The 55,480-nt window shown below is 71.4% G+C and carries 55 protein-coding genes and 1 pseudogene (2 of these 56 running past the window's edge); 25 read left to right on the forward strand and 31 right to left on the reverse strand.

Annotated features, from left to right (window positions below; genetic code table 11):
- Positions 1-542, forward strand: the 3' portion of a protein-coding gene (locus AB0C04_RS10105; RefSeq protein WP_357051138.1) for a hypothetical protein. Its footprint begins 106 nt before the window's first position; the window shows 542 of its 648 coding nt (coding positions 107-648); its start codon lies beyond the left edge, outside the window; its stop codon occupies positions 540-542.
- 15 nt (positions 543-557) lie between these two features.
- Here AB0C04_RS10105 and valS read toward each other — a convergent pair whose 3' ends face one another.
- From valS to AB0C04_RS10145, 8 genes are all read right to left on the reverse strand, one after another.
- Positions 558-3,122, reverse strand: coding sequence for a valine--tRNA ligase (valS, locus tag AB0C04_RS10110; protein ID WP_357051141.1), 2,565 nt, complete (start codon positions 3,120-3,122; stop codon positions 558-560).
- Positions 3,123-3,199: 77 nt separating this feature from the next.
- A complete protein-coding gene (locus AB0C04_RS10115) occupies positions 3,200-4,759 on the reverse strand; it encodes a trypsin-like serine protease (protein WP_357051145.1) in 1,560 nt (519 codons plus the stop codon).
- 120 nt (positions 4,760-4,879) lie between these two features.
- A complete protein-coding gene (locus AB0C04_RS10120; RefSeq protein WP_357052210.1) occupies positions 4,880-6,706 on the reverse strand; it encodes an ABC transporter ATP-binding protein in 1,827 nt (608 codons plus the stop codon).
- Positions 6,707-6,822: 116 nt separating this feature from the next.
- Positions 6,823-8,673, reverse strand: a complete 1,851-nt coding sequence (locus AB0C04_RS10125) for an ABC transporter ATP-binding protein (RefSeq protein WP_357051148.1) — start codon at positions 8,671-8,673, stop codon at positions 6,823-6,825.
- A gap of 37 nt (positions 8,674-8,710) precedes the next feature.
- On the reverse strand, positions 8,711-9,223 hold the full coding sequence (locus AB0C04_RS10130; RefSeq protein ID WP_357051151.1) for a methylated-DNA--[protein]-cysteine S-methyltransferase: 513 nt from the start codon (positions 9,221-9,223) through the stop codon (positions 8,711-8,713).
- Complete coding sequence (locus AB0C04_RS10135; RefSeq protein WP_357051154.1) at positions 9,220-10,710, reverse strand: AlkA N-terminal domain-containing protein; 1,491 nt, start codon at positions 10,708-10,710, stop codon at positions 9,220-9,222. Before AB0C04_RS10135 ends, AB0C04_RS10130 begins: the two co-directional genes overlap by 4 nt.
- 64 nt (positions 10,711-10,774) lie before the next feature.
- Complete coding sequence (locus AB0C04_RS10140) at positions 10,775-12,250, reverse strand: FAD-binding oxidoreductase (protein ID WP_357051157.1); 1,476 nt, start codon at positions 12,248-12,250, stop codon at positions 10,775-10,777.
- Positions 12,247-13,146, reverse strand: coding sequence for an LLM class flavin-dependent oxidoreductase (locus AB0C04_RS10145; RefSeq protein WP_357051160.1), 900 nt, complete (start codon positions 13,144-13,146; stop codon positions 12,247-12,249). The genes AB0C04_RS10140 and AB0C04_RS10145 overlap by 4 nt, the downstream gene beginning before the upstream one ends.
- 64 nt (positions 13,147-13,210) lie before the next feature.
- Here AB0C04_RS10145 and AB0C04_RS10150 point away from each other — a divergent pair, with 64 nt between their 5' ends.
- The 4 genes from AB0C04_RS10150 to ychF all read left to right on the forward strand — a co-directional run bounded on the left by AB0C04_RS10150 (position 13,211) and on the right by ychF (position 16,490).
- Entirely contained in the window at positions 13,211-13,621 is a 411-nt protein-coding gene (locus AB0C04_RS10150) for a helix-turn-helix domain-containing protein (RefSeq protein WP_357051163.1), read from the forward strand.
- Positions 13,622-13,929: 308 nt separating this feature from the next.
- Positions 13,930-14,448, forward strand: a complete 519-nt coding sequence (locus tag AB0C04_RS10155; protein WP_357051166.1) for a hypothetical protein — start codon at positions 13,930-13,932, stop codon at positions 14,446-14,448.
- Positions 14,449-14,527: 79 nt separating this feature from the next.
- Positions 14,528-15,292: a peptidase E gene (locus AB0C04_RS10160; RefSeq protein WP_357051169.1), complete on the forward strand. Its 765-nt coding sequence runs from the start codon at positions 14,528-14,530 to the stop codon at positions 15,290-15,292.
- A gap of 112 nt (positions 15,293-15,404) precedes the next feature.
- Positions 15,405-16,490 (forward strand): redox-regulated ATPase YchF, encoded by a 1,086-nt coding sequence (gene ychF / locus AB0C04_RS10165; protein ID WP_357051172.1) that lies wholly within the window; start codon positions 15,405-15,407, stop codon positions 16,488-16,490.
- Between the two features lie 32 nt (positions 16,491-16,522).
- Here the strand turns inward: ychF and AB0C04_RS10170 are convergent, their stop codons facing one another.
- Both AB0C04_RS10170 and AB0C04_RS10175 read right to left on the reverse strand, forming a co-directional pair.
- A complete protein-coding gene (locus AB0C04_RS10170; RefSeq protein ID WP_357051175.1) occupies positions 16,523-17,674 on the reverse strand; it encodes a site-specific integrase in 1,152 nt (383 codons plus the stop codon).
- 6 nt (positions 17,675-17,680) lie between these two features.
- On the reverse strand, positions 17,681-18,202 hold the full coding sequence (locus tag AB0C04_RS10175; RefSeq protein WP_357051178.1) for a hypothetical protein: 522 nt from the start codon (positions 18,200-18,202) through the stop codon (positions 17,681-17,683).
- 132 nt (positions 18,203-18,334) lie between these two features.
- Here AB0C04_RS10175 and AB0C04_RS10180 point away from each other — a divergent pair, with 132 nt between their 5' ends.
- Genes AB0C04_RS10180 through AB0C04_RS10190 form a run of 3 tightly spaced genes read left to right on the forward strand, consistent with a single transcriptional unit; the run spans position 18,335 to position 20,372 of the window.
- Complete coding sequence (locus AB0C04_RS10180) at positions 18,335-18,553, forward strand: helix-turn-helix domain-containing protein (RefSeq protein ID WP_357051181.1); 219 nt, start codon at positions 18,335-18,337, stop codon at positions 18,551-18,553.
- Positions 18,550-18,807, forward strand: a complete 258-nt coding sequence (locus tag AB0C04_RS10185) for a hypothetical protein (protein ID WP_357051184.1) — start codon at positions 18,550-18,552, stop codon at positions 18,805-18,807. The genes AB0C04_RS10180 and AB0C04_RS10185 overlap by 4 nt, the downstream gene beginning before the upstream one ends.
- Entirely contained in the window at positions 18,804-20,372 is a 1,569-nt protein-coding gene (locus AB0C04_RS10190) for a YfjI family protein (protein ID WP_357051187.1), read from the forward strand. The genes AB0C04_RS10185 and AB0C04_RS10190 overlap by 4 nt, the downstream gene beginning before the upstream one ends.
- Before the next feature lie 974 nt (positions 20,373-21,346).
- Here AB0C04_RS10190 and AB0C04_RS10195 read toward each other — a convergent pair.
- From AB0C04_RS10195 to AB0C04_RS10205, 3 genes are all read right to left on the reverse strand, one after another.
- On the reverse strand, positions 21,347-21,883 hold the full coding sequence (locus AB0C04_RS10195) for a hypothetical protein (protein ID WP_357051190.1): 537 nt from the start codon (positions 21,881-21,883) through the stop codon (positions 21,347-21,349).
- Positions 21,884-21,968: 85 nt separating this feature from the next.
- Entirely contained in the window at positions 21,969-22,226 is a 258-nt protein-coding gene (locus AB0C04_RS10200) for a hypothetical protein (protein ID WP_357051193.1), read from the reverse strand.
- Entirely contained in the window at positions 22,223-22,882 is a 660-nt protein-coding gene (locus tag AB0C04_RS10205; RefSeq protein WP_357051197.1) for a hypothetical protein, read from the reverse strand. Before AB0C04_RS10205 ends, AB0C04_RS10200 begins: the two co-directional genes overlap by 4 nt.
- A gap of 219 nt (positions 22,883-23,101) precedes the next feature.
- Here AB0C04_RS10205 and AB0C04_RS10210 point away from each other — a divergent pair, with 219 nt between their 5' ends.
- From AB0C04_RS10210 to AB0C04_RS10220, 3 genes are all read left to right on the forward strand, one after another.
- The gene (locus tag AB0C04_RS10210; protein ID WP_357051200.1) at positions 23,102-24,514 is read left to right on the forward strand and encodes a phage major capsid protein; all 1,413 of its coding nucleotides are present in this window, start codon (positions 23,102-23,104) and stop codon (positions 24,512-24,514) included.
- Between the two features lie 159 nt (positions 24,515-24,673).
- Positions 24,674-25,552, forward strand: coding sequence for a hypothetical protein (locus AB0C04_RS10215; RefSeq protein WP_357051203.1), 879 nt, complete (start codon positions 24,674-24,676; stop codon positions 25,550-25,552).
- A 28-nt stretch (positions 25,553-25,580) separates the two neighbouring features.
- Positions 25,581-25,706, forward strand: a complete 126-nt coding sequence (locus tag AB0C04_RS10220; RefSeq protein WP_357051206.1) for a hypothetical protein — start codon at positions 25,581-25,583, stop codon at positions 25,704-25,706.
- 858 nt (positions 25,707-26,564) lie between these two features.
- Here the strand turns inward: AB0C04_RS10220 and AB0C04_RS10225 are convergent.
- Entirely contained in the window at positions 26,565-26,927 is a 363-nt protein-coding gene (locus tag AB0C04_RS10225) for a YciI family protein (protein WP_357051209.1), read from the reverse strand.
- A 430-nt stretch (positions 26,928-27,357) separates the two neighbouring features.
- Here AB0C04_RS10225 and AB0C04_RS10230 point away from each other — a divergent pair, with 430 nt between their 5' ends.
- A complete protein-coding gene (locus AB0C04_RS10230) occupies positions 27,358-27,726 on the forward strand; it encodes a hypothetical protein (protein ID WP_357051212.1) in 369 nt (122 codons plus the stop codon).
- Here the strand turns inward: AB0C04_RS10230 and AB0C04_RS10235 are convergent.
- From AB0C04_RS10235 to AB0C04_RS10245, 3 genes and pseudogenes are all read right to left on the reverse strand, one after another.
- The gene (locus tag AB0C04_RS10235; RefSeq protein WP_357051215.1) at positions 27,723-28,382 is read right to left on the reverse strand and encodes a hypothetical protein; all 660 of its coding nucleotides are present in this window, start codon (positions 28,380-28,382) and stop codon (positions 27,723-27,725) included. The two genes, AB0C04_RS10230 and AB0C04_RS10235, sit on opposite strands and share 4 nt — an antisense overlap.
- A pseudogene (locus AB0C04_RS10240) lies at positions 28,378-28,874 on the reverse strand (helix-turn-helix domain-containing protein); the annotation flags it as partial. The pseudogene AB0C04_RS10240 and the gene AB0C04_RS10235, both read right to left, overlap by 5 nt.
- 232 nt (positions 28,875-29,106) lie before the next feature.
- Positions 29,107-29,643, reverse strand: a complete 537-nt coding sequence (locus tag AB0C04_RS10245) for a hypothetical protein (protein ID WP_357051218.1) — start codon at positions 29,641-29,643, stop codon at positions 29,107-29,109.
- Between the two features lie 422 nt (positions 29,644-30,065).
- On the opposite strand from AB0C04_RS10245, the gene AB0C04_RS10250 reads away from it, so the two are divergent.
- Positions 30,066-30,596 carry a GNAT family N-acetyltransferase gene (locus tag AB0C04_RS10250; RefSeq protein ID WP_357052213.1) on the forward strand — a complete coding sequence of 177 codons (531 nt, stop codon included), beginning with the start codon at positions 30,066-30,068 and terminating at the stop codon, positions 30,594-30,596.
- Positions 30,597-30,775: 179 nt separating this feature from the next.
- On the opposite strand, the gene AB0C04_RS10255 is transcribed toward AB0C04_RS10250, so the two are convergent.
- From AB0C04_RS10255 to AB0C04_RS10275, 5 genes are all read right to left on the reverse strand, one after another.
- On the reverse strand, positions 30,776-31,249 hold the full coding sequence (locus AB0C04_RS10255; protein WP_357051221.1) for an SRPBCC family protein: 474 nt from the start codon (positions 31,247-31,249) through the stop codon (positions 30,776-30,778).
- Positions 31,246-31,545 (reverse strand): metalloregulator ArsR/SmtB family transcription factor, encoded by a 300-nt coding sequence (locus tag AB0C04_RS10260; protein WP_357052216.1) that lies wholly within the window; start codon positions 31,543-31,545, stop codon positions 31,246-31,248. Before AB0C04_RS10260 ends, AB0C04_RS10255 begins: the two co-directional genes overlap by 4 nt.
- 121 nt (positions 31,546-31,666) lie before the next feature.
- Positions 31,667-32,407 carry a class I SAM-dependent methyltransferase gene (locus AB0C04_RS10265; protein ID WP_357051224.1) on the reverse strand — a complete coding sequence of 247 codons (741 nt, stop codon included), beginning with the start codon at positions 32,405-32,407 and terminating at the stop codon, positions 31,667-31,669.
- A gap of 80 nt (positions 32,408-32,487) precedes the next feature.
- Positions 32,488-32,850, reverse strand: a complete 363-nt coding sequence (locus AB0C04_RS10270) for a PH domain-containing protein (protein ID WP_350871508.1) — start codon at positions 32,848-32,850, stop codon at positions 32,488-32,490.
- 42 nt (positions 32,851-32,892) lie between these two features.
- Positions 32,893-33,777, reverse strand: coding sequence for a LysR family transcriptional regulator (locus tag AB0C04_RS10275; protein WP_357051228.1), 885 nt, complete (start codon positions 33,775-33,777; stop codon positions 32,893-32,895).
- A gap of 119 nt (positions 33,778-33,896) precedes the next feature.
- Between AB0C04_RS10275 and AB0C04_RS10280 the strand changes: the two genes are divergently transcribed.
- The gene (locus AB0C04_RS10280) at positions 33,897-34,316 is read left to right on the forward strand and encodes a VOC family protein (RefSeq protein ID WP_357051231.1); all 420 of its coding nucleotides are present in this window, start codon (positions 33,897-33,899) and stop codon (positions 34,314-34,316) included.
- 13 nt (positions 34,317-34,329) lie between these two features.
- On the opposite strand, the gene AB0C04_RS10285 is transcribed toward AB0C04_RS10280, so the two are convergent.
- Complete coding sequence (locus AB0C04_RS10285) at positions 34,330-34,635, reverse strand: 4a-hydroxytetrahydrobiopterin dehydratase (RefSeq protein ID WP_357051235.1); 306 nt, start codon at positions 34,633-34,635, stop codon at positions 34,330-34,332.
- A 185-nt stretch (positions 34,636-34,820) separates the two neighbouring features.
- Between AB0C04_RS10285 and AB0C04_RS10290 the strand changes: the two genes are divergently transcribed.
- Complete coding sequence (locus tag AB0C04_RS10290; RefSeq protein WP_357051238.1) at positions 34,821-35,261, forward strand: (deoxy)nucleoside triphosphate pyrophosphohydrolase; 441 nt, start codon at positions 34,821-34,823, stop codon at positions 35,259-35,261.
- Positions 35,262-35,410: 149 nt separating this feature from the next.
- Here the strand turns inward: AB0C04_RS10290 and AB0C04_RS10295 are convergent, their stop codons facing one another.
- The 6 genes from AB0C04_RS10295 to AB0C04_RS10320 all read right to left on the reverse strand — a co-directional run bounded on the left by AB0C04_RS10295 (position 35,411) and on the right by AB0C04_RS10320 (position 42,747).
- The gene (locus tag AB0C04_RS10295; protein WP_357051241.1) at positions 35,411-36,499 is read right to left on the reverse strand and encodes a succinate dehydrogenase/fumarate reductase iron-sulfur subunit; all 1,089 of its coding nucleotides are present in this window, start codon (positions 36,497-36,499) and stop codon (positions 35,411-35,413) included.
- The gene (locus AB0C04_RS10300) at positions 36,499-38,415 is read right to left on the reverse strand and encodes a fumarate reductase/succinate dehydrogenase flavoprotein subunit (RefSeq protein ID WP_357051244.1); all 1,917 of its coding nucleotides are present in this window, start codon (positions 38,413-38,415) and stop codon (positions 36,499-36,501) included. Before AB0C04_RS10300 ends, AB0C04_RS10295 begins: the two co-directional genes overlap by 1 nt.
- Positions 38,416-38,426: 11 nt before the next feature.
- Positions 38,427-39,233, reverse strand: coding sequence for a hypothetical protein (locus tag AB0C04_RS10305; RefSeq protein WP_350871527.1), 807 nt, complete (start codon positions 39,231-39,233; stop codon positions 38,427-38,429).
- Between the two features lie 287 nt (positions 39,234-39,520).
- Positions 39,521-40,942, reverse strand: a complete 1,422-nt coding sequence (locus AB0C04_RS10310; protein WP_357051247.1) for a metallopeptidase TldD-related protein — start codon at positions 40,940-40,942, stop codon at positions 39,521-39,523.
- Positions 40,939-42,375 carry a TldD/PmbA family protein gene (locus tag AB0C04_RS10315; RefSeq protein WP_357051250.1) on the reverse strand — a complete coding sequence of 479 codons (1,437 nt, stop codon included), beginning with the start codon at positions 42,373-42,375 and terminating at the stop codon, positions 40,939-40,941. Before AB0C04_RS10315 ends, AB0C04_RS10310 begins: the two co-directional genes overlap by 4 nt.
- Before the next feature lie 33 nt (positions 42,376-42,408).
- Positions 42,409-42,747 carry a hypothetical protein gene (locus AB0C04_RS10320; RefSeq protein ID WP_357051253.1) on the reverse strand — a complete coding sequence of 113 codons (339 nt, stop codon included), beginning with the start codon at positions 42,745-42,747 and terminating at the stop codon, positions 42,409-42,411.
- Between the two features lie 236 nt (positions 42,748-42,983).
- Between AB0C04_RS10320 and AB0C04_RS10325 the strand changes: the two genes are divergently transcribed.
- The 5 genes from AB0C04_RS10325 (at position 42,984) to AB0C04_RS10345 (ending at position 49,073) form a co-directional block, all read left to right on the forward strand.
- On the forward strand, positions 42,984-44,090 hold the full coding sequence (locus tag AB0C04_RS10325; RefSeq protein WP_357051256.1) for an ABC transporter ATP-binding protein: 1,107 nt from the start codon (positions 42,984-42,986) through the stop codon (positions 44,088-44,090).
- Positions 44,087-45,175, forward strand: a complete 1,089-nt coding sequence (locus AB0C04_RS10330) for a dipeptide ABC transporter ATP-binding protein (RefSeq protein ID WP_357051260.1) — start codon at positions 44,087-44,089, stop codon at positions 45,173-45,175. Before AB0C04_RS10325 ends, AB0C04_RS10330 begins: the two co-directional genes overlap by 4 nt.
- Positions 45,172-46,179, forward strand: coding sequence for an ABC transporter permease (locus tag AB0C04_RS10335; RefSeq protein ID WP_357051263.1), 1,008 nt, complete (start codon positions 45,172-45,174; stop codon positions 46,177-46,179). The genes AB0C04_RS10330 and AB0C04_RS10335 overlap by 4 nt, the downstream gene beginning before the upstream one ends.
- A 10-nt stretch (positions 46,180-46,189) precedes the next feature.
- Positions 46,190-47,176 (forward strand): ABC transporter permease, encoded by a 987-nt coding sequence (locus tag AB0C04_RS10340; RefSeq protein ID WP_357051266.1) that lies wholly within the window; start codon positions 46,190-46,192, stop codon positions 47,174-47,176.
- Between the two features lie 154 nt (positions 47,177-47,330).
- On the forward strand, positions 47,331-49,073 hold the full coding sequence (locus AB0C04_RS10345) for an ABC transporter substrate-binding protein (protein WP_357051269.1): 1,743 nt from the start codon (positions 47,331-47,333) through the stop codon (positions 49,071-49,073).
- A 67-nt stretch (positions 49,074-49,140) separates the two neighbouring features.
- Here the strand turns inward: AB0C04_RS10345 and AB0C04_RS10350 are convergent, their stop codons facing one another.
- Positions 49,141-51,282 carry a prolyl oligopeptidase family serine peptidase gene (locus tag AB0C04_RS10350; protein WP_357051272.1) on the reverse strand — a complete coding sequence of 714 codons (2,142 nt, stop codon included), beginning with the start codon at positions 51,280-51,282 and terminating at the stop codon, positions 49,141-49,143.
- 86 nt (positions 51,283-51,368) lie between these two features.
- On the opposite strand from AB0C04_RS10350, the gene mshB reads away from it, so the two are divergent.
- The 3 genes from mshB to AB0C04_RS10365 all read left to right on the forward strand — a co-directional run bounded on the left by mshB (position 51,369) and on the right by AB0C04_RS10365 (position 53,311).
- Entirely contained in the window at positions 51,369-52,292 is a 924-nt protein-coding gene (gene mshB, locus AB0C04_RS10355) for an N-acetyl-1-D-myo-inositol-2-amino-2-deoxy-alpha-D-glucopyranoside deacetylase (RefSeq protein WP_357051275.1), read from the forward strand.
- Positions 52,289-52,765, forward strand: coding sequence for a hypothetical protein (locus AB0C04_RS10360; protein WP_357051278.1), 477 nt, complete (start codon positions 52,289-52,291; stop codon positions 52,763-52,765). The genes mshB and AB0C04_RS10360 overlap by 4 nt, the downstream gene beginning before the upstream one ends.
- An 81-nt stretch (positions 52,766-52,846) precedes the next feature.
- Positions 52,847-53,311, forward strand: coding sequence for a hypothetical protein (locus AB0C04_RS10365; protein WP_357051281.1), 465 nt, complete (start codon positions 52,847-52,849; stop codon positions 53,309-53,311).
- 259 nt (positions 53,312-53,570) lie between these two features.
- Here AB0C04_RS10365 and AB0C04_RS10370 read toward each other — a convergent pair whose 3' ends face one another.
- Entirely contained in the window at positions 53,571-54,560 is a 990-nt protein-coding gene (locus AB0C04_RS10370; RefSeq protein WP_357051284.1) for a GNAT family N-acetyltransferase, read from the reverse strand.
- An 80-nt stretch (positions 54,561-54,640) separates the two neighbouring features.
- Between AB0C04_RS10370 and fdxA the strand changes: the two genes are divergently transcribed.
- Together fdxA and dapC are read left to right on the forward strand one after the other, a co-directional pair.
- Positions 54,641-54,967 (forward strand): ferredoxin, encoded by a 327-nt coding sequence (fdxA, locus tag AB0C04_RS10375; protein WP_204941938.1) that lies wholly within the window; start codon positions 54,641-54,643, stop codon positions 54,965-54,967.
- Positions 54,964-55,480 carry the 5' end (the start) of a succinyldiaminopimelate transaminase gene (dapC, locus tag AB0C04_RS10380; protein WP_357052219.1) on the forward strand. Its footprint extends 590 nt past the window's final position, so 517 of the gene's 1,107 nt are visible here — the first part of the coding sequence; its start codon is at positions 54,964-54,966; its stop codon lies off the right edge, out of view. The genes fdxA and dapC overlap by 4 nt, the downstream gene beginning before the upstream one ends.

Here is a 55,480-nt window from a genome sequence, read left to right on the forward strand (position 1 = left end):
CGACGGTCGCGCAGGGCAGCGGTGACTTCCACTGGTGGGCGGGGTTCGTGCTGATCCCCGGCGCCCTGATCGCCGCGTGCGGCGGGCCGCTGCTCGCCCGGGGCGGGGGCCGGGCCTTCGCCGGCTACGTCGTCGCCTGCGTCGGCGCCCTGGTCTTCGCCACCGGAGCGCTGCTGATGTTCGGCGTGATGAACCGCGGCTGGCCGGTAATGATCATGGTGCCCTGCCTGGCCATCGCCGGCACCTACTACTGGCGGCCGGCGCACCCGTTGGCGCGCGGGCTGCACCGGGCGGTGGCGCTGCTGGCGCTGGCCGGAGCGCTGCTCGGCGCCACCTTCCAGCTGATCCAGGCCGGCCTGGTCGACTTCGGCGCCACCGGCTGGTGGGGTGCGTTCCTGATGCTCGCCGGGGTGATCGTGCTCGGCAACGCGGTCGAGCTGACCCGGCACCGGATGCCGTACCGGCTCCAGGCCATCACCCTGCTGGTCGGTCCCGCCGTGGTCGCCTTCCTGCTCGGTCTCCGCTTCCTGCGGGGCTGGTGAGGGCGGCCCCGGCGGTCAGAAGGCCGAGGCGATGACGAGTTCGGTGGTGCGGTCCGGGAGCAGGTCGAGCTTGCCGATCCGCCCGGCGGCCCGCAGGTCGTCCGAAATCAACATCAGCTTCTCCAGCAGCGCCGCCGGGCCGAGCGCCTCGGCCAGCGGCACCTCCGCCCGCATCGAGAGCTTCCGCTCCGACTTGGCCCGCCGCACCTGGCTGAGCGCGTCCCCGGCGAGCCGGAGCAGCTCCGGATCACCCGTACCCTCGATCGCCCGGCCCACCTCGTGGGTGGTCGGCCACGTCGCGCGGTGCACCGAGCCGTAGCGCCACCAGGACCAGACCTCCTCGGTGACGTACGGCAGCACCGGAGCGAAGAGGCGCAGCTGCACCGAGAGGGCGGTGGCCAGCGCCGCCCGGGCCGACTGCGCCCCGGGCCCGGTGCCGTACGCCCGCTCCTTCACCAGCTCGATGTAGTCGTCACAGAACCGCCAGAAGAACGACTCGGTGGCCAGCAGGGCGGCGGTGTGGTCGTACCCCTCGAAGGCGGCCGTCGCGGTGGCGGCCACCGTGGAGAGTTCGGCGAGCATGGCCCGGTCCAGCGGCTCCGTCGCGACGGCCCGCAACGCGTCGGCGGCGCCCAGCCCGAGCGCGAACTTCGACGCGTTGAGCAGCTTGGTGGCGAGCCGCCGACCGATCTTGATCTGGGCCGGGTCGAAGGCCAGGTCCATCCCCGGCTTGCCGCTCGCCGCCCAGTACCGCACCGCGTCCGAGCTGTGCTGCTCCAGCAGCGCCAGCGGGGTGACCACGTTCCCCTTGGACTTGGACATCTTCTTGCGGTCCGGGTCGAGGATCCAGCCGGAGAGTTCGGTGTCCCGCCAGGGCAGCACGCCGTGCTCCAGGTGGGAGCGGACCACGGTGGCGAAGAGCCAGGTCCGGATGATGTCGTGCCCCTGCGGACGCAGGTCCATCGGGAAGACCCGGGCGAAGAGGTCCGGATCGGTCTCCCAGCCGCCGACGATCTGCGGGGTCAGCGACGACGTGGCCCAGGTGTCGAGCACGTCCGGGTCGCCGACGAAGCCGCCGGGCTGTCCACGCTGGGATTCGTCGTAGCCGGACGGCGGGTCGGTGGACGGGTCAACCGGCAGCGCGGACTCGTCGGGCGTGAGAGGCTGGGACCGGTCCGGCTCGCCAGCGTCGTCGAGCCGGTACCACACCGGCACCGGCACCCCGAAGAAGCGCTGCCGACTGACCAGCCAGTCGCCGGTCAGGCCGCTCACCCAGTGGTCGTAGCGGTGCCGCATGTGCTCCGGCACCCAGTGCAGCTCGCGCCCCCGGGCCAGCAGCTCCGCACGCAGCTGCGGATCGCGCCCGCCGTTGCGCAGATACCACTGCCGGGTGGAGACGATCTCCAGTGGCCGGTCGCCCCGCTCGTAGAACTTCACCGGGTGCGTGATCGGCCGCGGCTCGCCGATCAGGTCACCCGCGTCGGCCAACCTGGCGACGATCTCCCGGCGGGCGCCGTTGACGGTCTGCCCGGCCAGCGCCGCGTACGGCTGCGCCGGCACCCCGGCCGGCGGCTCCGGCAGCAGCCGGCCGTCCCGGCCGATCACCACCCGGGTGTCCAGCCGCAGCTCCCGCCACCAGGTCACGTCGTTCAGGTCGCCGAAGGTGCAGACCATCGCGATGCCGGTGCCCTTGGCCGGATCGGCGAGCGGGTGCGCGCGCACCGGCACCTCGACCCCGAAGAGCGGGCTGCGCACGGTCGCGCCGACCAGGTCGGCGTAGCGCTCGTCGTCCGGATGGCAGACCAGCGCCACGCACGCCGGCAGCAGCTCCGGGCGGGTGGTGTCGATCAGCACCTCGCGCCCGCCCGGGCCGGTGAACCGCAGCCGGTGGTAGGCGCCCGGCCGCTCCCGGTCCTCCAACTCGGCCTGGGCCACCGCGGTGCCGAAGCCGACGTCCCAGAGCGTCGGCGCCTCCGCCTGATAGGCCTCGCCGCGGAGCAGGTTGCGCAGGAACGCCCGCTGGCTGGTGGCCCGGGCCGCCCGGCCGATCGTGGTGTAGGTCAGCGACCAGTCGACCGACAGCCCGAGCCGCCGCCAGAGCGCCTCGAAGACCTGCTCGTCGGCGACCGTGAGGCGCTCGCAGAGCTCGATGAAGTTGCGCCGGGAGACCGGCGTCGGGTTCTTCCGGGCGTCGTCGGAGACCGGGGTGGCCGGCGGGCGCCAGACCGGGTCGTAGGGCAGCGCCGGGTCGCAGCGCACCCCGTAGACGTTCTGCACCCGACGCTCGGTCGGCAGGCCGTTGTCGTCCCAGCCCATCGGGTAGAACACCGCCTTGCCGCGCATCCGCTGGAACCGGGCGACGGTGTCGGTGTGCGTGTACGAGAAGACGTGCCCCATGTGCAGCTCGCCCGATACGGTCGGCGGCGGGGTGTCGATCGCGTACACGTCCGAGCGCTGCTTCGAGCGGTCGAACGCGTACGTGCCCTCCTCCTGCCAGCGGCGCGCCCAGTTCTCCTCGAGCCCGTCCAGGGTCGGACGCTCGGGGACACCGGCGCGGGCCGTCCTCGCCGTATCAGTCATCCTGCGATCGTAGGCAGCCCGCAACGGCCGGACCACGGGTTAACCCGCGCGCCACGACGAAATCGCGCCCGGGGGTGCTACGGCGCGATCGGGCTGAGCAGCGGGCCCAGGGTGGAGAGCTGGAAGCCGAGCGTCCCGCCGGTGCGCGAGTTAACCCGGTCGAGCACGGTGGAGACCGGCGCGTACGAGTTGTGCTCGTTCGGGTTGGTGCAGGGGCCCTGGCCCGGGTCGCCGTTGGAGAGGATGCCCAGCGCCCTGCCGTCCGACTCGGTGAAGAGCGGCCCGCCGCTGTCCCCGGGGCGGGCGCAGATCCGTACGTCGATGCCGCCGCTGCCGCGGCCGGTGATCTCCCCGCACCGGGTGCCCGGGATGTAGCCCGCGCCGGCTCCCGAGTCGACGTACGTCTCGCCCGCCTTCGGCGTGTACGCCGACCCGGTCGCGCAGACGATCCAGCCGACCTGGATGGCGTTCGCCGCGACGTAACCGGTGACCGCCACGTCCCGACTGCCCTGCTCGTCGGTGCAGCGCGGGTTGTCCGGCACGCACCAGTAGTTGACCAGGCTGACCGGGTTGGTGCCGGGCCGCCGGGGGTAGGCCCAGCGGTCCAGCGCACCCGGCTGGTAGGGGATCACCGCGTAGTCGTAGGGGAAGGCGTTCTCGGCCAGCACCGGGCTGGTCGACTCCACGCCCACCGGCACCTTCGGGCCGAGGAACTGGTGCCAGGTCCGGTCCACCTGCTGGTGCCGGCCGCCGACCACACAGTGCCCGGCGGTCAGCACGAACGACTCGCCGGAGCGGGACCGGACGTTGAAGCCGCTGGTGCAGCCGCCGACGGTGCCGTCGTCGCGGGGCACGTCGAGGCGGATCCCGCCGCGCATCGGCGCCTTCGCGCAGTACCGCGGGTCGCAGGCCTTCGGCACCGCGGCGCCGGAGAGTCGAGCTCGCGCCTTGGCCGGCACCCCGGCCCCGCCGAGCGCCGCGGCCAGCCGGGCGTCGGCGGCGTCGACCACGTCGCCGGTGAGCACCACGACCCCGTTGGCCTGCTCGTCGACGATCACGTCGGTGCCGGCGGTCGCGTCGAGCGTGCCGGCCAGCCGGCCCGCGGCCGCGGTGAGCTGCCGCAGCGAGTGACGCACCGGCACCACCCGGACGTGTGCCGCGTCCGGCACCCCGGCGACCGCGCTGCGCAGGAGGTCGGTCCGGGTCGCCGCGATGGTGAGCACGCCACCGTCAGCCTGGTCCAGCCACATCCCGGCGTACGCGTCGGGGAACTCCTCGGCGAGCCGGGCGGCGAGTGGCCCGGACTGCTCCTGCAGGGCGAGCCGGCGGGCCGCGTCGTCCGGGCTGACCCGGTAACGGTCCCGCAGGTACGACATCGAAGCCGGGGTGTCCTTCGCGACCGCCCCCGCCGGTCGGGCGGTGACCGCCGCGCCGGTCGGGCCCGCCGACCGGGAGGCCCGCGCACCGAGGCCGGCGGTCGAGCCCGGCCCGGCCGGCGTCGCGTCCGTGCCGGCCGGCGCGGTCCCGGCGACCGGTGTGGTGCCGACCGGCGTGCCGTCCGTGTCCAGCCGCGGCGCCAGCACCACCGCGGTCGCGCCCAGCAGGCAGGCGGCGGTGGCCAGTCCTGCGATGGTCATGCGTCGTCGTGCGTGCACGCCCGCACCCTCCCCCGTGAGTCTGACGCCGCGTCGACCAGGCGGTGGTCCGGCCCGGAGCCTCCGGGACGTGAGCGGCTGTACGGTGCCGGCTGATTGTAGTCAGCGCAGCGATTGTCGCCACTGCCGGTGCAGCGCGGCGTACCGGCCGTCGGCCGTCGCGAGCTGCTCCGGGGGACCGTCCTCGACGATCCGCCCGCCGTCGAGGACCAGCACCCGGTCGGCGACCTCCACCGTGGAGAGTCGGTGCGCGATGACCACCGCGGTCCGGTCCCGCAGGATGGAGCCGAGCGCCTGCTGCACCAGCCGTTCGGTGGGCACGTCGAGCGACGAGGTCGCCTCGTCGAGGATGAGCACGGTCGGGTCGGCCAGGAACGCCCGGGCGAACGCGACCAGCTGCCGCTGCCCGGCGGAGAGCCGCCCGCCGCGGCGGTGCACCTGGGTGGCGTACCCGTCGGGGAGCGCGGCGATGAAGTCGTGCGCGCCGATCGCGCGGGCGGCCTCCCGGACCGCCGCGTCGTCCGCGTCCGGACGGCCGAACCGGATGTTCTCCTCGACGGTGCCGTTGAACAGGTGGGTCTCCTGCGTCACCAGGACCACCGCCCGGCGCAGGTCGGCGTCGGCCACCGCGCGCAGGTCGACGCCGTCCAGGCTGACCGTGCCGGCGACCGGGTCGTGGAACCGGGCGACCAGCTTGGCGATGGTGGACTTGCCCGCGCCGGTCGGTCCGATCAACGCGACGGTCTGCCCGGCCGGGATGGTCAGGTCCAGCTCGGCGAGGATCGGCGCGTCCGGCCGGTAGCCGAAGGAGACCGCGCGGAACGCCAGCTCGCCGCGGGCGGCGGACAGCGGCGTCGGCCGGGCCGGCTCGGCCACCGCGGGCCGCTCGTCGAGCACCCCGGCCAGCTTCTCCAGGGCGGCCGTGGCGGACTGCAACGAGTTGTAGAACTGGCTCAGCTCCTGCATCGGCTCGAAGAAGCGCCGAAGGTAGAGCAGGAACGCCGCGAGCACGCCGATCTCGGTCCGCCCGCCGAGCACCCGCCAACCGCCGTAGCAGAGCACCACGGCCACCGTCACGTTGCCGATCACCTTGATCCCCGGCGAGTAGGTGGCGATCAGCCGGAACGCGTGCAGGCTGGCCCGCCGGTAATCGTCGCTGAGCGCCCCGAAGATCCGCTGGTTGCGGGGCTCGCGGCGGTACGCCTGCACCGCGCGGATGCCTCGCATCGACTCGACGAAGTGGACGATGACCAGGGCCACCGAGTCCCGGGTGCGCCGGTAGGCGCTGGCCGAGGCCCGGGCGAACCAGCGGGACAGCAGGTAGAGGAACGGGAAGGCGAGCAGGGTCACCGCGGCCAGCGGCAGGTCCAGCCAGAGCAGGATGCCGGCCACCGACAGGATCGAGAGCGCGGCCAGCACCAGGCTGTCGATACCGCCGTCGACCAGTTCGGCGATCGAGTCGAGGTCGCTGGTCAGGCGGGAGACCATCCGGCCGGAGGTGTACCGCTCGTGGAAGGCCACCGGCAGGCGCAGGAAGTGCCCGTACACCCGGCGGCGGAGATCCAGCAGGACGGCCTGGCCGATCCGCGCGGAGAGGGTGAGGAAACCGCGGCGGGCCACGTACTCCACGAAGGCGGCCGCCGCGAACGCCCCGGCGACCGCGGCCAGCGGCCGGTAGTCACCGGCCCGCAGCGGCCCGATACCCCGGTCGATGCCGAGCATGACCAGGTACGGCCCGGCCATCGCGGCGCCGTTCTGGACCAGCAGCAACGCCACCGCCGAGGTCAGCCGGCCACGGTGCGGGCGCAGCAGGTCGGCCAGGAGCGCCCGGCTGCGGACCCGTAGCCGGGCGACCGCCTCCGGGCTGCTGTCCTCGGCCCGGCTGCGATCCGCGTCCGGGTCGGTCGCCTGCCCGCGCCAGCGGGTCAGCTCCGGAGGCTCGCCGCCGGCCGGGGCGGCCTCCGGCTCGGGCGGCGGGCGGCGGCCCCGCCATCGCGGGCGGCCGGCGTCCCGGGACGGTCGCCGCCGCCCGGACGCCCTGGTCGTCACGACCGCACCAGCCCGCGCCCGTCCGACGGGGCCCCGGCGCCCCGGCCGGAGGTCGTCGGCCCGCCTCGCGGCGGCTCGGCAGAGAGCAGCGCCCGGTACGCCGGAACGGTGGTGAGCAGTTCGGAGTGGCTGCCCACCGCGGTGATCCGTCCCCCGTCGAGCAGCGCCACCCGGTCGGCCAGCGCGATGGTCGACGGCCGGTGCACCACCAGCAGCGCGGTGCTCTCCCGCAGCACCCGCTTCAGCGCCGCCTCGACCAGCGCCTCGGTCTGCACGTCGAGGGCGGAGAGCGGATCGTCGAGGACGAGCAGCGCCGGCCGGCCGAGCACCGCCCGGGCCAGCGCCAACCGCTGGCGCTGCCCGCCGGAGAGGGAGAGCCCCTGCTCGCCCACCCGGGTGCCCAACCCCCACGGCAGGTCGTACGCGAAGTCGGCCTGGGCGAGCGCGAGCGCGGCCCGGACCTCCTCCTCGCCGGCCTCGGGGCGGCCGAGGGTGAGGTTCTCCCGGACCGACATGGAGAAGAGAGTGGGCTCCTCGAACGCCACCCCGACCAGCCGGCGCAGCGAGTCCAGCCGCAGCTCGCGCAGGTCGTGCCCGTCCAGGGTGATCCGACCGCCGGTCACGTCGTGCAACCGGGCCACCAGGGAGAGCAGGGTGCTCTTGCCGCAGCCGGTCGCGCCGACCAGGGCCAGTGTCTCGCCCGGCTCGACGGTCAGCTCGACGTCGCGCAGCACCGGCTCCGGGGTGCCCGGATAGCGGAACGAGACCTGCTCGAAGCGGAGCAGTCCGCGTACCGCCGAGCGGGCCAGTGCGACCGCCCCGGGGGCGTCCACGATCCGCGGCGGGGTGTCCAGCACCTCCTGGATCCGGTCGGCGGCGGTCGCGGCCTCCTGTCCATTGGCGATGATCCAGCCGAGTGACTGCACCGGCCAGATCAGCATCAGCTGGAGGGTGACGAAGGCGACCAGCTCGCCGATGGTGAGCACGCCCTGGGCGGCGGCGGACGCCCCGGCGGCCAGCACCACCCCCAGGGTCAGGTTCGGCACCAGGTCGAGCAGCGCCGAGGTACGGGCCAGCAGCCGGCCCTTGCCGACCCCGGTGTCGTGCAGCGCGCGGGCGGCGACACCGAAGCGGGCCGCCAGCTCCGGTCCCCGGCCGTACGCCTTCATGGTGCGCAGCCCCTGCGCGGTCTCCTCGACCAGCGTTGCCACGTCGCCCTGCTGGTCCTGCATCCGCCGGGACGCGGCGTGGTAGTGCCGGGCGAAGCGGCGGCTGATCAGGAACAGCGGCACCGCGCTGACGGCCACCAGCAGGCCCAGCACCGGGTGCAGCCGGATCAGCAGCACCACCACGACCGCGTAGGTGACCAGGTTGAGCACCAGGAAGAAGAGGCCGAACGAGAGGAAGCGGCGGATCACCGACAGGTCGCTGGTGATCCGGGAGAGCAACTGGCCGGACTGCCACCGGTCGTGGAAGCTGGCCGGCAGCCGTTGCAGGTGGGCGTAGACGTCGGCGCGCAACGCCGCCTCCATGCCGACCGCCGAGGAGGACTGAACCCAGCGGCGGATGAAGATCAGCACCGCCTCGGCCAGCCCGAGGATCAGGGCCAGGCCGCCGAGGCGGAGCAGTCCGGGCGGGTCGTGCCGGGCCACCGGGCCGTCCACGACCCGCTGCACCACCAGCGGCACGGCGATGCTCGCGGCGGTGGCGGCCAGCCCGGCGGCCAGCAGCCAGCCGAACTCGACCCGGTATGGGCGCAGGTAGCGGCGCAGCCGCCAGAGGTTGTGCACCGGGTGGGGGCCCGCGGCGACCCGGGCGGCCGGGACGCCGTCGCTCTCCGCAGGCACTACCCGACGGTAGCGGGAAATGTGAACCGATCTGGTGTCAGCTTGCCGTCAACGGCCGCTCATGACCGAGAAGCCACTTCTTCACGTCCAGGCCCCAGCGGTAGCCGCCCAGCGTCCCGTCGGTGCGCAGCACCCGGTGGCACGGCACGAAGAGGGCCGCCGCGTTGCGGGCGCAGGCCGCCGCGGCGGCGCGTACCGCCGGTGGCCGGCCGGCCAGCCCGGCGAACCCGGTGTAGGTGACCGGCTCGCCGGGCTTCACCTCGCGCAGCACCTGCCAGGCGTGCGCCATGAACTCGCCGCCGGTGCGCTGCTCGACCGGCACCGCGTCGATGGCGGCGAGGTCGCCGTCCAGGTAGGACCGGACGGCCGCGCTGACCGGGCCGAGGTCGGTGCGCTGCCGCAGCGGCGCCCGCAGGGTGGGGTGGACCAGGGGCAGCAGCGCCAGCGGGTCGGGGGTGAAGCCGGCCGCCCGGACCGCGCCGTCCGGGCCGGTCAGGATGCTGAGCGGGCCGGCCGGGGTGGCCAGCACCGCACTGTCGATAGTGGTCATGCCGCTCTCCAGAGTCGGATCAGCGCGTAGGACCGCCAGGGTCGCCAGCGGTCGGCGTACGCGTCGAGGGTTGTCGGTTGGTCGGGCAGGCCGAGCGCGGCCGCGCCGCGCCGGACCGCCAGGTCGGTGTGGAGCAGGACGTCCGGGTCGCCGAGCGCGCGCATCGCGACGTAGCCCGCGGTCCAGGGGCCGATGCCGGGCAGTGCGGCCAGTCGGCGCACGGTCTCCTCGCGGTCGCCGCCCGGGGCGAGGTCGAGTTCCCCCTCGGCGACGGCTCGCGCCAGCCCCCGGATGGTCTCCCGCCGGGCCGCCGGCATCCCGAACCCCTCGTCCGCCACCCCCAGCACCCCCTCCGCATCGGGAAACCCCCGCAAGCCGCCCCCCGCAACCCGTCGATCATGAGGTTCGCGGCGGCCAGGGAGATCCGCATCGCCGTCCACCTCATGATCAGCAGGCAGGTGGGCGAGGAGGCGGGTGAGGGTGGTGCGGGCGGAGGTCACCGAGACCTGCTGTCCGACGACGGCCCGGACCGCCATCTCGAAGCCGTCCACCGCGCGGGGAACTCGGATGCCGGGCTCCGCCACGACCGCGGCGGCCAGCGCCGGGTCCGCGGCGAGGGTGGCGTCGATCGCCACCGGGTCCGCGTCCAGGTCGAGCAGGTGCCGGCAGCGGGCCACCGCCGGTGCCAGGTCGCGCAGGTCGGTCAGGCGCAGGGTGGCGGACACGTGTCCGTCCGCCGGGGTCAGCGCCACCTCGCCCGCGCCGCGTGGCAGCCGCAGCCCACGGCGGTACGTGCCGTCGCGAACCTCCTCCACCCCCGGCAGCGCCCGCAGGGCGAGGAAGTCGAGCAGCGCGCCGGCGTGCAGTGGCGGGCGGTACGCGAGCCGGAGCGTGATGGTCCCGGCGCCGACCGGGGCGGAGCGCTGCCCACGGGACTGACGCAGCTCGGTCGGGGCGACCCCGTACACCTCGCGGACGGTGTCGTTGAACTGCCGGACGCTGCCGAACCCGGCCGCGAACGCGATCTCCGCCATGCCGAGGCCGGTCGTCTCGATCAGGATCCGGGCGGTCTGCGCCCGCTGGGCCCGGGCCAGCGCGAGCGGTCCGGCACCCATCTCGGCCCGCAGCATCCGGTGCAGGTGCCGCTCGGTGTAGCCGAGCCGGGACGCCAGGCCGGGGATGCCGTCGCGGTCCACCACCCCGTCGGCGATCAGCCGCATCGCCCGGCCGACCACGTCGGCGCGGACGTCCCACTGCGGCGAGCCGGGCGCCGCGTCCGGGCGGCAGCGCCGGCAGGCTCGCAGCCCGGCCCCTTGCGCCGCCGCGGCGGACGGAAAGAACCGGACGTTCTGCCGCTTCGGAGTGGTCGCCGGGCAGGACGGCCGGCAGTAGATCCCGGTCGACGTCACGCCGGTGTAGAACCAGCCGTCGAATCGCTGGTCACGGCTGTCGACCGCCCGATAGCACCGCTCGAAGTCCAACTCCACGCCACCGATGATGCTCCGGTTCCGCGGGCTACCGCTGGCGGGAATCGGACGTGGGCGTGGGCGGTCAGCGCCGCCGCCCCCGGTTGCCCCCGCCGCGCCGGGCTGCCGGCTTCCGGCGGTCGGCGCCGCCCGCGTCCCGCACGCTCGGCCGGGCCCCGGCTGCCCGCTCGGTCGGCTGGCTTCCCGCTTCCCGGATGCTCGGCCGGATCCTCGGGTCCGCGCCGCCGGCCCGCTTGGTGAGCAGGGCCGGCCGGAACACGCCGTCCGGGTCGTACCGGCGCCACAGTTGGGTCACCCGGCGACCGGTCTCACCCGGGTAGATCCGGTCGAACGCCGCCCGGTCCGGCCGGCCCTCGAAGTTCACGTACGCGCCGTCGGCCCGCTCGGCGACGCGCCGCCAGGCGGCGTCCAGCGCCGCGCGACCCTGCGGCGGGAAGACCGAGCCGACGGCGAGCGTGTCCTGGTGCCGGTGCGGGTACGCGGTCGCGCCGGCGTCGACATCGTTGATCGCCCCGCCCATCGACCGCAGCTGGACCACGGCCCGGTGCGGCCCGGTCGTGGCCCGCATGATCGCCCGGGCGCTGCCGTCGTCCATCGTGAGCAGGCTGTTGGTGGTGTCGCTGGCCTGCTGGCCGACGTTCGGGTGCAGGTGGGCCAGCGGCACCAGGGCCGGGTACGGCACCAGGTCGGTCCGGTGGTCGAGCAGCCGGCCGATCTCGAGCAGCGGTTCGACCAGCGGCCGGGCCCGGCGCAGGCTCTCCGCGGCGACCACGGCCGTGATCGACAGGACCGCCGACCGCCCGTTCGCGAAGAGCACCGCGGCGGTGGTGAGTTCCCGGGGCGCCTGCGACAGGTACTCGGCCCACCGGCGCAGGGTGCCCCCGTCGGCGGTGGCCTCGACGGCGATCTGGGCGAGCCCGACGTTGCTGACCTCGGCCGCCTCGATCTCGAACGCGACCACGATGCCGGCCCCGGCCCCCGCGCCGCGGACCACCCAGAACAGCTCGGGTTCGTGCTCCGCGTCCGCGCGGACCACCGTCCCGTCGGCGAGCACCACCTCCACCGCCCGGACGTTGTCGATGGTCAGCCCGTGCCGGCGGGCCAGCCAGCCGACGCCACCGCCGGTGGCCAGGCCGCCGACGCCCACGTTGCCGTGGTCGCCCGAGCTGATCACCAACCCGTACGGGGCCAGCGCCTTCGCCACCGTCGCCCAGCGAGCGCCCGCCTCGACCCGGACCAGCCGGGACCGTTCGTCGAGCACGTCGACCCGGTTCATCGCGGACAGGTCGATGACCAGGCCGCCGTCGTTGGAGGAGGTGCCGGCCAGGCCGTGCCCGCCGCTGCGGACGGCGACCGGCAGCCCCTGCTCGCGGGCGTAGCGGACCGCGTCGGCCACCTGGGCGGTGGTCTCCGGCAGCAGCACGCCGGCCGGGCTGTGCTGCGTGGTGTACGTCGAGCGCAGCAACGCGTACCGACGGTCCCCGGGGGTCACGAGCTTGCCGGTCAGCGCCTCGGGTAGCCGGGAAAGCTTGCTGGTCACTGTTGCCCTCGAATCTCGAGCACCTGCTCGCGGACGGCCGGAACCACCCGGTCGGTGAACGCCCGCAGCTGTGCGCGGTGCGACATGATCGGCCAGAAGATGAACGTGTCGAAGCCGAGGTCGACCGCCCAGTGGGTCAGGGTGTCGACCCAGAGCTGGGCACTGCCGACGAGCCCGGTGCCGCCACTCTGCGGCCCGATCGCGCCGATGACGTTGTAGATCCGGCGTACCGCCGCCGGGTCGCGCCCGGCCGCCCGCGCCGCGTCGTCGATGATCTGCTGCTTGCTCGGCACCTCGGCTGGTGGGACGTAGATGTTGAGTGGCGAGATCCACCCGTCGGCCTGCCGACCGGCCACGCTGAGCATGCGGGGCCGCTGACCGCCGAGCCAGAGCGGAACCGGGGACGGCGGCACCGGCCCGCCAGCGTACCCCTCGACGGTGTGCTGCTCGCCGTCGAACCGGACCGCGCCACCGGCCAGCGCCGTGCGCATGATCTGCAGCGCTTCCTCGGTGTACGCGATGGTCTCGGCGCCGCTGCGTCGGGCGCCACCCATGGCGGCGATGCCGTCCGCGCTCGCGCCACCGCCGACGCCGAGGACGACCCGGCCGCCGGTGAGGACGCTGAGCGACGCGCCGGCCTTGGCGAGCATGGTCGGCGGGCGCAGTTGCAGGTCGGCGACGTCGGTGAGGAAGGAGATCCGGCTCGTCTCGGCCGCCAGATGGCTGATCATCGTCCAGCTGTCGAGGTAGCCGGGCTGGTAGGGATGGTCCTGGACGGCGAGGTAGGTCAACCCGCCGTCGGCCGCGGCTCGAGCCAGATATCGCGTTTCGCCCAGTTTGTCGGCGGACGGATCCAGGCTCAGGCCGAAGCTGATCGGGTGTCCGTAATCGGTCATGGGTCAAGCGTGCGGAGGGACCGGCGACTGGGCAAACCGCAGGTTAGCTACTAATCTTTGGTGAGTGACTACTCCTCAGCCTTTCGACCTGCGGCGTTACCAGGACATCGACGACACCGGCTGCCGGGTCTTCCAGGACTCGCTGGAGCTGGTCGGCCGACGGTGGACCGGTGCCATCCTGCTGGCCGGCGTGCGCGGGGCGCGCCGGTTCGGCGAGTACCGGGCCGCGGTGACCGGGATCTCCGACCGGCTGCTCGCCCAGCGGCTCAAGGAGTTGGAGGGCGACGGGCTGATCGAGCGGACGGTGATCCCCACCTCGCCGGTCCAGATCCGCTACGCGCCCTCCCCGGACGGCCGGGAGTTGATGGTGCTGCTCCAGCCGCTGATCGATTGGAGCCACCGCCGCCGGCCCGGGTCTGCGCTGCCCGGGTCCGCGCTGCCCGGGTCCGCGCTGCCCGGGTCTGCCGAGGGCTGACCGGGCGGTTCGATCGCGCGCCGCCGGTCCCGCGACACCGCACCCCGCGCCCCGGGCGGCACGGTTGATCCGCCCGGCGACCGGCCGACGTCGCAGGTCAGGGCGGTGTGGCGGGGGAGCGGCCATCCCTCGGCGCGTCCTTTGCTCTGCTTCAGCCGAGGCAACAGATCATGGCGCTCAGTGTTGCCGGGAGTGAAGCAGAGCAAAGGGGTCGCAACGGGTCACCGCGGCGGAGAGCGCTCGGCGGTGCCGAAAGTGTCGGTGCCGGCGGGTACCGTCCGGCCACCAACTCAAGAAGGGGTGCGGCGATGGCGAGCGTGGCGGGTCGCGAAGCGACGCGGAGTGGGCACCCCCCGCTCGACCGGGCCGTGCTCCAGACCTTCTACCGCCGGATGCGTGCGGTGGCGCCGGCCGCCGTCGGGGCGATCGAACGCGATCGCCCCGCCGACCCGGCCCGGCCCTTCCCCGACACCGCGTGCGGCCGCCTGGTCCGTTCCCTCGACGACGACGGGCTGCGGGCGCTCGGCATGTGGGCGCATCACTGGTGCATGCGCTTCTACGACGACGACACCCGGGCCGGTCTGCGGCTGGTCCGGGAAATCGCGGGCCGGCGCGGGCTCGGCTGGACGGCCGACGAGGTGCGCTGGATGCTCCGTGAGTCGCGTGCCGCCGGCGACAAGGCCGAGGCCCGCTTCACGCTTCCGGTCGCCGCCGCCCGCGAGCTGCCCCCGGGCGCTCTTCCACCCGCCGAGCTGCCCGCCGAAGAGCCCACAGCCACCGCCCGGCCCGCCGGGTCGGTCGTGCCCCGCCAGCTCCGCCGCGGCTGACCGGCGGTCGGGGCGTTCTCCGTCGCGGGCGCCGGGCAACCCCGGGGCCGGCCGACGCCGCGACGCCGGCTCCGGCAGGATGGGCGGTGCTCCCGACGGAAGGACGACCGTGCCCGCCAGCGAACCGACCATCCTCGCCACCAGCATGGGTTTCTTCGCCCGGGGCCGCGGCCCGCAGGTCCTGCGGCCCGGCCCGATCTTCGACCTCGGGGCCGAGTTGGCGCAGGCCGGCCCGGAGCCGCGCATCTGCTACCTGGGGCAGGCCGTCGGTGACCAGCCCACCAACCTGACCGCCGTCTACGGCGCGTTCGCCGGCACCCGGTTCCGGCTGTCCCACCTGGCGCTCTTCCCGATGCCGAACGTCGAGGACATCCGCGCCCACCTGCTCGCCCAGGACGTGATCTGGGTCGGCGGCGGCAGCGTGGCCAACCTGGTCGCCGTCTGGCGGGTACACGGCCTCGACGAGATCCTGCACGAGTGCTGGCAGGCCGGGGTGGTGCTGGGCGGCGTCTCCGCCGGCTCGATCTGCTGGCACGTCGGCGGGGCCACCGACAGCTTCGGCCCCGACCTGCGCGGGTTCACCGACGGGCTGGGCTGGCTTCCCTACGGCAACGGGGTGCACTACGACAGCGAGGAGCAGCGTCGGCCGCTGATGCACCGCCTCGTCGGCGAGGGCACGCTGCCGGTCGCGCACTGCACCGACGACGGCGTCGGCCTGGTCTACCGGGGCGACAAGCTCGTCGAGGCGGTCGCCGACCGGGAGGGCGTCTCGGCGTACGAAATCAGCCGCGGCACGGACGGCACCGTCCGGGAGGCGATCATCGCCCCGCGCCTGCTCAGCTGACCACCGGCCGGGTCGGGCCGGGCCCGGCGGGCGTGGGCCGCCGGCCGATTCCGGTACGCGACACCGCACCGCCTGCCCGGCCCCCGACGGCACCGGCGTAAGCTGGCTCGTCGTGAGTCTCACCATCGGCATCGTCGGCCTGCCCAACGTGGGCAAGAGCACGCTGTTCAACGCGCTGACCAAGAACGACGTGCTCGCGGCGAACTACCCGTTCGCCACCATCGAGCCCAACGTCGGCGTCGTCGGGCTGCCCGACGAGCGGCTGGGCAAGCTCGCCGAGATCTTCAGCTCGCAGAAGGTGCTGCCCGCGCCGGTGTCGTTCGTCGACATCGCCGGCCTGGTGCGCGGCGCCTCCAAGGGGCAGGGCCGGGGCAACGCGTTCCTGGCGAACATCCGGGACGCCTCGGCGATCTGCCAGGTGGTCCGCGCGTTCTCCGACCCGAACGTGGTGCACGTCGACGGCAAGGTCTCCCCGGCCGACGACATCGAGACGATCAACACCGAGCTGATCCTGGCCGACATCCAGACCCTGGAGAAGGCGGTGCCACGGCTGGAGAAGGAGGCCAAGCTCCGCAAGGACCGGGCCGCCGCCGTGACCGCCGCGAAGAAGGCCGTCGAGCTGCTCGACACCGGCGTCACCCTCTACGCCGGCGCCGCCAAGGCGGGCATCGAGCTGGAGCACCTGCGCGAGCTGCACCTGCTCACCACCAAGCCGTTCCTCTACGTCTTCAACGTCGACGAGGCCGAGCTGGGCAACGCCGAGTTCCTCGACGAGCTGCGGGCCCTGGTCGCCCCCGCCGAGGCGATCTTCATGGACGCGAAGATCGAGTCGGAGCTGGTGGACCTGCCCGAGGAGGAGGCCCGGGAACTGCTGGAGTCGATCGGGCAGAACGAGCCCGGCCTGAACCAGCTCGTCCGGGTCGGCTTCCGTACGCTCGGGCTCCAGACGTACCTCACGGCCGGGCCCAAGGAGGCGCGGGCCTGGACGGTCCCGATCGGCGCCACCGCGCCGGAGGCCGCGGGGGTCATTCACTCCGACTTCCAGCGCGGCTTCATCAAGGCCGAGGTGGTCTCCTACGCCGACCTGCTCGACACCGGCAGCATGGCCGCCGCCAAGGCCGCCGGCAAGGTCCGGATCGAGGGCAAGGAGTACGTCATGCAGGACGGCGACGTGGTGGAGTTCCGCTTCAACGTGTAGGCCGGCCTCATTTCCGCAGGTCACAGGGCATGTCACGCCTCCCTAGTCCGCAGGTAGTCCGCAGGATCGACCGCAGTTGGCCGGCTACCTAACGTCTCGGTCATCAGCGCCGCCGCAGCCTTGCGGGTTCTGTCCTCCGCCGTCGGCCACAAGTGGGCGTAAGTCTTCAAGGTCACCGTTGGGCTGCCGTGCCCCAGCGCCCGCTGCACCGTCACCACGTCGCACCCTTGGGCGATCAGCCCTGACGCGAAGTAGTGCCGGAGGTCGTGCAGCGTGAAACCACCGACGCCCGCGTCCCGGCATGCTTTGCGCCACCAGTAGCCCACGGTGTTCTGGTGCGGCGGGTTGCCCGGCTCGCCCTCGAACAGCCACCGGCGCAGATCGCTGCCAGGTCGGTGTTCGGCGACGTGACGCGACAGGATCTCGACCAGGTCGGTGGCGAGGAAAACGGTGCGCTCGCTGCCGTACTTCGGCGGGGTCATTTCCACCGTGCCGCCCGGCCCCCGCTGCACCTGGCGCTGCACCCGCAGGCTGCGGCCGAGGAAGTTCACGTCACCGACCTGGACGGCGGCGGCCTCGCCGAGGCGCAGCCCGGCGAACGCGGCCAGGGCGACGAAGGCCAGGAAGCGCGGACCTGCGGCGTCCAGGAGTGCCCGCACCTGCGCCGGGGTGGGAATCTCCATCGCCGCGTCGGCGCGCCGAGTCCGGGGCAGCGTCACGCCCTCGCTTGGGTCCGATGGGATGAACCGGTCGCGGACTGCGGCCCGCAGCACCGAGCGGACGTTGTTGAACCTGGTCTTGATCGTGCCCGGTGCCAGTCCGCGCGGCTTGCCCTTACCCCGATCGGCGGTCTGCATCGCCTTCACCCACTGCTCGACGTGGGACCGGCGCAGCGCGCGCAGTTGGACGTCGGCGAAGGGCACCGTGCTCGCGGCGAGCCGCATTGCCCGTTCGGTGCCGGACGCCCACACCTGCCGCGAGGCCCAGTCGTCGAAGTAGCGGGCGAAGGTGATCCTTCCGGCCTTCGGGTCGACGAACTGGCCGGTGACGATCGCGGCCGTCTGCTCATCGAGCCAGTGCTGCGCGTCGACGCGTCGGGTGAAGTGCTTCGCGTGTTCGCGGCCGGTTTCGTCGCGGTACCTCGCCCGGTACTTGCCGTCGGGCCGCTTCTGGATGCTCGCCATCGTGTTCTACCTCGTCCTGGTCGCGCGGGGATCGGTGACGGTGAGGTAGCCCCGGTCGCGGGCTCGGGTCACCCACCTGCCTGCGGTTGAGCGGGGCACCTCCAGCGACTCGGCCACCCGCGCAGTGGGTGGGTCGCCGAGTAGCAGCGCCAGCCGGTAGACGCGGGCGACGTGCCGGAGGGTGGCAACAGACGGGCCAGGCTGTAGGACCTCGGCCGAATCAGGCAGTTGTGGGACGAGATCCACCGCGCCGATCGCGTTCGTCACCGCGTGGCGCAGCAGTGCGGCGACGGGGATGCTGCGCATGATCTGGCTGGTTACCTCCTGCCCGGCGGCCCGTACCACCACCTCGCTGGCGATGTACCGGCCCGCCTCGGAGTCGTACTCGGCAGTCAGGTCGACCTCCAATCCGTCTATGGCATTGGTTATCCACATCCCTTGGATCTTCGCGGGGATCGTCAGGCCGTCGTCGAGAACTACCTCGCCACTACTGCTTGTGGTCGCCGGGTTGGTGCTGGTGGGCGTCATGCCACCGATGGTGCCCGCGCTTGGCCGGTTCCGTCAACACCAATGAGTCAGCGTTGACAGGACTGATCCACGCATTGATACTTCTCCCTGCGATACAGCTCTGACGGAGCTGACTCACTTCGGGAGGGGAAGATGAGCATGGGGGACGAGTACCTGACCACCGTCGAGGTCGCCGAGATCATGCGCATGTCGCCCGAGACGGTGCGGTACTGGCGGCACATCGGCACCGGACCGGCGTCATTTCGCGTTGGACGGCGGGTGCTGTACGCCCGTAGCGACGTCCAGAAGTTCATCGACGATGCCCGCGCTGCCGCTACCGCCGCGTCCGCCGGAAAAGACGGTGGGCGGTGACCGCCCCCAGCGCCATCGACTTGACCGTCAACGCGCCGGCCTACCCGCGTGGTGGGGATTCGCGCCGCCGAATGCGTCTGCGTCACCTGCTCCTGAAGCGCCGACGCTGGTCCAACGAGCTTGACGCCCTGCTCGCCGATGGGCGGTGCAGCGTCAAGCCAACCATCGACGTGATTGACATCGACAGGTACCACGCTGCCGGCCTCGACCTGGACTGGGAACAGCGCGAGCGCCTCGGGAGGGCCGCCGGATGACCGACGACGACCTTGTGGTGGATCGCGCGATTGATGCGGGATTCATCGATGAGGTGCCAGTCGATCCGGGTGGCGCCGTCGGAGCGAAGTCGGAGGTGTGGGGAATCCCGCAACGCATCGCCAATATTGCCAAAATCCCGCTGCCCCCATCGGTCGGGCGACGCCCGCAGAAGCTGTGGGCGATGGTCGATGCCACCGCCGAGGCGTACCAGGTGCCGCGAGATTTGGTCCTGCTCATGGTTCTGGCAATATTGGCAACCTCCGTGGGGGGTCGCCGACGCGTCAGGGTCGCTGCCGACTGGACGGAGACCCTGTCGATCTATGCGACGGCTGCGGTCCCCTCCGGGGAACGCAAGTCGCCCGTGATGAGCGTGCTGTCCGCGCCGCTGATCGAGGTGGAGCGGAACCTCGCCGCCAACGCCGCGCCCGACGTGACGAGGCAGCGGGCACTGCTTGGCCTCCGCGCCGCCGCTGTGGAGAAAATCAAGCGCAAGGGCGACACCTCGGCGGCCGGAATCGCCGAGATGGAGGACGCGGTTCGGGACCTAGACCAGACGATGGTCCCGGTCATCCCGCGGTTGCTCGCCGATGACTCCACCGTGGAGGCGATGGCCAGGCTGATGGCCGAGCAGGATGGCCGCCTCGGTGTCCTCTCCGCCGAGGGTGGGCTGTTCTCCACCCTCGCGGGTCGGTACTCCAGCGGGATCCCGAACCTGGACCTGGTGCTGAAGGCGTGGTCGGGTGACCCCGTGCGGGTCGACCGCGTTTCTCGGGAGGCGATCAACCTGCCCGAGCCGGTGCTGTCGATGGGGCTGGCGATCCAGCCGGCCATTGTGGCCAGCCTCGCCGAGGGCAGGCACTTTCGCGGGTCCGGTCTGCTGGCACGGTTCCTGTACGCCTTGCCTGACTCCCTCGTCGGGTCCCGCCGGGTCGCCCCGCAGCCGCTGCCGGAGCCGATCTTCCGCGCCTACCGGGCGAGCGTGGCGAAGCTCACCGAAGACATCTTTACCACCGGCGACATCACCGTGATCAAGCTGAACGAGCCGGCCCGCGACGCGCTCAACAAGTTCCGTACCGAGCCTGAGCCCCGGCTCCACCCCGACCACGGGGACCTGGCCGCCATCGCCGACTGGGCGAACAAGCTACCCGGCCAATTGGTCCGCATCGCGGCACTGTTCTCCCTGTTCGATGACTCGGCCGCCGACTCCGTGGACGAGCCGATCATGGGCGAGGTCATCGAGCTGGCCGACTACTTCATCGCGCACGCCCGCGTCGCGTTCGACCTGATGACCGGCCGGCGCAGCCCGCTGGAGCCCGCCAGGGCCGTCCTGTGGTGGATCACGAAGAAGAAGTTGTCGACCTTCACGGTGCGGCAGGCGTGGCGGGAGCTGAGCGGTCAGGAGTGGGCGGTCAACACCGACGCCATCCGCGAAGCCATCGCCGACCTGGACGACCTCGGTTGGGTCCGTCCCGCCGCGACTCCCGAGCGACGCGGTCCTGGCCGGCCAAGCGAACCGTACGAGGTTCACCCACTTGCACTACACCTGAAGGAGGCCGCCCGATGAACGTCCGAGACAAGCTGCTCGCGGAGGCGTGTCACGACTGCGTGCCGGATCTTCGGCTCGCGCAAGGCCACGGGGGATTACCTAACATCCTTGCCGTCGTCCATCACCCGGCGACCTGCCCGTGGGCTCGGCGTTACGCGAGGGAGCCCGAGCTGGTGGTGCTGCCCGAGGTCGGTGCCGTAATCCACGTCGGGCACAGCGAATAGCGAGCGGGAGATCGGGGTGGTCTTCATGACCGGCGTGGTCTTCATGACCGACGCCGTCTCTGCAACCGCCGCGCCGGGCAAGCGATCAGCGCCGCCCGCCACCGCACCGGCAGGAGCCCGAGGCGCGAAAAGTCACGCAGCGTGATGCGTCGAAGGGCGGTCGAAGGGGGCCGACGCAACCCCACCCCCATGATCAAATTTCAGGGGGTGCCCCTCAATATATCCGGGGCCATCATTCTTGCGGGGGTCCATCTTTTTTGAGGGTGGGGTGCGTCGATGGGGGCGCATCGAGTCCACCGGGCACCCTCGCCCCGAGGGTGGGGTGCTGTGTTGTAGACCACGGGGTACACGCTGGCGGTGGTGACCTGGAAACACGCAGAGGAAACGCGACTCGCTCACGGGCCACGCTGAACAGCCTGACCACCACCATCCCCACCACCCAACCCGGCGGACTGGCACACACTCACACGACGGGAGGCCAGCCCACCGCAGGCAGCCAAGCCACCACCCACCAACCCCGAGCACGCACGCACCGCACACCCGCGCGAGACAGCAAAGATCATTCGTCACCAAAAGGATGATCATCGATCGCTGACTAGTGACGATGCTCTACACGTTGAGTCATCGCGTGAAACGCGATGAGCAACGGGTGGGGGGAGGGGTGTTGACGCAAACGGCGTCAACACCGGACCCCTCGCTGTCCGGAGGGAGATCCCCCTCCGGCACCCCCCACCCCCAGGCGGCCCGCGCAAGCGGCCCGCTGAGCGCCTACGTTGTGCCAGGGTCCCCGAACATCGACACCGCAGCAGTCGTCTGTCCACGCCGCTCCAGAGCCTGGCGAATGTCCTCCAGCAGGGCCCAGAACAGCGGTTCGTACCCGCGTTTGGGGTCGTCGTTGACTGCGCCAATCTTCGCCAACGCCTGGGCGAGATGCTCCTTCCCGCGATCGTTCACGTACTCGTTCGCGTACGCCCTCCAGACCGGCAGCTCGTCTGCGGGCAGCATCGCGAGACGGGCAGTGAGAGTGTCACGGAGCTTCAACCCGAAGAGGTCACCAGGCGTGGCGGCGGCGATGCTGTCCAGGAGGTCGCGGAACACTTGCAGCTCGAATGTCGCGCGCCGTTCGCGGATGAGTGCAGCGTCGGCTCGCGCGGCCTGGTCCCTCGTAATGCGGATGGCGCGCACTGCCAGGAACAACGCCAGGATGGCCGCGAGGGTCGCGGTCGCGTTGAGTAGCAGCGACGCCCAGTCGAAGCAGGTTTGATCAATGGTCGGGGGCGTCGAAGTCGTCGGTGGGTTCGGCACGGCTACCGACGATTGCACATGGCTGCCACGGCGGACCTCGTGAGGCGCGGCAGTGGGAATACGGGCCGCTCCTCCTTTTCGCTGTTCACGCTTCCGGTGGAACGAGTTGCTCGATCTCCGCCCTCGTGGCCATCTCGGCGAAGTGCGCCCGAGCTGCGTCCGTGCTGCCGTGGGCAATGTGGGCCTCGACGATCGCGATCGCGTTGAGGGCGTCGATGGTTTCGCCGATGTCGGCGTTGACCAGCTCGGACCACTTTTGCTCGTCGCCGTCGAGAAACGCCAGAACGATCTGCGCGGCGTGTCCGATGAGGCGGGCGTTCTCGGCGTCGTCGGTTCCCGTCACGTGCTGACCTCCGGGGCCGTGGTGGGCGTTGCCTTCAGTCCCGCAGCGTACGCGTCGATGCAGAGTTGCAGGACGACGAGTGAGGCCGGGACGGCGTCATCGACGGTGACGTTCCCAAGATGTTCGAAGCTGCCGACGTCGATCTCAACCTGAGTCCAGAACCGCTGGATGGCTGTCAGGATCTCGATGGCATCAACGAACAGGTTGACGTCCGGCTCGAAGTCGGGATCGACGACGTACTTGAGGAGCTCGTGGGTGAGCTCATGGCGATGTGCGTAAATCTGGTCGAGCCGATCGGCCTGTGCCAGCGAGATGGCCCCGGAGTCAACGAGCCAGAGCAGTGACGCGGGGAACGGCCGTCGCTTGGGATCGCGCTTCAGTACCTGCTCGGCGTATCTCTCTTCGTCATACCGGAAGCCGGTTTCATCGAAGCCCTTCAAGTAGAACTGGCGGATGCTGGTCAGCACGACGTCTTTGATCATTTCGTGGGTGATCTGGTAAAGCCCGGCGAAGCTGAGGGTTGCTCGGATCCGGTCGGGCTGAAGCTTCGCCATCAGTAGGGCCTTCAACTGCTCGGAGTCCCTCGCGGCGTCCGTCACGCCGTCGAGTCTGCCGGGCCACCCGGCGGAGCGGTCAAGGTGAATTTCGGCGGGCATCGACGTGATGATCGATGACCGTCACCATCCGGCGCTATGATCGACTCATCGCCACCGGGCCACGCCGGGCCAGGCCGCCAGGGCCGCTGTACGCCTCCCTGACCGCTTCGGAGATACCGACGTAGGAATCCGACCAGGGCCGCTCGATCGATCGGGCCTCCCCGGAGCAACGGCAAACGTCCTTACACGACCGTGCCTTAGCCCGAGGAGGAAATGATCATGGCACGTGACCTCATTGCCGAGCAGCGGCAGTGGAAGAGCAAGATCGATGCGCTAACGGCCGAGCTGGAGCGCATGGAGGAGAAGGCGGACAACCCCAGCCACGGAGATATGGAGCGCATTGCGCGTCTGGGCAGGGGCCTTGAGCGTGCCCGTGACGAGTACGACCGGGTCACCGACGAGATCCGCTTCCAGGCTGTCAACGGCGGTCCGGGGATCATTGCGGCGCGCGGGGTTCCGGGTGACTATCCGGAGCCGATTCGCCGCAGTAGCGAGCGCGACGTCGCGCTGCGGCAGATCGAGCGGTCCAGCCGGGCCGGGTACCTGGCCGACCACGCCGCCGAGCGGGCCACCGCGCTGGTGGAGTCGTACGGCAGCGCGCGTGAGCGGACCCTCGCCGCCCGATGGGTGACCGTTGCCGGTGCCGACGAGTATCGGACCGCGTTCGCGAAGCTGCTCGGCGACCCGACGCGCGGGCACCTGCTGTGGACGGAGCCGGAACGGGAGGCGTATCAGCGGGTCGCCGAGCTCCAGTCAGAGATGCGGGCCATGTCTGTCGGCACCGTCGGTGCCGGTGGCTACATGGTGCCGATGACGCTCGACCCGGCATTGAACATCTCCAACGCCGGGTCGATCAATCCGCTGCGGCGGATCTCGCGGGTCGTCCAGACGGTCACCAATTCGTGGACGGGCCTCAATTCCGCGGGCGCCACGGCGGAGTGGCTGGGCGCTGACAACACCGCCCGTGAGACCGCCGACGGGTCGCCGACGATCAATGACGAGCCGATCCCCGTCTACTTCGGGGACGTGTTCGTGCCGTACAGCTTCGAGGTCGGCATGGATGCCGTTGACTTCCTCGGTGAGCTGACGCGGGTGCTGGTCGACGCAGCCGACGTGCACCAGGCCGCCGCGTACACCACCGGCACCGGGGTGAACCAGCCGACCGGGTTCGTCACGGCCTTAACCGGCACGCCGTCGGTGGTCGCCACCGCTGGCGCGGACGCCCTCGCCGCCGGGGATGTGTTCAACCTCCAGAACCAGCTCCCGCCCCGGTTCTCCGGCCGTGCGCAGTGGTGCGCCAACCTGGCGATCATCAACACGCTGCGGCAGATGGAGACGACGAACGGCGCGCTGAAGTTCCCGGAGCTGGCTAACGGCCAGCTGCTCGGGCGGCCGATCAACGAGTGCTCCGACATGGACGGCGTCGTCAACGCCACCCAGAACAACTACATCCTGGCGTACGGCGATTGGACCCAGTTCGTGATCGTCGATCGGATCGGCGCGACGCTGGAGATCATTCCGAACCTGGTGGGTGCCAACCGGCGACCGTCCGCCCAGCGCGGCGCTTTCCTCTGGTACCGGACGGGCTCCGACGTCCTGGTGGACAACGCGTTCCGGCTCCTGAACGCCTGACGATCATCGATACAGACTGTGCTCGCCCGGCCACGTGTCCATGCGAAGAACAACGTGGCCGGGTGAGCCGGGCGTCCCGGACCGGCGTAAGTCGTTGGCGCGTCGGGCGTCGGTCCGGGCAATCGTGTGTGGTTGACCAGGGTCCGCATACTGGCGGGCGTGCTCTTCGTTCCGGTGCCGACCCCGTCGCCCGCAGCCGTGGTGTCGCCCTCTCCCGCGTTGACCGACGTAGCCCCGTCGCTACCGACCAGCCCGGTCCCCACGCCGTCGAACACCGGGCTCGTCAACGTCGTCGTTGACCACTCGACCGGTTTTCTCGGCAGGATCTCACTCGGCTCGTGGCCCGACTGGGTGGCGGCCATCTTCACGTCGGCCGCGTTCATCGTGGCGGCTGGGTCCTACTGGCGCAGCGTCCAAGTGCGCCGCGAGGAGCAGGCGCGGCTCGTCTACTCCAAGGTGCTGCACGTGAAATACCACGACGAGGGCGCCGCGTTCGAGCCATTGCCCCACGGCGCGAAGATCGGCAACACCAGGGGACCCGGCATCACCGGGGTCACGTTCACGATGTCCTCACCGCATGAGATCGCGCTGGTGCCGGTGATTCAGCTCACCGCCTGCGTCCGTAACGGCAGCAAGGAACTCATCGGCCCGGCCAAGGTGCAGGTCGTGAACATCGGCCGGAAGACGACCTACGACACGTTCTCGGTGTTGATCGACGTCATCGACCCGGAGACCGACTACGTCGTTGACTTCGTTCTGCCCAACGTTGACCACCCCCGGCAGCCCAGCCTCGGCACCACCGTGCTCTTCCGCGACGCCAGCGGCCAGTGGTGGCGGCGACATCTCGCCGAGCCCATCGAGGCCGTGCACGACGATCCTGAGAACGCCGCTTACACGTCGGCCGAGCGCGCCACGGGGGCAGCCAACCTCCGCGCCCTGGGAATCGAACCGGCCCCCGATGCCGCTCCCAAGGTGCCGCTGCGGGCTCGGTGGCATCGTTTCTGGCGCGAGCGGCGAGGCAAGTCGCCCACACCGTAAGACGTCGACGCGGATGGACGGATCGGGCGTGTGGGATGTGCTGCTCAACAGTCCGGCGGACACCCCGACGCAGCGGGCCGAGCACGCCGACGAACAGAGCGCCCGCGCCGAGATGGAGAGGCTCTACGCGGAGGGCCGGGCGTACGGGGAGTGACGATCCGTCGACCCGGCGCGCCGCCTAGATGATCTCCATTTTGAGCCCGCCGAGACGGTCCGCAGCTAGTCCGCCAGAAGTCCGCAGGATTGGCGTCTGCTACCAACGACTGCCACCGTTTGCCAACGCATAAAAGCCCAGGCCAGAGGGTTGTTACGGCAGTTTGCGCAGGCCAGCGGCTTGGCCTCAGAAGTTCCGCTTCAACGTCTGAATCCGGCCTGTTCCCGCAGTTCAGGAGGTTGCACGCTCGCTTTGGGGCACAGCCGGGGCACAACCCCCATGCCTCATCGACGGCGCGGCGGGTGCGCTCCTCGGAATCCGGCATCAGGTGCCCGTACGTCGACAGGACCAGGGTCGCGTTCTCGTGCCCCAGCCGCTCGGCGACCGTGATGACCGACTCGCCCTGCATCAGCAGGACGAGGCCCGCGCGATGGTACGGCGTCTCGTCCAGGCCGACAACGGCCAGTGGCGCGAGCAGACCGGGGACGCTGCTACCCAGCCACCCACGTGAGGCCGGCCGGCTGCCGGCGATGTCGGGCTCCACTTGATCCGTTACACGGTGACTTTCACTTGACGGGTGACAGCTGGCCGGATCTCTGCTCTTCCGCTGTCGCAGTCCGTGACCGGCGTGCCATCCCACCGCCGGGGTAGCAATCTTCGATGCCGAGCCCCGGCGTCGGGCGGGGGAAGTGGGGTGTCGGCTGGCGCTGGGCGCGGCACCTTCTCGCCGCGCCCAGCGCCGTTACCGCTCGAATCTTCGCGATGCCGATAGGACAGGTCATCCCGTGAAGCCGCAGCAGCACCGTCGCCCCCGGTGTCGGCCACGCCTTGACACAAGCGTCGGTCGACGGGCGACGATCATCCCCGGGCTTCGCGCCACGGCTTGAAGCGGCGCACCTCCTGGGGCCAGCCGCACGCTTCCGCGATCTTCCCGGCCCACATTCTGGCCGTCTCCTCGTCGGGCACGTCCACGATGGTCAGCCCGCCCAGGAATTCCTTGGTCTCGACGTAGGGCCCGTCGGTGAAGATCACCTCACCGCTTGTGGCGTCGGCACTGAAGACCGGGCCGTCCTCTTCCTCCAGCCCTCCGGCGAAGACATATGCTCCGGCGGCCCTGATCTCATCAACGACCGCCCTGGAGAGTGGACCGCGCCCGCGGAACCATTCCTCGGTGTGGTCACCCACCCACTGCTGGTTGAAGTAGATGAGGTACTCGGGCATGTCCGCTCCCTCTGTTCGTCCGGACCCGGTGTCCGTCTCTACATACGCTACGAACGGCATCCGACAGATCCGACGCCCTCGGGCTGGAAAATCTGCCCGAGCCGCGGCTAGCCGTCGCTCTCACTTCGGCAGAAGCGGATGCCAGAGACACCAGCGTGGTGGACGGCCGGCGTCACAGGCCGTGTCCGGCATGCTCAAGGCCGGTGTAACCCGTCAACTGGAGTCACCGTGTAACGCATCAAGCGGAGTACGACCCACCGGCTGCCGGCGTGTCTAGTCCCACCACATGCTTGACGAATCCGTCCCAGCACATGTTTGACGGTTGGTCTAGGTTCCTTGCTGCGTGGGGGCGGGCCATGGTGCGGGGCCAGGCTGCTCGGCGCCGGTGCGGGGTAAGTCTCTGCAGGGGGTCTGGGTGACAATCTCGCGCATGAGCGCCTCTGACGTCGTAGCGGTCGATCTCACTTCGGACGAGCGGTTCCTGCTGAGGCGAGGGTTGGCCGAGTGGGGTGGACCCGCGCATTCCACGGATGATCTCGCCCGAGCTATGGGCTTTCAGGATCAGGTGGACCTCTACCACGGCGAGGGTCGCAGGCTGGGAGAGGCACTGGACCGGGGGGAGCCGTTGTCGAGGTCGCAGTGGCGAAAGCTGTTGTTCTCCACTGAGATCGTCTTCGCGAGTGACGTGGTGGGTTCTGGGTGTGACTGGTCGATCACCACTGGCCTTTCTGACGAGGAGACGATCAAGCTGCTGCGGGTGGTGCAGCGGAAGGTGGCCCGCGCACTACGGATGTCCTAGGCATCGGCGGCCACTTTGCGGGGTCGGCTGGCCTTCAGGTTGCGGACGGGCTGGTCGGTGGTGCGTCGGACGAGGCGGGTGCCGTCGTCGCAGGCGATGGCCAACTCGGTGTCGGTGACGTTGATGGTGACGGTCTTGCCGGCGTGGACGCGGCCGAGGGCGACTTTCTGTCCGACGACCATGACGACTCCGCTGTTGGAGGCCCGCCGCTGCACCTGCACCGGTCCGGCCGTAGGTTGGGGCGGTGGTCCGGCGGGTCGGGCGCCTCGCAGCCGTGCCACCTCGGCGGGGGTGAGCGGGTTGGGTCGGATGCGTAGCAGCTGGCGGGTGTCGAGGTCGAAGAAGTTCAGGGTCTTGCCGTCGATGCGGATGCCGACCCGTTGCCCGCCGAGGATCTCGGCGGCCAGGACGATGTGCTGGCCCAGGGAGACGTGACCTGCGCGGCTGATGGTGCGGTCGACCTCGACCGCTTCACCTGGTGGTGCCGGCGGCAACGGCGGCTCACCAGCGGGACGGCCGCGCTGGCGCAGCAGGGCCGCGAGGTCGGCGGCGGACAGGTGTGAGCGCACCGACTTGAGCCGGACGCCGGCGATAAGGAGGTGGATGACGTCGGTGTCGGCCCAGAACGTGACCGTCACGCCGGAGCGGGCAGTCATCCACCCCGGTGACGACCTTGGCCTCGGTGCCGTCGGCGAGCATGATCCCGCCACGATGTCCATCTGCCACAACTCCATCGGCCGGGACCGCTGCCAGCGGACATAGTCCTTGCGACCCCGACGCCTCCTGGCTGGCTCGATGAGGCCGTGGCGGACCAGGATCCGATACACCGTCATCCTCGACGGCACCGGGTCCGGACAGCCGTGTCGGCCCAGCTCGAACGCGATCCGACGCGAGCCCCACCGCGGGTGGTGTCGGCGCAGCTCACACACCAACGCCTCCACCTCCGCCGACGCCTGATGAGCACATCCCTGCGGGCGGCGGGAGCGGTTCTCCAACCCGACCAGGCCCGCTTCGGCATAGCGGGCCAGCCAGGAGTGGACGGTCTGCCGGGACACTCCTGTTCGGGCTGCCACCTCAACCACGGGTTCCCCGGCCTGCACCGCCAACACCGCCCGACACCGCTGCTCAACGATCGACAACTCCACCAGCGCCAATCCCGGCCTCCCCAGCCCGCGATGACCGCAACCATCACGCGATGAGGAAGCCGAATATCGATCATGTCAAGCATCTGGTGGGACGCGAGTGTCAAGCATCTCCCGTGACGAGACACACCGGCTGCCGGCGTGTCTAGTCCCACCACATGCTTGACGAATCCGTCCCAGGACATGCTTGACGGTTGGTCTAGAGAAGCGGGAAGGAGCACCACGCCTGAAGCGGTGGTCAGTAGTGGGCCTGCTCGGGTGGGAAGTCCTCGGGGAAGGCAGCGTCGACGGCTGCCGCCGGGATGCAGTCGTGATCGTGGGCCCAGGTGCCGGCTACGTGGAGCACGGGCTCAGGTCCCTCGTCGGTGACGAAGGTGAAGTCGACGCGTTGGGGCAGGGTGCGCAGAACGGACTGTCCCTCGCTCGGCTTGAGCTGTTCCCACTGGCACTTCGCGGCGGCCAGGGCGTCGGCCACCTGAGCGAAGGTCAGTCGTGAGGGCAGGGCGATGACCTCGCCGGACTGTGCTTGGCTCGGCAGCTCGACCGTCCCTCGCCAGGTCTGGACCGTCACTGAGGTGATGATCCGGCAGCGGCAGACCACGAACTCGACGTCGCCGTAGGAGTACAGGTGCGGCCACCTGTGGCGTTTGTCGACCCGCCCGATGTCCCACGGCATGCCGTAGTCGGCGACGACCTCCCGTAGGCGGGCGCCGGGATGAAGAAGGCCGACCCGGCCAGTTGAGCCGAATGCTGCCAGGACGTCGAGTGCCCCCATGTCCTCAACCTCCCTGCGGTAACCGTCTCCCCGGCTCAGCAAGCCACCCGACCAACCGCTATGGATCATGTCAAACATCTCGTGGTACGCGAATGTCAAGCATGTCCCGTGACACGACACACCGGCTGCCAGCGAGGTTGTTCAACGTTTCTGTAGGTCTTCAAGGCGGCCCTGAACGGGCCGCACGCGCCGCCGCCTGGGCGCGCGCCAGCCGCTGCCGCTGTCGCTCTGCGGCCGTCCCGCCGGACGCCCCGCGGCTGGCGCGGACAACGGAGAGCCCGAAGGGCTGCCGCAGAACGACAGGCCCTTGACCGGTGTGGGGGAGTAGCGGCTCTGAGTTCCGCTTCGACGTCTGAATCCGGCACCCGCTTCCGGTCCAGCCTGGCGAGGAAGGGGACATGCCGGCCTGGGACGATGGACGGGTGAAGATCACTCGACTCATCGCCTCGGACGATGCGCCGGCCCTGGCCGAGGTGCTCCGCGTCAACCGTGAGTTTCTCGCGCCGTGGGACCCGATCCGGAGTGAGGACTACTTCACGGCAGACGGCCAGCACGCCGTCATCGAAGCCGATCTCCAGCAGCACGAACAGGGATCGAAGCTGCCCCACGTCATCCTTGACGACTCCGGTCGCGTGATCGGCCGCATCACGCTCAGCGGCATAGTGCGCGGCCCCTTCCAGTCATGCGCGATGGGCTACTGGGTGAGCGCCAGCCACAACGGCCGAGGGGTCGCGACGAAGGCGGTGCGCGAGATCGTGCGGGTGGCCTTCGAGGAGTTGGGGCTGCATCGGGTGCAGGCAGAGACCCTGCTGCACAACGTCAGATCGCAGCGGGTGCTGGAACGCAACGGGTTCGTGCGGTTCGGCATGGCGCCGGAGTATCTCAACATCGCCGGCCGGTGGCAGGACCACGTCATGTACCAGGTGGTGAACCCGTCCTGGGCAACCGGCTGAGCATCGCCGCCCTCATGTCTGACGCTCGATGTTCTCAGCCTCACCGGGGCCCATGGCGACGAGATCCTCTTCACCGGTGCGTTGCTGGTGATCGCAGGCCTGCTGCTGCGTATCGAGGGGCCATGGCGAGGGGCCGTGCCCGGTAGGTAGCCCGGGCCGGCCCGACGCGGTGTGGCCGGTCAGAGCACCGCGGCGAACTCGCGCAGGCCGCCCGGCCAGCCACCCTCGCTCCCGACGGCGTCGCGTACCCCTTCCCAGCCGGGGCCGTGCACATCGAGCTGGTCGTGCACCAGGTCGACCTGCGTGCCGGTGTCGGTCGGGGTGAAGGTCACGGTCACCCGGCTACCGACCGCATCCGGCGCGGGCGGCTTCCAGTCGGGGCCGACGAGCCAGGAGAAGGCGAACGTGCGCGGCGGATCCCAGGTGAGGACGCGGCCCCAGGCGCAGACCTCGCCGGCGTCGTTCTCCTCCCACATCCGGCCGCCGACGTGGGGGTCGACCCCGACCTGCTTCAGCTCGCCGGGCTGGACGTGGTGGGATCGCGTCCACCACCGGTCGATGCCGTTGGTGAACACCTCGAACGCGTGCTCGGGGGTCGCCGCGACGTGGATGCTGCTGCGTACGACGGAATCCTGATCGGTGTGCGCTGTCACGTCTTCTCCTCCGGTGGCTTCTCGGCGGCCTCGGCGAACGCCGCCAGGGCCTGGTTCCAGAACTGGTCGAAGTAGCCGCGGATCGCCGCCAGGCCCTGCGGGTCGACGGCGTGCAGGCGGCGGGTGCCCACCGCCGTCGACGAGACCAGCCCGGCGTCCTTGAGCACCTTGAGGTGCTGCGAGACAGCGGGCCGGCTGACCGGCAGGCCGTTAGCGATCTCCGCGACCGAGCGCGGCCCGGCGGCCAGCGACTCGAAGATGCTCCGCCGGGTCGGGTCGCCGAGGGCTTCGAGCATCCGCCCTTGGTAAGTGGCCACGAACGGTAAGTCTAGACTTTCCGATGCTGTCAAGGCGTGCACCAGGTGCAGCGCGGGCGAGAGTGGTCCGTGAACTGCCGGCGGTGAGGGCTTGAAACCCTCAGGCGCAGAGGCGGGCCAGGACCACGAGCTCGCCAGCGCCCGCGCCGACCGGCTCGCGGCCCCAGCCGCCGTAGACCCGATCCACGGTGAAACCGGCCGCCCGTAGCGAGTCGCGCAGCTCCCGCTCGGTGCGGAAGCGCAGGGTGGCGGAGCTGAGCAGTTCGTCGCCGCCCGGAAAGACGTAGTGGTGGACGAAGCTGACCGCGCTCTCCACCACGGACGTCACCTCGGTCCAGGCCCGGACCTCCCGCCCGTCAGGCAGGGTGATCAGGCGTGCGGAGTCGACCGGGTTCCAGCGCTCCCAGCGCCGGTCGGCCGGGTCGCGCGCGTCGAAGATCAGTCGGCCGCCGGGCAGCAACGCGCGGCGCAGGTCGGCGAGGGTGGCCGTCCACTCGGCATCGTCGACGAAGATCTGCGCCACGTGGCTGGTCAGGACGGCCACGTCGAAGGCCCCGCTCGGCAGCGCGTGCGAGGTGCCCTCGATCCAGGTGACCCGGTCGGCACCTGGTTTGGCGCGGGCCGCGGCGAGCGAGGCGCGAGCCGGGTCGACGCCGGTGACGGGGTGGCCGGCCGCCGCCACGGCGATAGTCAACCGGCCCGTCCCGCAGCCGAGGTCGAGCACCCGGGCGGCGGGCGTCTCGTCGACCGCGGCGAGGAAGAAGTCGTCGTCGCGACCCCACGGGCACTCGGCGTCGTAGACCGTGACCAGCCGCGGGTCCTCGAACTCGCCGTGCCTCATCGGCGGCGGGCGGCAACCCGCCGCCGATGAGCAAACGACACGCCGCCGCCTCTCGTCCGCCGCGACGGGTCCGGCCGCGGTCAGGAGATGTGATGCAGGATCACATTGTGGACGTGGTGGCTCTTCTGCGCACCACGGAATTCGACCTCGTAGGTGTGCGTGCCGACGTGGATGGCGATCGACCCGGTGGAGAAGAACGAGCCGCCCCACGACTTGTTGCTGACCACGCTCACGCTAGTGATCTTCGAGTACGGAATGCTGGTGATGGCGTACCGCTTGCCGACGAACGAGCGGTCCTGGATGATCACGCGGCGGTCGGTGAGGCCGATGAAGCCGGTGCCGGCGCCGACCGCGTCGTAGACGGCGATGATCTGCTCCGAGTCGAGCAGCCCGCTCTGGATCTGCTGGAACTGCTCCTTGCGGTCATAGGTCGCGTTGGCCATGCGCCTCACGGTAGGCAGGGCACGCCACTGCGGGCCGGCGGGTCAGCGTACGACCGAGTCGGCCGCGGCCCGGACGAACGCGCGGACCCGGGCCGTCGTGTTGGTCTCCAGCCACACCGGTCCGCGCCGGATGGGCGGGGCGTCGCGGATCGGCACGTACGCCACGTCGGGGCGCGGGTAGTAGTGCCGGGTGTGCTCGCCGACCGGGAGCACGCCTCGGCCCAGCGCCACCAGCGACAACATCTCGGAGAAGGTGTTGCCGGCCGGCCCCTTCGGCACCGGCCGGCCGGACGGGGTGTGCTCGGGTGTGCGGTCCCGCTTGAACTCCGCCGAGGTCACCGCCGGGTACTGCACCACCGGGTGGTCGGCCAGCACCTCCAGCGAGACGGACTCCGCGCCGGCCAGCGGGTGCCCGGTCGGCACGGCCAGGGCCCGGCCCTCGCTGATCAGCGCCGGCCCGTTCGCCATGCCGTCGAAGGGGTACGCGGCGATGAGGACGTCGACCGAACCGTCCAGCAGGCTCGGCCGGGAGTTGAAGAGCTGGACCTCGCGTACCTCGACGACACACTCCGGATGGCGCTCGCTGAACAGGGCGACGGCCTTGAGCAGCACCGGCGCCGTCCATTCGCCGAGGAACGCGACCCGCAGCGTGCCGGTCACCCCGCGGCCGGCGTCCACCGCCCGGGCGAGCGCCTCGTCGATCCCGGCGACCAGCGGCCGGAGGTCGTCGGCGAGTTGCCGGCCGATCGGGGTGAGCTGGACGACCCGGCTGGTCCGCGCGAAGAGCGGTGCGCCGATCCGCCGCTCCAACCGCTTGATCACGTGGCTGACCCGCCCGGTGGTCACCCGCAGCCGGGTGGCTGTCCGGCCGAAGTGCAGCTCCTCGGCGAGGGTCAGGAAGGCTTCGACCTCGTACCGCTCCAGCATCGGGTGCCTCCCATCGTTGAGTCAGGGGCAACGATCGTAGCCGGATCGCGTCTTGGTCCCCGTCGCCCGAGGCCGGATCGTTGAGTCGTCCGCCAGACCCGCGAACCGAGAGGTGAACCATGAGCAGCACGACCATCGACGGGACGACCAGCGTACGGGTGACCGGCTTCGACCATCTGGTGCTCAACGTCGCCGACGTCGAGCGCGCGTTGGGCTTCTACTGCGGCCTGCTCGGCCTGGCGCCGGTCCGCGTCGACGAGTGGCGGGACGGCAGGGTGCCGTTCCCCTCGGTGCGGGTCAGCCCGGACACCATCATCGACCTCGTCCACCGGGAGCGGGGCCAGTCGAACGTCGACCACTTCTGCCTGGTGGTGTCGCCGCTGGACTGGGCCGAGGTGATCGACTCCGGGGTCTTCACCGTGCTGGAGGGGCCGGTCGGCCGGTTCGGGGCACGGGGCTCCGCCACGTCGATCTACGTCCGCGACCCGGACGGCAACTCGGTCGAGCTGCGCTGGTACCCGCAGGACGCCGACGGCTGAGCCGGCCGGCACCTCAGGACTCGGTGACCGCCCGGTAGGCGTCCTCGATGCGGGCGGCCAGCAGGACCTCGCCCTCGCTGAGCGGGGTGCTGCCGTGCCCCACCCGGATCTGGGTATGGTCAGCCCGGCGGCTGATGTCTGGGCGTAGGTGCAGGGCATCCGCCACCACCTTGACCCGCTCGGTCAGGGCGGCGTGTTGGCTGTCGTCGATCACGAGGGTCCGTCGGATCTGCTCGCCCTCCCGGGTCCACCCGGAGAGCAGCGTGAGCGCGTCGGAGAGGTAGTCCTTCTGCGCTCGGCCAGTGAACAGCGCACGCATCACCGCACCTCCCAGGCGCCGTTGCCGGCTCGTGGCCAAATCGTCGCCATCCCGTGTCTTGTCGGTGGCCTCTAGTCTTGTCGCCCTCCGGTGCGCGTGTCCACGCCCACACTTCCGGGTTCTCCTGGCTTAAGCGGCCGGTTACGGTACCCAAACCGCCGATTGATCTGGCACGCTGGACGGCCGTGCAGACCGAACGGGCTAGCGGCGGCGGGCAGGCCGCGCGACGGGATCTCAAAGTGATCGTCGGCGCGGCGATCATCGAGGACGGGCGCGTACTCGCGTGCGCGCGTTCCGCGCCGCCCGAGGTGGCCGGGATGTGGGAGTTCCCCGGTGGCAAGGTCGAGCCCGGGGAGTCCGAGACCGACGCGCTGGTCCGCGAGTGCGCCGAGGAACTGGCCGTACGCGTGGAGATCGGCGACCGGGTCGGCCGCAACGTCAAGATGGCCCACGGCCGCTCGGTGCTGAAGGTGTACGCCGCCCGGCTGCTCCACGACGACCAGCCTCAGGCGCTGGAGCACTCGGCGCTGCGCTGGCTCTCGGCCGCCGAACTGGACTCGGTGACCTGGCTGCCGGCCGACGCTCCGATCGTCGCCGCGCTCCGGCCACTGCTCGCCGCCCGCTGACCCGCCCCGGCCGACCGAAGCGGACCGCCGGCCGGCTGCGGGCCCTCGGCCGGCCGAAGCGGACAGCGGGGCGGCGGAAGCGGACAGCGGGGTGAAAACGGGACGGGGGCCGGCGGCTTGCGCCGCGGCCCCCGTCATCGTCGAGGTTTCTAGTGCTTGTCCTGCTCGGGGTGGGCGAAGTTCAGGTGCTCCGGGGGCAGCGGGAAGCTGATGTCGTCGCCGAACGGCGACGGCGCGGCGGCCCGGTCGAAGGTGAGCTCCGTGAGGGGCAGCTTGCCCCGGTCGTCCACCGCCGGCGCGGTCGGGTGGGGCACCTCGCGGTGCCAGTTCACCCCGCTCTGCGCCTGCACCTCGGCCTGCGGATCGTGCGAGCCGCCCGCGTGCGAGTGCAACCCGGGCAGGCGGGTGCCGGCGGACGTCGCCGAGGCGCTGGCGGACGTCGCCGAGACGCCCGTGCCCGCGGCGTTCGCGCTGGTCTGAGGCGTCTCGCCCCGTCGGAAGATCTTGCTACCAAGCCACACAAGGGGATCGTACCTGCGGTCGACGACCCGCTCCTTCATGGGGATGATCCCGTTGTCAGTGATCTTGATGTGCTCGGGGCAGACCTCGGTGCAGCACTTGGTGATGTTGCAGTACCCGAGGCCCATCTCCGCCTGCGCGTACTCCTTGCGGTCCGTCCGGGTGTCCAGCGGGTGCATGTCCAGCTCGGAGGCCCGGATGAAGAACCGTGGCCCGGAGAAGGCCGGCTTGTTCTCCTCGTGGTCCCGGATCACGTGGCACACGTTCTGGCAGAGGAAGCACTCGATGCACTTGCGGAACTCCTGCGAGCGCTCCACGTCGACCTGCTGCATCCGGTAGTCGCCCGGGGCGACGTCCGACGGCGGCGCGAAGGCCGGGGTCTCCCGCGCCTTCTCGTAGTTGAACGAGACGTCGGTGACCAGGTCCCGGATGACCGGGAAGGTGCGCAACGGGGTGACGGTGACCGTCTCGTCCTCCTCGAAGGTGGACATCCGGGTCATGCAGCCCAGCCGCGGCTTGCCGTTGATCTCCATCGAGCAGGAGCCGCACTTGCCCGCCTTGCAGTTCCACCGGCACGCCAGGTCGGGCGCGTCGGTGGCCTGGAGCCGGTGGATGACGTCGAGGACGACCTCACCCTCGTTCACCTCGACCATGTAGTCCTGCAGGTCGCCGCCGCTCTCGTCGCCCCGCCAGATCCGGAATTGGCGCTTGGTCCCCATCAGTTGCCCGCCTCCTCAGCGAGGGCGTCGAACTCCGCGAGCTCCTCGTCGGTCAGGTACTTGGCCAGCTCGGCCCGGTCGAACAGGCTGATCAGCTCCCCGCGCATCGTCGGCAGCGGCTTGCGGGTCAGCCGGACGGTGTCGCCCTCGAGCGAGCAGACCAGGTTCACCCGGCGCCACTGCGGGTCCATCGCCGGGAAGTCCTCCCGGGTGTGCCCGCCGCGCGACTCGCGCCGCTCCAGCGCCGCCTTGGCGGTGCACTCGGAGACCACCAGCATGTTGCGCAGATCGAGCGCGAGGTGCCAGCCCGGGTTGTAGCGCCGCCCGCCGGCCGCGCTGACCTTGGCCACCCGCTCACGCAGTTCGGCCAGCCGGACCAGGGCGTCCGCCAGCTCGCCCTCGCGCCGGATGATCCCGACCAGATCCCCCATCACCGCCTGGAGGTCCTGCTGGAGGGTGTACGGGCTCTCCCCGGTGTCCCGCTGCAGCGGCGCCAGCGCGGTCTCCACCGCGGCCTCGACCGCCTGCACGGGCACCTTGGGCCGGGCGGCGAGGCCGTTGGCGTACGAGGCGGCGTGCCCGCCGGCGCGCTTGCCGAAGACCAGCAGGTCGGACAGGGAGTTTCCACCCAGCCGGTTGGAGCCGTGCATGCCGCCGGAGACCTCGCCGGCGGCGAACAGCCCCTGCACGTGGCCGAAGGCCGCGCCGCTGTCCGGGTCGACCTCGACGCCACCCATCACGTAGTGGCAGGTGGGACCGACCTCCATCGGCTCGGCGGTGATGTCGACGTCGGCCAGTTCCTTGAACTGGTGGTACATCGAGGGCAGCCGGCGGCGGATCTCGTCGGCCGACTTGCGGCTGGCGATGTCCAGGAAGACGCCGCCGGCCGGCGTGCCACGACCCGCCTTGACCTCGCTGTTGATCGCCCGGGCCACCTCGTCACGGGGCAGCAGCTCCGGCGGGCGCCGGTTGTTGTCCGGGTCGGTGTACCAGCGGTCCGCCTCCTCCTCGGTCTCCGCGTACTGCTTGCGGAAGACGTCGGGGACGTAGTCGAACATGAACCGCTTGCCGTCGGAGTTCTTCAGCACCCCGCCGTCACCGCGGACCGACTCGGTGACCAGGATGCCCTTGACCGAGGGTGGCCAGACCATGCCGGTGGGGTGGAACTGGAGGAACTCCATGTTGATCAGCGTCGCCCCGGCGCGCAGCGCGAGCGCGTGACCATCGCCGGTGTACTCCCAGGAGTTCGAGGTGACCTTGTAGGAGCGGCCGACACCGCCGGTGGCCAGCACCACCGAGGGCGCCTCGAAGAGGATGAACTCGCCGGACTCCCGGTAGTAGCCGAACGCGCCGGCGACCCGGTCACCGTCGAGCAGCAGCTCGGTGATGGTGGTCTCGGAGAAGACCCGGATCCGGGCGTCGTACGAGCCGAGCTCGCGCTTGTCCTCCTGCTGGAGGGAAACGATCTTCTGCTGGAGGGTGCGGATCAGCTCCAGGCCGGTCCGGTCGCCGACGTGCGCCAGCCGCGGGTACTCGTGACCGCCGAAGTTCCGCTGGGAGATCTTCCCGTCCTTGGTCCGGTCGAAGAGCGCCCCGTACGTCTCCAGCTCCCAGATCCGCTGCGGCGACTCCTTCGCGTGCAGCTCGGCCATCCGGAAGTTGTTCAGGAACTTGCCGCCGCGCATCGTGTCCCGGAAGTGGACCTGCCAGTTGTCCCGGCTGTTCACGTTCCCCATCGCGGCGGCGGCGCCGCCCTCGGCCATCACCGTGTGCGCCTTGCCGAAGAGCGACTTCGAGATGATCGCGGTCTTCTTGCCGGCGAGCCGGGCCTCGATCGCCGCCCGCAGGCCGGCGCCGCCGGCGCCGATCACGACGACGTCGTAGTGGTGTCGTTCGATTCGAGTGGTAGTGGTCATGTCCAGGCCCTCTAGTTGATGAACCGCAGGTCGTTGAACCAGCCGGCCGCGACCGCCATGACGTAGAAGTCGGTCAGCGCCAGGGTGCCGAGCGTGATCCAGGCGAGCTGCATGTGCCGGACGTTCAGCCAGGACACGCTCGTCCAGGCCCGGTAGCGCACGGGGTGCTTGGAGAAGTGCTTGAGCCGGCCGCCGATGATGTGCCGGCAGGAGTGGCAGGAGATGGTGTACGCCCAGAGCATCACCACGTTGGCGATCAGGACGAGGTTGCCCAGCCCGAAGCCGAAGCCCTTCGGGGAGTGGAAGGCCAGGATCGCGTCCCAGGTGTTGATCAGCGAGATGATCGCGGCGGCGTAGAAGAAGTAGCGGTGCAGGTTCTGGCCGAGCAGCGGGACCCGGGTCTCACCGCTGTAGGACGCGTGCCCGTCCGGCACCGCGCAGGCCGGCGGCGACAGCCAGAACGACCGGTAGTACGCCTTGCGGTAGTAGTAGCAGGTGAGCCGGAACAGCAGCAGGAACGGCAGGGTCAACGCCGCGTCCGGGATGATCCACCAGCCGGGCAGGAACCGTCCGAAGTGTGCGGCTCCCTCCACGCAGCGGTCGGTCACGCAGGGGGAGTAGAACGGGGTCAGGTAGTGGAAGTCCTCGACCCAGTACCACTTGTGCATGAAGACCCGGACCGTCGCGTACGCGACCCAGGCGCTGAGCCCGACCACGGTGATCAGGGGGGCGAACCACCAGCGGTCGGTACGCAACGTCTTCGCCGCGATGGCGGCGCGCGCCCGCGCTCCCCGCGGCTTCGTTGCCGTTGATGTCATTCGAGTCGTCTCCTCGACGGGGCCCGCACGGGCGGGCGGATCTTCCTCCGGTCGGCACGCGGACCGGCGAACCCGCACCCGCTTGCCACGTCATGCGCACACCAACGACCGCACCGGACGTATCGGCGCAGCTAAGTGACACACGTTACGCCGATCTTCGCGGGCCGTCCGCGCAAGGCAGTGTCCCGTGTGTCCGGGCGCTTGGAAAGCCCCTCGTCACAATCGATGCCCGGGCGTCCAGAAAGATCGTCGCCGGTCGGTGCGGACAGGCGCGGACAGCAGCCCGATCAGCCGGAGGCGCCGCCGGTGAAGTTCCACGCGGCGAGGCGCACCGGGGGTGCCTCCCACCAGTTGCCGTCGATCCGGTCGGGCTGGCGCATCGCGTGCCGGCCGAGCCCGAGCACCGCGCCCGGCCCGAGCGCGCGCGGGTAGGACTCGGTGAAGCGCAGGTCCCGGACGGCCCGGGTCACCACACCGTCCTCGATCAGCCAGACCCCGTTGCGGGTCAGGCCGGTGATCACCAGGCTCTTCGGGTCGAGCACCCGGGTGTACCAGAAGTCGCTGACCAGCAGCCCGTGCCGGACCCCGGCGACCAGCGCGGCCGTGTCGTCGTCGGCCACCGCACCGGCGACCCCGGACTCCGCCGGTCGGCCGAGCGGACCGGCCGATGGCCTCCCGTCGGCCACGGACGGGGCGAGCAGCCGGAGGTTGCGGGGGATCGGGCCGAAGGTGGTGGCGCCGAGCATGCCGTGACCGGTGGACCCGACGCCGGCCTCGACACCGCTGCGCCGGTCGTGCGCCACCGCCCGGGTGACCCCGGCGTCGACCAGGCGCAACTCCCGCCGCGCCGTGCCCTCCAGGTCGTAGGGCAGGTTGGAGCCGTGCAGCGGATCGTCCACCAGGGTCACCGACCGGTCGAACTGGGCCTCGCCCGGCTCGGCGAAGGACTGCCGCTCGGCGTGGCGCTTGCCGTTGAAGCCGAACCAGGAGAGGTTCTGCAGCAGGTCGGCGACGGCGGCCGGTTCGAGCACCACCTCGTAGCGACCCGGCGGCAGCTCGACCGGGTCGACCGCGGCGCGCGCCTTGGCCGCGGCCCGGGCGCCGAGCGCGGCCCCGTCGAGGTCGGCGAGCCGGTCGGCGCAGCGACGCGCCACGCCGTCCGAGCCGCCGGTGCGGGCGATCCCGTCCATCGCGGCCTCCGCGGTGCGCCCGTGGGCCGAGTGGCCGGCGGAGTTGGCGAAGGCCCCGGAGCGGTGCGAGGTGCGGCAGTAGCCGGCGGCTTCGAGGCCGCCCACCGCGTCCACGAAGGCGCGGACCCGGGTCGCCCGCTCGTCCGGCTCGGCGTGGACGGTCGCCTCGTCGGCCGCGGCGCCGGCCGACACCGGCGACGGTGGCGTGAGCCCCGGCCAGGCCGGGTCGGGCGGGCAGAGCCGGGCCGCGGCCAGCGTCCGTTCGACCAGCGCGCGCAGCCCCTGCGGACTCACCACGCTGCCGCTGCCGGCGGCGGTCCGGCCGTCGACGTGCACCCGCAGCCGGACGCCGACGGTCGAGTCGGCGACGTTCTGGTGGATGAAGGAGTTGGCGAAGCGGGTCAATGCCAGGTCGGCCCGGGTCACCACCGCCTCGGCCTGGGCGGCCGGGCCGCCGAGGCGGCGGACCAGCTCGACGACCTGCCCGGCGAGGTCCAGCTCCGACGCGCCGCCGCTCATGCCCGCACCCCCACCCGGACGTTGCGGAAGCGGGCCGGCGCGGCGGGGTGGCCGGTGTGCCCGGTCTGGCCGGGCTGGCCCTTGCCGCAGTTGGGCGTGCCCCAGGCGACCGTCTCGCCGGAGAGCATGTCCATCGACCGCCAGAAGAGCGGGCCGATGCCGGTGTAGGTGGGGTTGCGCAGCATCCGTCCGCGCCGGCCGTTGCGCACCTCCCAGCCGATCTCGCAGCCGAACTGGAAGTTGAGCCGCTTGTCGTCGATCGACCAGGAGCGGTTGATGTCCATCAGCACCCCGTCGTCGGTGGCCGCGATGATCTCCTCCAGGGTGTGCGGGCCGGGCTCCAGGCCGACGTTGGTCATCCGCACCATCGGCAGCCGGGCCCAGCCGTCGGCCCGTACGCTGCCGCCGTAGTCCAGGCCGGCGACGGCGGCCGAGTCGCGGCCGGCGAGCACGCCCACCCAGCGTCCGTCGCGGACCGCGTCCCGCTTCATCGCGGGAGAGCCCTCGTCGTCGAAGCCGAAGCTGCCGAGCGCGCCGGGGATGGTCGGGTCGATGGTGACGTTCATCAGCTCGGAGCCGTAGCGCAGCGTGCCGAGCTGGGCGAGATCCAGCCAGGACGTGCCGGCGAAGGCGGCCTCCCAACCGAGGATCCGGTCCAGCTCGATGGCGTGCCCGACCGACTCGTGGATCTGCAGGGCGAGCTGCTCGCCGCCGAGAATCAGGTCGGTCTCGCCGGCCGGGCAGAGCGGGGCGGTGAGCAGGGCGCGGGACTCCTCGGCGATCCGCGCCGCGTGCGCCGGCAGGTCGAGCGAGTCGACCAGCTCCCAGCCGGTGGTGCCGTACTGGCCGCGGTAGCTGGGGTAGGAGCGGCGCTGGGTCTCGCCGTCGCCGATCGAGGTCGCCGAGATGCCGCCGCCGCACTCCCGGATCCGCTGGTCGATGCGGTGTCCCTCGCTGGAGACGAACCACTTCGCGGTGTCCCAGATCTGGTAGAGCCCCTCGGCGATGTCGGCGCCGTGCGCGGCCATCGTCGCGGTCGCGTCGACCAGCAGGTCGCCCTTGGTCGAGAGTGGCACGCCGAGCGGGTCGACCTCGCACTCCGAGGCCCAGGTCGCGGTGGTCGGGTCGGCCGGCACCAGGTCGATCGGCGGGCCGGGCACCCGCGCGCTCGCGGCGGCGATCCGCGCGGCGCGCCGTCCGGCGTCGCGGGCCGCCGCGTCGGAGAGTTCGGGTACGGCGTGGAAGCCCCAGCTCGACCCGACCAGCGCGCGTACGCCCAGGCCGAAGCTCTCGTCCTGGGTCAGCTCCTCGATCTCGCCGTTGCGCGCCGACATCGACTCGTAGCGCCGGTGCATCACCCGGGCGTCGGCATAGCGGGCTCCGGCATCCAGGGCGGCCTGCACGGCGGCGGTCGCCGCGTCGAACTCGGTCATGCGACCGACCCTAGGCGAGCCGCCCGACATCCGTCAGGGCAGTAGTTCCTCCGGCCGGATGGCGGCCTTCACCGGCTCGGTGAGCACGAGCACGTCACCCGGCCTGGTCACCGACTGCTCGGTGTAGTGGCTGCCCCGCCGGCGATAGAGGTGCAGCGTGTTCACCGCTTCCAGCACATGCAGGCCGGCTTCGCGAACCGGCGCTCGTAGCGCCGCACGTAGTTCGCCGGAGATGTTCTGGTGACGTGGGGTGGGGGCTGGGGTCACGTGGAGGCTCCCGTCGAAGAGCTCGACGCGTTGCTGCGTCTCGCCGAGGGCGAGGTACTCCTCTTCGGTCCACGGGCCGTCATGGCCGAACACCGCCGCGGTCATGGTCACCTCCACCTCATGCCGGCGGGAATCGTCCCGTGATTGCCCCATCCATGGTCGTACCTGCCGTGCGGTAGAGCGGTCGGACACCAAGTTGCGTACGTGGATGTGCTGGTGAGGGCTGTTCACGCCCGTTGCCGACTCGTTACGCTGACGCCCGCTGACAGTTCCCGGCTTGTAGCTTATTTTCACCCTCAGGGCTTTCCTGTAAGTTCTCTTCGTCACTGAGGGAGGCGGTCGTGGAGAGGCCGGAGTCGGCGTCGTCCGGGCAACCGGACCACCGCCCCAGCGTGCCGGAGCAGCGCGGCACCGACGGGCCCTACCTGCGCGTGAGCGACCTGCGGGTCCGCTTCGAGACCGAGGACGGCGTCGTTCGCGCGGTGGACGGGGTGTCCTTCGCGGTGGAGCGCGGCCGGACGCTCGGCATCGTCGGTGAGTCCGGCTCGGGCAAGAGCGTCACGTCGCTGGCCATCCTCGGCCTGCACAACGCCAAGCGGACCGCCATCAGCGGCGAGATCTCCGTCGGCGGTCGGCAACTGGTCGGCCTGCCGGAGGAAGAGGTACGCCGGCTGCGTGGCCGGGACATGGCGATGATCTTCCAGGACCCGCTGTCGGCGCTGCACCCGTACTACACGGTGGGGCGGCAGATCGCCGAGGCCTACCGGGTGCACCACCCGCGGGCCGGCAAGCGGGAGGCCAAGCAGCGCGCGGTGGACATGCTCGGGCGGGTCGGCATTCCGCAGCCGGCCCGCCGCTTCGACCAGTACCCGCACGAGTTCTCCGGCGGCATGCGTCAGCGCGCGATGATCGCGATGGCCCTGGTCAACGACCCGGACCTGCTCATCGCCGACGAGCCGACCACCGCGCTGGACGTCACCGTGCAGGCGCAGATCCTGGATCTGCTGGCCGACCTCCAGGCCGAGTTCCACTCCGCGATCATCCTGATCACGCACGACCTGGGCGTGGTCAGCCAGGTGGCCGACGACGTGCTGGTGATGTATGGCGGTCGGGCCGTCGAGCAGGGCGGCGTCGAGCAGGTGCTGCGCCGGCCGCAGCATCCGTACACCTGGGGGTTGCTCTCCAGCGTGCCCTCCCTGCACGGCGACGCGGACGCGGACCTGGTGCCGATCCGGGGCAATCCGCCGAGCCTGATCAACCTCCCCTCCGGGTGCGCCTTCCACCCGCGCTGTCGCTACGCCGACCGCAACGGCGACCGGTCCCGCACCGAGGTGCCCGAGCTGCGTCCGACCGGCGAGGAGGGTCATCTGGCCGCCTGCCACCTGACCGTCGAGGAGCGGACCCGGCTCTACCGCGCGGACATCGCAGACGTGGGGGTGGCCCGATGAACGGGACGGACGACCAGGCGGCGGAGCAGCCGGCGGCCGAGGTGGAGCCGCTGCTGCGGGTGCGCGGGCTGAGCAAGCACTTCCCGGTGCGCAGCGGGTTCCGTGGCCGGAGCCTGGTGCGCGCGGTGGACGGGTTGGACTTCGACGTGCGACCGGGCGAGACGCTCGGCCTGGTCGGCGAGTCCGGCTGCGGCAAGACCACCACCGGACGGATGCTGGTCCGGCTGCTGGAGCCCACCTCGGGGACGATCGAGTTCGACGGGCGCGACATCACCCACGCCGGCCGCCGCGAACTGCGCCCGCTGCGCCAGGACCTCCAGATCATCTTTCAGGACCCGTACGCCTCGTTGAACCCGCGGCACACGGTCGGCCGGATCATCGCGATGCCGTTGCAGGTCAACGGCATCGAGCCGCCGGGCGGGACGAAGGCCCGGGTGCAGGAGCTGCTGGAGATCGTCGGGCTCAACCCGGAGCACTACAACCGGTACCCGCACGAGTTCTCCGGCGGGCAGCGGCAGCGGATCGGCATCGCCCGGGCGCTGGCGCTGCGACCGAAGCTGATCGTCGCCGACGAGCCGGTCTCCGCGCTGGACGTCTCGATCCAGGCCCAGGTCATCAACCTGCTCCGCGAGCTGCAACGCGACCTCGGGCTGGCGTTCGTCTTCATCGCCCACGACCTGGCCGTGGTGCGGCACTTCTGCCAGCGGGTCGCGGTGATGTACCTCGGCCGGATCGTGGAGATCGGCGACCGGGCCGACATCTACGAACGCCCGCAACATCCGTACACCCGGGCACTGCTCTCGGCGATCCCGGACGTGACGAAGCTCGGCCCGGCCGGCCGGATCCGGCTCGCCGGCGACGTGCCCACGCCGCTCGACCCGCCGTCGGGCTGCCGGTTCCGCACCCGGTGCTGGAAGGCACAGGACATCTGCGCCACCGAGGAGCCGGCACTGGTGCCGCGCTCCGGTGGCAACCAGGCCACCGCCTGTCACTTCCCGGAGTCGGGCCCGGTCGGGGCGGACACCGCGAGCGGCCCGCGAAGCGACGGGTCGGTGGGCGCGAGCGTCGAGGAGGTGGCGAGGTGAGCCTGTCCCCGGTGGAGGGTGTGGCGCTGGCCGAGATCGAGTCGAGCGGTGACCCGGCGGCGCCCGAGCGCGCGGGCATCGTCGGCCGTTCGCCCGGCCAGCTCGCCTGGATCCGGCTGCGTCGGGACCGTACCGCCATGGTCAGCGGCGCGATGCTGATCTTCTTCCTGCTGCTGGCGCTCGCCGCGCCGCTGATCGAGATGGTCTACGGGATCGGGCCCCGGCAGCAGTTCCAGCATCTGCTGGACGGCTTCGGCATGCCACTGGGCTACGCGGGCGGGGTGAGCGGCGGGCACTGGTTCGGCCTGGAGCCGGGGCTCGGGCGGGACATCTTCATCCGGCTGATCTACGGCCTGCGTACCTCGCTCTTCATCGCGTTCGCCGCCGCGGTGATCACCGCGACGATCGGCATCGTGCTCGGCACCCTCGCCGGCTACCTCGGTGGCTGGCTGGACGCCGTGATCAACTGGATCACCGACCTGACCCTGGCGATGCCGTTCCTGGTCATCGCGCTGGCCCTGACGCCGACCCTGGTGCTGCGCTTCTACGGCGAGCGGGAGCAGGTCTCCTCGGCGTTCGGGGTGGGGGTGCTGATCGGCGTCTTCGCGATCTTCGGTTGGACGAGCACCGCCCGGCTGGTCCGCGGCCAGGTGATCGCCCTGCGTGAGCGGGAGTTCGTCGAGGCCGCCCGGGCCAGTGGGGCCGGGCTCGGGCACATGCTGTTCCGGCAGCTGCTGCCGAACATCTGGGCGCCGATCCTGGTCTCGTTCTCCCTGGCCGTGCCGCAGTTCATCACCAGCGAGGCCGCGCTGTCGTTCATCGGCGTCGGGTTGAGCGACGAGACGCCGAGCTTCGGCCGGATGATCTATCGCAGCCTGGACTACCTGCAGACCGACCCGGCGTACGTGTTCTTCCCCGGCATCACGATCTTCGCCCTCGTGTTCGCCTTCAACCTCTTCGGCGACGCGCTGCGCGACGCGCTCGACCCGAAGTCGTCCCGGTAGGGGTGTCCCCATGGCGCGATTTCTGATCAAGCGGATCTTCTCCGCCACGCTGACCCTCTTCGCGGTGAGCGTGCTGACCTTCCTGATGTTCTTCGCCCTGCCGCGCGATCCGGTCACCGGCATGTGCCCGAAGAACTGCAACCCGGAGCGGCTGGAGCGGGTCCGCGAGGAGCTGGGGCTGCGCGACCCGCTGATCAGCCAGTACGCCGGCTACATGAAGGGCATCGTCACCGGACGGGACCTGGGCAGCGCCCAGGGCGGCCGATGCGACGCGCCCTGCCTGGGCTGGTCGTACGTCACCAACGAGGCGGTCTCGGACACGATCGGCCGGGTGCTGCCGGTGACGCTGAGCATCGTGATCCCGGCGGCCATCCTCTGGCTGCTGCTCGGCGTCGGGCTGGGCATGGTCTCCGCGCTGCGCCGGGGCACCTGGCTGGACCGGCTGGCCATCGGCTTCGCGCTCACCGGCGCCTCGTTGCAGCTCTACTTCGTCGGCGCGGTGCTGCTGCTGGTCTTCGTCTACAACCTGCGGCTGCTGCCGGTGCCCAGCTACACCCCGCTCTTCGACAATCCGATCAAATGGGCCAGCGGGTTGGTGCTCGCCTGGGTCTCGCTGGCCTTCCTCTTCTCCGCCATCTACGCCCGGCTCTCCCGGGCCCAGATGCTGGAGACCCTGTCGGAGGACTTCGTCCGTACCGCACGGGCCAAGGGCCTGGCCAAACCCAAGGTCTACGGGCGGCACGCGCTGCGCGCGGCGATCACCCCGGTCGTCACCATCGCCGGCCTCGACGTCGGCGGAGCGCTCGGCGGGACGGTGATCACCGAGACCACCTTCGGCATCCAGGGGCTGGGCCGGACGGCGGTCGACGCGGTGCGCTCCGGCGACCTGCCCACCATCATGGCCACCGTGCTGATCGCGGCGGTCTTCGTGGTGCTGGCGAACGTCCTGGTCGATCTGCTCTACGCGGCCATCGACCCCCGGGTGCGGCTGCGCTGACCGGCCCGCCATCGGCCACGCGTCGAGCGCCCGGCCGGCGGTGAAATTTATCGACAACTGTTACACAACTCGAAGGTTTTCTTCTTTACGATCCTCGGGACGTCGGCGGTTCCACCTCCGGCGGACCGCACGACACAGGTGGAGGAGGTACGAGATGCGACCACGCGTAGCGGCCGCCACAGGCGGCGCGATCGCACTGGTTCTGGCATTGGGTGCGTGCTCGAAGAACACGGGCGAGGGCACCAGCGTCGACACCAACCGCACGCAGACCGGGGTCATCGCGACCGACCCGAAGGAGTCCCAGGGCCCGGCCGCCGAGGTTGCCGGGGCGCAGAAGGGCGGCACCTTCACCATCATCCGGGAGACGCCGATCTCCCACCTGGACCCGCAGCGGACGTACTCGTTCGCCGGCCTGATGGCGAACCCGCTCTTCGCCCGCTACCTGACCACCTGGAAGGACGACGGCAAGGGCGGCCTGGTCCTCGTCGGCGACCTGGCCGAGACGCCCGGCACCAACGTCAACAACGACTGCAAGGTCTGGGAATTCAAGATCAAGGACGGGGTCAAGTTCGAGGACGGGCGGCCGATCACCTCCAAGGAGATCGCGTACGGCATCGCCCGCTCCTTCGACCCGGACCTCTCCGGCGGCCCGACCTACATCCAGGAGTGGCTCGCCGACTCCGCGCAGTTCGACACCAAGTGGGACTTCAAGAAGAACAAGACGTCTCTGCCGCCCGGACTGACCACCCCGGACGCCAAGACGCTGCGCTTCGAGTTCGCCAAGCCCCGCTGTGACCTACCGTTCGCGGTCTCGCTGCCGACCACCGCGCCGCTGCCCGCGGACAAGGACACCGGCGTCAACCTGGACACCCAGCCGTTCTCCTCCGGGCCGTACAAGATTGCCAAGAACCAGGTCGGCGTGCAGATCACCCTGGACCGGAACCCGAACTGGGATCCGAACACCGACCCGGTCCGGCACCAGTACCCGGACCAGTTCGTCTGGAGCTTCGGCCCGACCGCCGACGCCGCCGCCAACCGGGTGATCGCCGACAACGGCGCCGACCAGACCGCTCTCTCCTGGAACTACGTGCCCGCCTCGCTGGTCGCCAAGGTGGCCGGGGACGCCGCGCTGAAGTCCCGCACCATCCTCTCGCCGACCCCGAGCGCGAACCAGCTCGTGATCAACAACCAGCGGGTCACCGACCTGAAGATCCGCCAGGCGCTCAACTACGCCATCGACCGGGAGGGACTGGTCAAGGCGCTCGGCGGGCAGACCGTCGCCGCGCCGCTGACCACGCTGATGCCGCCGTCGACGATCGGCTACAAGGCGTACGAGGCGTACCCGGCCGGCGCGAACGGCGACATCGACAAGGCCAAGGAGCTGCTCGGCGGTCAGACCCCGGAGCTGGTCCTCGGCGTCGCCGACAGCTCGACCGAGCAGCAGGAGGGCACCCAGCTCAAGGCCAACCTGGAGCGGGCCGGTTTCAAGATCACGCTGCGGAACATCCCGGACGACGCGAAGCTCGACGAGGTCAAGAAGAAGGACAACCCCTGGGACCTCTACATCGGTAACTGGGCCGCGGACTGGCCGAGCGGCGCCTCGATCCTGCCGGTGCTCTACGACGGCCGCACCATCAAGCCCGAGGGCAACAGCAACTCGGCCTTCTTCAACGACCCGGCGATCAACGCCGAGATGGACCGCATCCTGGCGATGCCCCCGGCCGAGCAGGGCCCGGAGTGGGGCAAGCTCGACGAGCGGATCATGAAGGAGCACGCCCCGGTGGTGCCGCTCTTCGTCGACGTGGCCTACGCGGTGCACGGGTCGAAGGTCGGGGGGGTCTTCATCTCCAGCGTCTTCGGCTACCCGTCGTTCGTGAACGCGCACGTCAAGCCGTAACGCACCGCACGGACGGGCCCCCGGTCGACAGCGCCGTCGACCGGGGGCCGCCGTGTCCTCGCGGGCCTCACAGGTTGGCGCGGAGGAAATCCAGCTCCAGCCGGAGCAACCGCTCCGCGGTGCCGCCGGCGGCCATGTGCGTCGCGCCGGTCAGCGGCAGCACCGAGTGCGGCCGGCCGGAGGCGAGCAGCGCCGCCGAGAGCCGCAGCGTGTGCGCGGCCACCACGTTGTCGTCGGCCAGGCCGTGCACCAGCAGCAGCGGCCGGGCCTGGTCCGGGCCGGTCACCGGCTCGGCGGCCAGCTCGACCAGTGAGTGGTGGGCGTAGACGTCCATGCCGTCCTCCGGCATCCCCAGGTAGCGCTCCGTGTAGGCGGTGTCGTAGAGGGCCCAGTCGGTCACCGGGGCGCCCGCGATGGCGCAGCGGAACAGCTCCGGATGGCGCAGCAGCGCCAGCCCGGCCAGCCAACCGCCGAACGACCAGCCGCGCACCGCCACCCGGCCGAGGTCGAGATCCGGGTGCTTGCCGGCCAGCGCGGTCAGCGCGTCCACCTGGTCGGTCAGGACCACGTCGGCCACCCGCCGGTGGATCGCCTTCTCGAAGGACGGCGCGACGCCGGGAGTGCCCCGGTTGTCCACGACCACCACCGCGAAGCCGGCGTCGGCCCACCACTGCCGCTCCAGCCAGGCCGCCCGGGCGGCGAGCACCTCCTGGTGGCCCGGGCCGCCGTAGACGTCCAGCAGCACCGGCAGCCGGCGGCCGGTGACGTAGTTGTTCGGATAGAGCACCGCGCTGGGCAGCCGCCGGTCGGTCACCCGCTCCAGCAACGGCAGCGGCGAGTACGGCGGGGTGGCGGCGTGCGAGGTGAGCACGGCGATCTCGTCGTCGCCCCGGTACACCGTCCAGCGCGTTCCCGGGTGGTCCAGCGAGGCGACCCCCACCACCAGCACGTCCCCACCGACCGCGGCGCTGTGCCAGCCGGAATCGGTGGTCAACCGGCGAGCGTCCACGCCGCCTCCGATCGAGGTACGCACCCGGAACAGGTGCCGCTCGCTCGGCTCGCCGTCGCTCGCCTCGACCAGCAGGTCGGCCGGGCCGGCGGTGGCGGGCAGGCGGCCCACCACCCGGCGTACGTAGAGCGAGGGCGGGGTGAGCAGCGTGCCGTCGGCGAAGAGGCACCGCGCGTCGTAGCCGTCGTGGGCCAGCTCGCCGCCGACCAGCACCCGGCCGTCCGGCAGGTGCGCCGGCGTGCCGGCGATCGGCTCGACCCACCTCGGGTCGGCCAGCTCGGCGTGCACCTGGGTCTCGCCGGTGCGCGGGTCCACCGCCAGCACCAGGCCGTGCTGCTGGGAGCGGCGCAGCACGGTGATCAGTGGACCGCCCTCGGCCCAGCTCACCCCGGTCAGGTACGGGTACGTCTCCCGGTCCCAGTGCACGTCGACCCAGCCGTCGTCGAGGTCGAGCAGGTGCAGGCTGACCTCCGCGTTCGGCCCGCCGGCGCGGGGGTACGCGACGGTGGTCGGCGGGCTGGCCGGGTCGGACGGGTCGTGCAGGTGCCAGCGGTCCAGGCGGGACTCGTCCACCCGGGCGGCGAGCACCGAGCGGCCGTCCGGCGCCCACCAGTAGCCGCGGAACCGGTCGAACTCCTCCGCCGCGATGTGCTCGGCCAGCCCCCACGTCACCCCGGCGTCCTCGCCGGCGAGCAGGGTGTCGGTGCCGTCGGCGTCGACCACCCGCAGCTCGCCCCGGCGGACCCCCTCGGCGGCGTCGGTGACGTACGCCAGCCGTTCGCCCGTCGGGTCGGGCCGGGGATCGATGACCGGACCGACCGCGGTCACCTCCACCACGTCGCAGTGCACCAGGTCGGCCCGGAACAGCCGGCCGGCGAGCGCGAAGACCGCCACCCGGCCGGCGGCGTCCAGCGCGTACGAGCCGATTCCGGCGGCGCTGAGCCGCAGCCGCTCCCGTAGCGCGCGCTCGCCCGGCGAGAGCGCGGCCGGGTCGCCGTCGGCGCCGAGCAGCGTCGCCGGGTCGGCGACCAGCCGCTCCTCGCCGGTGGCGACGTCCAGGAGCCAGAGAGCGTCGGCCGGGTCCTCGGGTCCGGCCGAGCGCAGGAAGATCACCCGGGAGCCGTCGTCGGCCACGGAGATGGCGCGCGGCGCGCCGTGGCTGAACCGGCGGGTGCGGGCGGCCAGCTCCGGAAAGTCCACAGGCCCGATCGTAGGACGGGCGCCGAGGTGATGTGGCCGACCTGCGTGGACGCGTCGAGGCCGGCCGGGCGGAACCGCCGGTTAGAGTGACGGGCGTGACGACGCTGCCCGACCGCCGGCTGCTGCTGGTCCACGCGCACCCCGACGACGAGTCCATCGGGACCGGATCGACCATGGCGCACTACGCCGCGACCGGTGCCCACGTGACGCTGGTGACCTGCACGCTCGGCGAGGAGGGCGAGATCCACGTGCCGGCGCTGGCGCAGCTCGCCGCCGCCGAGGCCGACCAGCTCGGTGGCTACCGGATCGCCGAGCTGGCCCGCGCCTGTGCCGCCCTCGGGGTCACCGACCACCGCTTCCTCGGCGGCGCCGGCCGCTACCGCGACTCGGGCATGATGGGGCTGTCGACCAACAAGCACCCGCGGGCCTTCTGGCAGGCCGACCTCGACGAGGCCGCCGGGCACCTGGTCGAGATCATGCGCGAGCTCCGCCCGCAGGTCATGATCACGTACGACGACAACGGCTTCTACGGGCACCCGGACCACATCCAGGCGCACCGGGTGGCGATGCGGGCCGCCGAGGTGGCCGCCGTCGAGGGCTTCGCGCCGGCCAAGATCTACTGGACGGCGATGCCGCTCAGCGTGCTGGAGGCCGGAATCAGCCACTTCGCCGAGTCGTCCGACAATCCGTTCGCCGGCATCGAGGACCTCACCGAGCTGCCCTTCGGCACCCCGGACGAGCAGATCGCCGCCCGGATCGACGCCACCGACCAGCACGCCGCCAAGGAGGCGGCGATGCGGGCGCACGCCACCCAGATCCCGGACACCTCCTGGCTCTACTCGATCGCCGGCAACTTCGGCAGCGAGTTCATGGGCGTGGAGTACTACACGCTCGCGGTGGGGGAGAAGGGGCCCGGCCGCGGACGGTACGGCTGGGAGGACGACCTCTTCGCCGGGCTCGCCGACGTCGACGCCGACCGGGCCCCGGTCGCGGCGGCCGGCCTGCGATGACGCTGCCAGCCGCCGCCCCGATGTCGGTCGTTCCGGACGAGACCAGCCCGCCGCCGGCGGGCCCGCCGCCACGAGTGGTCGACGTCGGTCTGCGGGTGGCCGGTGGCCTGGTCGCCGCCGTGGCGGGCGTGCTGACCGGGGTGGTGGAACTGCTGTTCGCCACCGCCCGGATCGCCGGGCAGTTGATCGGGGTGTCGGTGCTCGTGGCGATCGCCGCGAACATCGTGCTGAGCTGGTTCGCCCACGAGGCGGTCGGCCGTCGGTGGGCGGTGGCGCTGCCCGCGGTGCCCTGGTTCCTGCTGATGGCGGTCTCCGCGGTGCGGACCTCCGAGGGTGACCTGCTGCTCGCGGGCGACAACTGGGTCGGCCTGGCCATGATCGTGGCCGGTGCGATGACCTTCGCGGTGATGGGCTTCCGGCAGATCCTGGCGCCGCCGCACGGCGCGTCCGCGCCACCCGCACCGCGCGGGTGATGACGAGAGTCAGGTACAGGTGGTAGATATTCCTGCCAGGAAACCGCCCCGGGGGTGGGCGGTACGGCGGGAGGTCGTGCGATGGACAAGCGGTGGCGCGATGTCGGAGTGCTCGCGGCGGCCCTCTTCGCGGTCAACGTGGTCGCCCGGCTGATCATCCACTTCGGCTTCGACGGTGACGACACCGCTGCCGACCGGGTGTCGCTGGGCATGTTCGTGGTGATCGGGCTGATCCTGGTCGCGGTCGCTTTCGCCTGGGGCCGGCGCCGACCGCTCGGCGCGTGGGTCGCCGACGTGGCGGCCGCCGTGCTGGTGGCGATGCTGCTGACCGTGCTGGTCGGCCCGCTGCTGATCGGCAACAACCCGTTCTCGGGCGGCGCGGGCACGTTCTTCGCCCAGATCTGGCTCTACCTGGCCGCCACGATCGCCGGGACGCTCATCGGCTACCTGGTGCTGACCGCGCTCGGCCGCGACCACCGCTCGCAGACCCTCAAGCGGTACGCCGAGGTCAAGACCGCCAAGCCCCGCCGGGTCGTCCGCCGCTGACCCGCCGCCCTCCCCGCGCCCCGTCCCGGCCCCGCGCGCCGTCCCGGCCCCGCGCGCCGTCCCGGCCCCGCGCGCGGTTCGGCCCGCCTGCGGGCGGCCGGTTCGGCGGGGGGTGATCGACTCCGTTTCGCCGATGTGGCGGTGACGGGGCGTGGGGATGCCGCCATGTCGGCGACATGGAGTGGATCTTTCGCCGGGGTGCCCCGGTCGGCGGCGGCGAGTGCAGTCCCGGGTGCGCTCCCCGAACCCCGGGCGGCGATCAGTGTGGGGCGACGCGGGTCAGGTACGTGTGATGGGTGGTGAAGCCGAGCCCCTGGTAGAGGGCGACCGCCCCGGTGTTGCGTTGCTCGACCTGGAGGAAGGCGCGGGTCGCTCCGGCCGCCGTGCCCCAGTCGGCGAGCGCCCGGATCACCCGGCCCGCGAGCCCCTGCCGGCGGGCCTGCGGCAGCACCTCGATGAGGCTCAGCCCCAGCCACCGCCCCGGCCCGGTCACGGTGCCACGGCCGACTGCGACCAGCGCGCCGTCGGCGTACGCGTGGGCGAAGCGGATCTGGTCCACGGCGGTGAGCACGTGCCGGGCGGCGTCCGGGAGGCCGCCCTTGCGGCCGGCCGCGACGGCCAGCCACTCCTCCGTCGGCGCTGCCGCCAGCTCCACCACCGCCGCGACCTGTGCCGACGCCGGCGTGGCCGGCCCGAGCGGAGTGGCCGTGCCGGGGGCGGCCGGTAGGGGGAGTGGAGCGGTCTGCACCAGCACCGGCGGGCGGCTGGACCAGCCTCGACGGTCCAGTTCCGCCCCGACCGGCGCGGCGAGCGGCAACGGGGTGTTGACCATGGGGGTCAGGTCGTGCTCGGTGTACCAGCGCTCGACCGCGTCCACCGCGGCCGGCAGCGGGCGGTCCGGGTCGCCGACCGGAAGCGCGGAGTTGGCCCGGCCGGTCCAGCCGTCGGCGGCGCGCAGCAGCCAACCGCCCAGCCGGTCACGGGTCGGCGCCGGCCACGCCTCGTCGGCGGCCAGCTCCAGCTCGATCACGGCGGCCGCGGTCGGACGGCGGGTCGGCGGCACCCGCTTGGCCCGGTGCACCTCGTCCCGCGCCACCCGCAGCGGGCCCTGCGCGGTGGCCAGGGTGAGATGAGTCTCGCTCAGCTCGACCAGCTCGCCGAGGGCGTCCGAGAAGAGCGGCCGGCCCTCGCGAATCCCCACAATCCGGCGGACCACGATCCGGTGTCCCACATCCTGCTGACCCAGCATCGATCGACCCCCTCCCCGGCGAGATACTAGGCTCTTACCGTCGCGGGAGATCGCGGCGCGTCTTGCGGAGGAGAAGACCGGTGACCTACATCATCGCCGAGCCGTGCGTGGATGTGCTCGACAAGGCATGCATCGAGGAGTGCCCGGTCGACTGCATTTACGAGGGCAACCGGATGCTCTACATCCACCCCGACGAGTGCGTCGACTGTGGTGCCTGTGAGCCCGTCTGCCCCGTCGAGGCGATCTTCTACGAGGACGACGTCCCGGAGCAGTGGAAGGACTACACCGGCGCCAACTACGAGTTCTTCGAGGACCTGGGCTCGCCCGGGGGCGCCTCGAAGATCGGCAAGGTGGAGAAGGACGCGACCTTCGTCGCCGCGCAGGCACCGCGCGGCGAGGGCCACTGAACCGGCCCGCGCCGGTCTCGGCACGGCTGCCCGAGTTCACCTGGGACACCCTGGACGCCGCGGCCGCCCTGGCCGCGGCGCATCCGGCGGGCCTGATCAACCTCTCCATGGGTACGCCGGTCGACCCGGTGCCCGAGGTGATCCGGCAGGCGCTCGCTGACGCGTCCGACGCACCCGGCTACCCGCTGACCGCCGGCACCCCGGCGCTGCGCTCGGCCATCGCCGCCTGGGTGGCCCGGGCCTGCGGCGCCGGGATCGACGGCCTCGGTGTGCTGCCGAGCATCGGCTCCAAGGAGTTGGTCGCCTGGCTGCCGACCCTGCTCGGCATCGGCCCCGGTGATGTGGTGGTGGTGCCGTCGATCTGCTACCCGACCTACGAGGACGGGGCCCGGCTGGCCGGTGCCACCACGGTCCGTACCGACTCGCTGACCTCGGTCGGCCCGACGTCGCGGGTCCGGCTGGTCTGGGTCAACTCGCCCGGCAACCCGACCGGCCAGGTGCTGCCCGCAGCCC

This window comes from Micromonospora sp. NPDC048909, assembly GCF_040649635.1.
In the GTDB taxonomy this organism is placed as follows: domain Bacteria; phylum Actinomycetota; class Actinomycetes; order Mycobacteriales; family Micromonosporaceae; genus Micromonospora.

Excerpts from the sequence above, each read along its gene's own strand:
- AB0C04_RS10170 (WP_357051175.1), bottom strand. The coding sequence starts at position 17,674 with ATGGCGAGCATCCAGAAGCGGCCCGACGGCAAGTACCGGGCGAGGTAC.
- AB0C04_RS10370 (WP_357051284.1), bottom strand. The coding sequence starts at position 54,560 with ATGCTGGGTCAGCAGGATGTGGGACACCGGATCGTGGTCCGCCGGATT.
- AB0C04_RS10365 (WP_357051281.1), top strand. The coding sequence starts at position 52,847 with ATGGACAAGCGGTGGCGCGATGTCGGAGTGCTCGCGGCGGCCCTCTTC.
- AB0C04_RS10305 (WP_350871527.1), bottom strand. The coding sequence starts at position 39,233 with ATGACATCAACGGCAACGAAGCCGCGGGGAGCGCGGGCGCGCGCCGCC.
- AB0C04_RS10360 (WP_357051278.1), top strand. The coding sequence starts at position 52,289 with ATGACGCTGCCAGCCGCCGCCCCGATGTCGGTCGTTCCGGACGAGACC.
- AB0C04_RS10320 (WP_357051253.1), bottom strand. The coding sequence starts at position 42,747 with ATGACCGCGGCGGTGTTCGGCCATGACGGCCCGTGGACCGAAGAGGAG.
- AB0C04_RS10315 (WP_357051250.1), bottom strand. The coding sequence starts at position 42,375 with ATGACCGAGTTCGACGCGGCGACCGCCGCCGTGCAGGCCGCCCTGGAT.
- AB0C04_RS10280 (WP_357051231.1), top strand. The coding sequence starts at position 33,897 with ATGAGCAGCACGACCATCGACGGGACGACCAGCGTACGGGTGACCGGC.
- AB0C04_RS10275 (WP_357051228.1), bottom strand. The coding sequence starts at position 33,777 with ATGCTGGAGCGGTACGAGGTCGAAGCCTTCCTGACCCTCGCCGAGGAG.
- AB0C04_RS10155 (WP_357051166.1), top strand. The coding sequence starts at position 13,930 with ATGGCGAGCGTGGCGGGTCGCGAAGCGACGCGGAGTGGGCACCCCCCG.
- AB0C04_RS10245 (WP_357051218.1), bottom strand. The coding sequence starts at position 29,643 with ATGGGGGCACTCGACGTCCTGGCAGCATTCGGCTCAACTGGCCGGGTC.
- AB0C04_RS10340 (WP_357051266.1), top strand. The coding sequence starts at position 46,190 with ATGGCGCGATTTCTGATCAAGCGGATCTTCTCCGCCACGCTGACCCTC.
- AB0C04_RS10145 (WP_357051160.1), bottom strand. The coding sequence starts at position 13,146 with ATGACCGATTACGGACACCCGATCAGCTTCGGCCTGAGCCTGGATCCG.
- AB0C04_RS10205 (WP_357051197.1), bottom strand. The coding sequence starts at position 22,882 with ATGCCCGCCGAAATTCACCTTGACCGCTCCGCCGGGTGGCCCGGCAGA.
- AB0C04_RS10235 (WP_357051215.1), bottom strand. The coding sequence starts at position 28,382 with ATGACTGCCCGCTCCGGCGTGACGGTCACGTTCTGGGCCGACACCGAC.
- AB0C04_RS10130 (WP_357051151.1), bottom strand. The coding sequence starts at position 9,223 with ATGACCACTATCGACAGTGCGGTGCTGGCCACCCCGGCCGGCCCGCTC.
- AB0C04_RS10225 (WP_357051209.1), bottom strand. The coding sequence starts at position 26,927 with ATGCCCGAGTACCTCATCTACTTCAACCAGCAGTGGGTGGGTGACCAC.
- AB0C04_RS10300 (WP_357051244.1), bottom strand. The coding sequence starts at position 38,415 with ATGACCACTACCACTCGAATCGAACGACACCACTACGACGTCGTCGTG.
- AB0C04_RS10295 (WP_357051241.1), bottom strand. The coding sequence starts at position 36,499 with ATGGGGACCAAGCGCCAATTCCGGATCTGGCGGGGCGACGAGAGCGGC.
- AB0C04_RS10210 (WP_357051200.1), top strand. The coding sequence starts at position 23,102 with ATGGCACGTGACCTCATTGCCGAGCAGCGGCAGTGGAAGAGCAAGATC.
- AB0C04_RS10330 (WP_357051260.1), top strand. The coding sequence starts at position 44,087 with ATGAACGGGACGGACGACCAGGCGGCGGAGCAGCCGGCGGCCGAGGTG.
- AB0C04_RS10230 (WP_357051212.1), top strand. The coding sequence starts at position 27,358 with ATGAGCGCCTCTGACGTCGTAGCGGTCGATCTCACTTCGGACGAGCGG.
- AB0C04_RS10270 (WP_350871508.1), bottom strand. The coding sequence starts at position 32,850 with ATGGCCAACGCGACCTATGACCGCAAGGAGCAGTTCCAGCAGATCCAG.
- AB0C04_RS10175 (WP_357051178.1), bottom strand. The coding sequence starts at position 18,202 with ATGACGCCCACCAGCACCAACCCGGCGACCACAAGCAGTAGTGGCGAG.
- AB0C04_RS10285 (WP_357051235.1), bottom strand. The coding sequence starts at position 34,635 with ATGCGTGCGCTGTTCACTGGCCGAGCGCAGAAGGACTACCTCTCCGAC.
- AB0C04_RS10190 (WP_357051187.1), top strand. The coding sequence starts at position 18,804 with ATGACCGACGACGACCTTGTGGTGGATCGCGCGATTGATGCGGGATTC.
- AB0C04_RS10310 (WP_357051247.1), bottom strand. The coding sequence starts at position 40,942 with ATGAGCGGCGGCGCGTCGGAGCTGGACCTCGCCGGGCAGGTCGTCGAG.
- AB0C04_RS10180 (WP_357051181.1), top strand. The coding sequence starts at position 18,335 with ATGAGCATGGGGGACGAGTACCTGACCACCGTCGAGGTCGCCGAGATC.
- AB0C04_RS10160 (WP_357051169.1), top strand. The coding sequence starts at position 14,528 with ATGGGCGGTGCTCCCGACGGAAGGACGACCGTGCCCGCCAGCGAACCG.
- AB0C04_RS10345 (WP_357051269.1), top strand. The coding sequence starts at position 47,331 with ATGCGACCACGCGTAGCGGCCGCCACAGGCGGCGCGATCGCACTGGTT.
- valS (WP_357051141.1), bottom strand. The coding sequence starts at position 3,122 with ATGACTGATACGGCGAGGACGGCCCGCGCCGGTGTCCCCGAGCGTCCG.
- AB0C04_RS10260 (WP_357052216.1), bottom strand. The coding sequence starts at position 31,545 with ATGCTCGAAGCCCTCGGCGACCCGACCCGGCGGAGCATCTTCGAGTCG.
- AB0C04_RS10115 (WP_357051145.1), bottom strand. The coding sequence starts at position 4,759 with ATGACCATCGCAGGACTGGCCACCGCCGCCTGCCTGCTGGGCGCGACC.
- AB0C04_RS10265 (WP_357051224.1), bottom strand. The coding sequence starts at position 32,407 with ATGAGGCACGGCGAGTTCGAGGACCCGCGGCTGGTCACGGTCTACGAC.